The 41,406-nt window shown below is 70.5% G+C and carries 32 protein-coding genes; 26 read left to right on the top strand and 6 right to left on the bottom strand.

The annotated features are described in order from the left end of the window. Positions 1-326: RNA-guided endonuclease InsQ/TnpB family protein (locus KIP79_RS11265; RefSeq protein ID WP_250213022.1), on the top strand; the 326-nt coding region annotated here is incomplete at its 5' end. Between the two features lie 53 nt (positions 327-379). Here the strand turns inward: KIP79_RS11265 and KIP79_RS11260 are convergent. Further along, complete coding sequence (locus tag KIP79_RS11260) at positions 380-1,528, bottom strand: steroid 3-ketoacyl-CoA thiolase (protein WP_214104659.1); 1,149 nt, start codon at positions 1,526-1,528, stop codon at positions 380-382. Between the two features lie 58 nt (positions 1,529-1,586). Continuing rightward, the gene (locus KIP79_RS11255) at positions 1,587-2,231 is read right to left on the bottom strand and encodes a TetR family transcriptional regulator (protein ID WP_250213021.1); all 645 of its coding nucleotides are present in this window, start codon (positions 2,229-2,231) and stop codon (positions 1,587-1,589) included. A gap of 183 nt (positions 2,232-2,414) precedes the next feature. Between KIP79_RS11255 and KIP79_RS11250 the strand changes: the two genes are divergently transcribed. From KIP79_RS11250 to gap, 7 genes are all read left to right on the top strand, one after another. Next, positions 2,415-3,470, top strand: a complete 1,056-nt coding sequence (locus KIP79_RS11250) for an acyl-CoA dehydrogenase family protein (RefSeq protein WP_214104658.1) — start codon at positions 2,415-2,417, stop codon at positions 3,468-3,470. Continuing rightward, positions 3,470-4,624: an acyl-CoA dehydrogenase family protein gene (locus KIP79_RS11245; RefSeq protein ID WP_214104657.1), complete on the top strand. Its 1,155-nt coding sequence runs from the start codon at positions 3,470-3,472 to the stop codon at positions 4,622-4,624. The genes KIP79_RS11250 and KIP79_RS11245 overlap by 1 nt, the downstream gene beginning before the upstream one ends. Beyond that, on the top strand, positions 4,621-5,514 hold the full coding sequence (locus tag KIP79_RS11240) for a bifunctional MaoC family dehydratase N-terminal/OB-fold nucleic acid binding domain-containing protein (RefSeq protein WP_308169668.1): 894 nt from the start codon (positions 4,621-4,623) through the stop codon (positions 5,512-5,514). Before KIP79_RS11245 ends, KIP79_RS11240 begins: the two co-directional genes overlap by 4 nt. A 1-nt stretch (position 5,515) precedes the next feature. After that, positions 5,516-5,908, top strand: a complete 393-nt coding sequence (locus KIP79_RS11235) for a MaoC family dehydratase (protein ID WP_250213020.1) — start codon at positions 5,516-5,518, stop codon at positions 5,906-5,908. Then, positions 5,905-7,062, top strand: a complete 1,158-nt coding sequence (locus KIP79_RS11230) for a lipid-transfer protein (protein ID WP_214104656.1) — start codon at positions 5,905-5,907, stop codon at positions 7,060-7,062. The genes KIP79_RS11235 and KIP79_RS11230 overlap by 4 nt, the downstream gene beginning before the upstream one ends. A gap of 52 nt (positions 7,063-7,114) precedes the next feature. Next, a complete protein-coding gene (locus tag KIP79_RS11225) occupies positions 7,115-8,062 on the top strand; it encodes a GlxA family transcriptional regulator (protein WP_214104655.1) in 948 nt (315 codons plus the stop codon). 140 nt (positions 8,063-8,202) lie between these two features. Continuing rightward, on the top strand, positions 8,203-9,201 hold the full coding sequence (gap, locus tag KIP79_RS11220; RefSeq protein ID WP_214104654.1) for a type I glyceraldehyde-3-phosphate dehydrogenase: 999 nt from the start codon (positions 8,203-8,205) through the stop codon (positions 9,199-9,201). Positions 9,202-9,210: 9 nt separating this feature from the next. On the opposite strand, the gene KIP79_RS11215 is transcribed toward gap, so the two are convergent. Beyond that, positions 9,211-10,617 carry a hypothetical protein gene (locus KIP79_RS11215; RefSeq protein WP_214104653.1) on the bottom strand — a complete coding sequence of 469 codons (1,407 nt, stop codon included), beginning with the start codon at positions 10,615-10,617 and terminating at the stop codon, positions 9,211-9,213. Between the two features lie 337 nt (positions 10,618-10,954). Between KIP79_RS11215 and KIP79_RS11210 the strand changes: the two genes are divergently transcribed. The 11 genes from KIP79_RS11210 (at position 10,955) to sppA (ending at position 24,365) form a co-directional block, all read left to right on the top strand. Continuing rightward, positions 10,955-11,962 (top strand): ABC transporter ATP-binding protein, encoded by a 1,008-nt coding sequence (locus KIP79_RS11210; protein WP_214104652.1) that lies wholly within the window; start codon positions 10,955-10,957, stop codon positions 11,960-11,962. Beyond that, on the top strand, positions 11,955-12,629 hold the full coding sequence (locus KIP79_RS11205) for an ABC transporter permease (RefSeq protein WP_214104651.1): 675 nt from the start codon (positions 11,955-11,957) through the stop codon (positions 12,627-12,629). Before KIP79_RS11210 ends, KIP79_RS11205 begins: the two co-directional genes overlap by 8 nt. Continuing rightward, positions 12,590-13,288 carry an ABC transporter permease gene (locus KIP79_RS11200; protein ID WP_308169667.1) on the top strand — a complete coding sequence of 233 codons (699 nt, stop codon included), beginning with the start codon at positions 12,590-12,592 and terminating at the stop codon, positions 13,286-13,288. The genes KIP79_RS11205 and KIP79_RS11200 overlap by 40 nt, the downstream gene beginning before the upstream one ends. A 35-nt stretch (positions 13,289-13,323) precedes the next feature. Continuing rightward, a complete protein-coding gene (locus KIP79_RS11195; RefSeq protein WP_214104650.1) occupies positions 13,324-14,232 on the top strand; it encodes an ABC transporter substrate-binding protein in 909 nt (302 codons plus the stop codon). A 52-nt stretch (positions 14,233-14,284) separates the two neighbouring features. After that, positions 14,285-14,764, top strand: a complete 480-nt coding sequence (locus KIP79_RS11190; RefSeq protein WP_308169666.1) for a flavin reductase family protein — start codon at positions 14,285-14,287, stop codon at positions 14,762-14,764. 141 nt (positions 14,765-14,905) lie between these two features. After that, positions 14,906-17,098, top strand: a complete 2,193-nt coding sequence (glgB, locus tag KIP79_RS11185) for a 1,4-alpha-glucan branching protein GlgB (protein ID WP_214104649.1) — start codon at positions 14,906-14,908, stop codon at positions 17,096-17,098. A 124-nt stretch (positions 17,099-17,222) separates the two neighbouring features. Further along, positions 17,223-18,323, top strand: a complete 1,101-nt coding sequence (locus tag KIP79_RS11180; protein ID WP_214104648.1) for a hypothetical protein — start codon at positions 17,223-17,225, stop codon at positions 18,321-18,323. 110 nt (positions 18,324-18,433) lie between these two features. After that, on the top strand, positions 18,434-19,345 hold the full coding sequence (locus KIP79_RS11175; protein ID WP_214104647.1) for an FKBP-type peptidyl-prolyl cis-trans isomerase: 912 nt from the start codon (positions 18,434-18,436) through the stop codon (positions 19,343-19,345). Between the two features lie 73 nt (positions 19,346-19,418). Continuing rightward, complete coding sequence (locus KIP79_RS11170; RefSeq protein ID WP_214104646.1) at positions 19,419-20,858, top strand: hypothetical protein; 1,440 nt, start codon at positions 19,419-19,421, stop codon at positions 20,856-20,858. 119 nt (positions 20,859-20,977) lie between these two features. Then, complete coding sequence (locus KIP79_RS11165) at positions 20,978-22,585, top strand: glycosyl hydrolase family 18 protein (protein WP_214104645.1); 1,608 nt, start codon at positions 20,978-20,980, stop codon at positions 22,583-22,585. Between the two features lie 88 nt (positions 22,586-22,673). Further along, positions 22,674-24,365 (top strand): signal peptide peptidase SppA, encoded by a 1,692-nt coding sequence (gene sppA, locus KIP79_RS11160; protein WP_214104644.1) that lies wholly within the window; start codon positions 22,674-22,676, stop codon positions 24,363-24,365. On the opposite strand, the gene KIP79_RS11155 is transcribed toward sppA, so the two are convergent. From KIP79_RS11155 to KIP79_RS11145, 3 genes are read right to left on the bottom strand one after another with little or no spacing between them, the layout of a single operon-like run. Continuing rightward, the gene (locus KIP79_RS11155; protein WP_214104643.1) at positions 24,362-25,708 is read right to left on the bottom strand and encodes a maltokinase N-terminal cap-like domain-containing protein; all 1,347 of its coding nucleotides are present in this window, start codon (positions 25,706-25,708) and stop codon (positions 24,362-24,364) included. The genes sppA and KIP79_RS11155 overlap by 4 nt on opposite strands. A gap of 3 nt (positions 25,709-25,711) precedes the next feature. Further along, a complete protein-coding gene (gene treS, locus KIP79_RS11150; RefSeq protein ID WP_214104642.1) occupies positions 25,712-27,421 on the bottom strand; it encodes a maltose alpha-D-glucosyltransferase in 1,710 nt (569 codons plus the stop codon). A gap of 31 nt (positions 27,422-27,452) precedes the next feature. After that, positions 27,453-29,504, bottom strand: a complete 2,052-nt coding sequence (locus KIP79_RS11145) for an alpha-1,4-glucan--maltose-1-phosphate maltosyltransferase (protein WP_214104641.1) — start codon at positions 29,502-29,504, stop codon at positions 27,453-27,455. 380 nt (positions 29,505-29,884) lie between these two features. Between KIP79_RS11145 and glgP the strand changes: the two genes are divergently transcribed. The 7 genes from glgP (at position 29,885) to KIP79_RS11110 (ending at position 41,282) form a co-directional block, all read left to right on the top strand. Then, entirely contained in the window at positions 29,885-32,485 is a 2,601-nt protein-coding gene (gene glgP, locus KIP79_RS11140) for an alpha-glucan family phosphorylase (RefSeq protein WP_214104640.1), read from the top strand. A gap of 320 nt (positions 32,486-32,805) precedes the next feature. Then, positions 32,806-33,648 carry a M55 family metallopeptidase gene (locus KIP79_RS11135; protein ID WP_214104639.1) on the top strand — a complete coding sequence of 281 codons (843 nt, stop codon included), beginning with the start codon at positions 32,806-32,808 and terminating at the stop codon, positions 33,646-33,648. 39 nt (positions 33,649-33,687) lie between these two features. Further along, positions 33,688-35,229, top strand: coding sequence for a flavin monoamine oxidase family protein (locus KIP79_RS11130; RefSeq protein ID WP_214104638.1), 1,542 nt, complete (start codon positions 33,688-33,690; stop codon positions 35,227-35,229). Between the two features lie 2 nt (positions 35,230-35,231). Next, positions 35,232-35,744 (top strand): YbaK/EbsC family protein, encoded by a 513-nt coding sequence (locus KIP79_RS11125; RefSeq protein WP_214104637.1) that lies wholly within the window; start codon positions 35,232-35,234, stop codon positions 35,742-35,744. 106 nt (positions 35,745-35,850) lie between these two features. Further along, positions 35,851-38,001: a serine/threonine-protein kinase gene (locus tag KIP79_RS11120; RefSeq protein ID WP_214104636.1), complete on the top strand. Its 2,151-nt coding sequence runs from the start codon at positions 35,851-35,853 to the stop codon at positions 37,999-38,001. Next, entirely contained in the window at positions 38,002-40,041 is a 2,040-nt protein-coding gene (locus KIP79_RS11115; protein WP_214104635.1) for a serine/threonine-protein kinase, read from the top strand. A gap of 32 nt (positions 40,042-40,073) precedes the next feature. Next, the gene (locus KIP79_RS11110) at positions 40,074-41,282 is read left to right on the top strand and encodes a serine/threonine-protein kinase (protein ID WP_214104634.1); all 1,209 of its coding nucleotides are present in this window, start codon (positions 40,074-40,076) and stop codon (positions 41,280-41,282) included. Positions 41,283-41,406 lie beyond the last annotated feature (124 nt).

Raw genomic sequence — 41,406 nt, 5'->3', positions numbered from 1 at the left:
TCTCACTCGAAGACCTGAGTGGAATCCGTGACCGGGTACGGCTCCGCAAGCCCCAGCGGGTCACCCTGCACTCCTGGAGTTTCCACCAACTGGGAAGCTTCATCGCCTACAAGGCGGTCCGCCAGGGCGTTCCCCTGATGTACGTCGATCCGGCCTACACCAGCCAGGAATGCTCGACCTGTGGGCACGTGGACAAGAAGAACCGGCCGAACCAGGCCACCTTCTCCTGCACGTCGTGCGGCTTCGCTGAGCACGCCGACGTCAACGCGGCCCGCAATATCGCCTCACGCGGTGCCACGGGCTGGGCAGTGAGTCACGCTGCCTAACGCGGCCCGAATCGTCGACGCCATCGACGGTCAGGAGCTGCAAGCTCGGTCGTTCACGGCCGAGAAGCTGACAGTCGCTCAAGGACGGTGGCGGTTGCGAGTGCGCCGCCCGCGCACATGGTTACCAGGGCGGTGTTCGTGGCCGAGCGTTCCAGTTCGTGTAGTGCTGTGGTGATCAGACGGCAGCCGGTGGCCCCCACTGGATGGCCGAGGGCGATGGCGCCGCCGTTGGGGTTGACCCGGTCCAGGTCCGGGCGGTGCACCACCGCCCAGGAGAGTACGACCGAGGCGAAGGCTTCGTTCACCTCGAACAGGTCGATGTCCGAGATGGCCATTCCCGCCTGGGCCAGCACCTTCGCGGTCGCGTCCACCGGCCCGTCCAGGTGGTAGTACGGCTCGGAGCCGACGAGTGCCTGGGCGAGCACACGCGCCCGGGGACGTAACGACTGCCGGGCCGCCGCCTCCGCGCTCATCAGCAGCACCGCCGCCGCCCCGTCCGAGATCTGCGACGAGGTTCCGGCGGTGTGGACGGCCTCCTCCCCGAGGACGGGTTTCAGCCGGGACAGCCCGTCGATCGTGGTCTCCCGCAGCCCCTGATCCTTGGTGACCGGCAGTCCCGCCCCAGGGAGCATCACCGGCAGCACCTCGCGGTCGAACCGCCCGTCCGCCCACGCCTTGGCGGCCAGCCGCTGCGACCGCACCCCGAAGGCGTCCGTCTGCTCCCGGCTTATCCCCCGCCGTTTCGCGATGCGCTCGGCCGCCGTGAACTGGTCGGGCAGGTCGATCGACCAGTCCGACGGCCGCGGGTCGGCGGGCAGCACGTTGCTGCCCAGCGGCTGCCGGCTCATCACCTCCACCCCGCAGGCGATCCCCACCTCGATCACCCCGGCCTTGATCAGCCCCGCCACCAGGTGCACCGCCTGCTGCGAGGAGCCGCACTGGGCGTCCACGGTGGTCACCCCCACCCGGTACGGCAGGCCGGCGTACAACCACGCGTGCCGCCCGACATGCCCGCCCTGCTCGCCCGCCTGGGTCACGCACCCGGCGAACACCTGCTCGACCGAGAGCGGATCCACGCCCGACCGCTCGACCAGCCCGGTCAGCGCCGCCGCCAGCAGGGCCTGCGGTTTGATCCCCGACAACCAGCCGTTCCGCTTCCCGATCGGCGTGCGTACGGCGTCGATGATCACGGGCGTGCCCATCCGACCTCCAGAACATCGCTCTGGCAGGAATGTAACGGGTTCTACTTTCGAGCGGAAGTCAGAATTCGGCCAGCAGCCGGTCCGCCGCGATCTCGATCCGCCGCTGGGTCTGCTCGTACGTCCGCCGCCCGCGCAACATCTCCAGCAATTCGTACACCCAGACGCTGGAGAGCGACCCGGTCAGCGCGAACTGCTCCTCGGTGGCCGTCGCCGCGGTGAGCCCCGGCACGGCGGCCCGGAGCAGCAGCCCGGCCATGCGATCGCCGAAGGGGGTGTCCACCTCGGTGATGATCAGCGACCGGATCAGCGCGTCCGCCAGCTCCGGCTCCCGCATCAGCCCCCGGGTGGCCCGCATCAACACGTCCACCGCCCGTCCCGCCGGGGTGGCCGCGTTCGGCGGGCGCCGCTCGATGCTGGATTCCAGCAGGTCGATCTCCTCGCCCACCACGGCGACGACAAGATCCATCTTGGACGGGAAGTACCGGTAGAGCGTGCCGAGCGCGACCCCCGCCCGCTCGGCCACCGTGCGCATCTGCATCGCCTCGACCCCGCCGCGGGAGGCCAGCGCCGCCGCGGCCTGGACGATCCGCTTCCGCCGCTGGTGCTGGCTCCTGGTCCGTACGCCGGGAGCCGCCTGACTGGGCACAGAATTCAGTCCCGGGTGCCCTTCCAGGCCCCCCGGGACCACCGGCGAGACGCGCATAAGAACACGTTATCTGATTTCCGCCCGTGCCCAAATGGTTACTCATCAGTCACAAACGGGCCGCATTCCCGCATGTCAGCGACGTATCGACACCGGTCTAACGATCGTCACCCTGGACAGAGATTAGAATCCGTTCTAATTTCGGTACGGCGGGCCCCTGAGTGCACACCTCCGGGAGAGCTGGTGGACTTCAACCTGGACGAGACACAGACCGAGCTCCACACCCTCATCACCGACCTGCTGACCAAGGAGCTCACCCCCGAGCGACTGGATTCCGGAGAACGAACCTTCGACGAAGGGCTGTGGCGCACGCTCGCCAAGGCCGGGCTGCTGGGGGTGTGCCTGCCGGAGGAGGCGGGCGGCGCCGGGCTCGGCGCGGTGGAGCTGGCGGTGATCCTGCGAGCGGCCGGCGCGCACGTGGCACCGGTTCCGCTCCAGCAGAGCCTGGTGGCGGGACTGACCATCGCCCGCCACGGCACACCCGCGCAGCAGGCCGCGCTGGCACCGCTGGCCGAGGGCGAGACCGTCCTGACCTACGCCCTCCGCGAGCCGGGCCACGATCTCCACGATCACCCCACGACGACGGCCACCCCTGCCCACCGCCTCACCGGCCGCAAAACCATGGTCTCGTACGCCGAAATATCATCAAAAATCCTCGTGAATGCGGACACGGGGGATGGGGTGGGGCTCTACCTGGTCGATCCCGCCGACGCCGACCTCGTGACGATGCCCCTGGCCACCGGTGAACCGGGCGCCGTCATCAGCCTGAACGACACCCCCGGGGAACCCCTCGGCGACCCCACCGCCCACCACACCCTCCGCCGCACCGCCCTGGCCGCGATCACCGCCACCGCCTCCGGCGTCCTCGCCGGCGCACTCAAGCTCACCACCGAACACATCAGAACCAGACGCCAGTTCGACCGCGCCCTCGCCGAGTTCCAGGCCGTCACCGTCCAGATCGCCGACGTCTACATCGCCCAGCGCGCCCTGGACGTGGCCGTCTGGTCCGGCGCCTGGCGCCTGGCCGAGGGCAGACCAGCCGACGAGGACCTGGCCATCGCCGCCCTGCACACCACCGACTCCGCCCTCCGCGCCCTCTACACCTGCCAGCACCTGCACGGCGGCATCGGCCTGGATGTCTCCTACCCCCTGCACCGCTACTTCGGCTGGGGCAAACACGCCGCCCACCTGCTCGGCGGCTCCGAGGCCCAGCTGGACCTGATCGGAGCGCGGCTCTGATGTTCATCGACCTCACCCCCGAACAGCACACCCTCCGCGACGAACTCCGCGCGTACTTCGCCACCTGCCTCACCCCCGCCCAGCGCGCCGAGATCGCCGAGGACCCGTTCGGCGCGGCGTACCTGGCGCACTGCCGCCGCCTGGGCCGGGACGGCATGCTCGGCCTCGGCTGGCCGACCGAGTACGGCGGACGCGGCTACGGCCCCCTGGAGCAGCAGATCTTCGCCAACGAGATCGCCCGCGCCGAGGTCCCCTACCCGATCATCACCCTGCAGACGGTCGGCCCCACCCTCATGCAGTACGGCACGCCCGCCCAGAAGGACTTCTTCCTGCCCCGCATCCTCGCCGGGGAGTGCCATTTCGCCATCGGCTACAGCGAACCGGGCGCCGGCACCGACCTGGCCTCGCTCCGCACCTCGGCCGTCCGGGACGGCGACCACTACCTGGTGAACGGCCAGAAGATCTTCACCTCGGGCGCGCACCACGCCGACCACATCTGGCTGGCCGCCCGCACCGACCCGGACGCCAGGAAACACCGCGGCATCACCATGATGATCGTCGACACCGCCGACCCCGGTTTCTCCTGGACCCCGATCGTGACCATGGACGGCCGCCACCACACCAACGCCACCTACTACTCCGACGTCCGAGTCCCGGTGGACATGGTGGTGGGGGAGGAGAACAAGGGCTGGGACCTGATCGTGAACCAGCTCAACCACGAACGGGTGACCCTGGGCCCGGCGGGCAACATCGCCCACACCTACCTCCGGTTCGAGCACTGGGCCAGATCCGGCGGTCTGATGGACCAGCCGGAGGTGCGGCGCGCCCTCGCCCGCGTGTACGCCTACTTCCGCACCAACGAACTGCTCAACTGGCAGGTCGCCGCCAACATGGACCTCGGCTGGCTGGGCGCCCCCGACGCCTCCGCCACCAAGATCTACGGCTCGGAGCGCATGCAGGACGTGGGCCGGATCGTCGGCGAGACCCTCGCCCGGTACGGCGACCCGGGCGACCCCGAGACCCGCGACCTGATCGACCGGGTGGACCGCGGGGTGAAGGGCGGCCTGGTGCTCACCTTCGGCGGCGGCGTCAACGAGGTGCAGCGCGAGCTGATCGCCATGCTCGGCCTCCAGCTTCCCCGGCCACCCCGGTGACCACGCTGCACGAGCTCGCCGAGCGCCTGATCGCGAAAGGTGAGGGCCCACGGGAGCCGACCCGCGAACCGGTCAACACCACGATGATCCGCCACTGGACCCAGGCGATGGGCGACCGCAACCCCCGTTACCAGGGACTGGACGCCGTCGCCCCGCCCGCCATGCTCCAGGTCTGGACCATGGACCGGGAGTCCCCCTCACGCGGCCCTCTGGACGACATGCTCGACGCCCTCACCGCCGCCGGTTACACCGGCGTGGTCGCCACCAACTGCGAGCACACTTACGCCCGGTACCTGACCCCGGGCGAGGAGCTCACGTACGCGACCCGGATGACCGAGCTGACCGGCCCGAAACGCACCGCACTCGGTGAGGGATATTTCCTGACATGGCTCACCACCTGGTACGCAAAGGACGAACCGGTCGGTGAAATGACCTTCAGGTTGCTGAAGTTCCGCCCCCGGGAGGAAAGTTCCCCCACCGGGAAGCGGAAGCCGTACCCCCTGAAACCCGCGGTCAACCGGGACACCGCCTTCTTCTGGGAGGGTGCCAGCAGCGGAGAGCTCCGGATCCAGACCTGCGGCGACTGCGGCGAGCTGCGCCATCCCCCCGGGCCGATCTGCCCGTCCTGCCGTTCCACCGAACGGTCGTACGTGCGGGCGGCCGGGGTCGGCGAGATCTACAGCTACGTGGTGCACCACAACCCGCCCGTTCCGGGGCACGACACACCCTTTGTGGTTGCTGTGGTGGAAATTCCGGAAGGGGTACGGATAGTGGGCAATGTGGTGGACTGCGAACCATCGCAGGTGGGTATCGGAATGCGAGTAAAGGTCACCTATCGCCGGATGGACGACGAGCTGATCCTGCCCATGTGGGCACCCCTGGAGTCATGAGATGCGCACACTGGAGATGGAAGTCGGCACCGTCCTGCCCGAGCTGGTGGTGCCGCTCACCCCGACCCTGATCATCTCGACCGCGCTGGCCACCCGCGACTTCACCCCGGTGCACCACGACCCCGAGCAGGCCCGCGCCCAGGGCTCCCGGGACATCTTCCTCAACATCCTCACCACGATGGGCCTGGTGGAACGCTTCGTCACCGACTGGGCGGGCCCCGAGGCGCTGATCCGCGGCATCAACGTCAAACTCGGCGTGCCCGCCTACGCCGGGGACACCCTCACCTTCAGCGGCACCGTCGCCGCCCGCGAGGACGACGAGTACACCATCGAGGTCCGCGGCACCGTCTCCCTCGGCGCCCACGCCACCGGAACGGTCCGGCTCTCCTTATGAGCACGGCTGTCGCGGGCATCGGCGCGACCGAGTTCTCCAAGGACTCGGGCCGCTCGGAACTCCGGCTGGCCGCCGAAGCCGTCCTGTCCGCACTGACCGACGCGGGACTGACCCCCTCGGACGTGGACGGCCTCGTCACGTTCACCCAGGACGCCAACGACGAGATCGCCCTCGCCCGCGAACTCGGCATCGGCGAACTGACCTTCTTCTCCCGCGTGCCGTACGGCGGCGGCGCGGCCTGTGGCACCGTCGCGCACGCCGCGATGGCCGTGGCGACCGGCGCGGCCTCCGTGGTCGTCTGCTACCGCGCCTTCAACGAACGCTCCGGCCGCCGCTTCGGCCAGCCCAACCCCCACTTGGGCGGCGACCCCTCCTCGCTGGGCCTGGAGATGAGCTGGCACGTGCCCTACGGCCTGATGACCCCTGCCTCCTGGGTCGCCATGTTCGCCCGCCGCTACATGCATGCCTACGGCGCGACCTCGGAGGACTTCGGGCGCGTCGCCGTGGCCATGCGCCGCCACGCCGCCACCAACCCCGCCGCCTGGTTCTACCGGCGTCCGATCACCCTCGCCGACCACCAGTCCTCCAAGTGGATCGTGGAACCCCTCCACCTCCTGGACTGCTGCCAGGAGAGCGACGGCGCGGTCGCCCTGGTCGTCACCTCCGCCGAACGGGCCCGCGACCTCCCCGCACCCCCTGCCGTCATCACCGCGGCGGCCCAGGGCTCCGGCCCCGACCAGATGATGATGACCAGCTACTACCGCGACGACATGACCGGCCTGCCCGAAATGAACACAGTCGGCCGCAGACTCTGGGAAATTTCGGGACTGCGCCCCTCCGATATCCAGGCCGCCATCCTCTACGACCACTTCACCCCGTTTGTCCTGACCCAACTGGAAGAACTCGGCTTCTGCGCACCCGGCGAGGCCAAGGACTTCATCGCCGACGGCGGCATCGAGCTCGACGGCCACCTCCCCGTGAACCCCCACGGCGGCCAGCTCGGCGAGGCCTACATCCACGGCATGAACGGCATAACCGAAGCCGTACGCCAACTCCGCGGCACCGCCGCCAACCAGCTCCCCGGCCCGGCCAACATCCTGGTCACCGCGGGTACCGGCGTCCCCACCAGCGGCCTGATCCTGTCCCGCGCCTAACCAGTGGCAGGATGCTTGCGGTAGGTGTCATCGAGGCCACGTGGGAGGCGCGATGAGTCGGCGGAACCACCACGTCGCCGTGCTCGTGCTCGACGGTGCGAAGCCGCTCGACGTCGGCATCCCCGCGCAGGTGTTCGCCAACCGGCCGAGCATGCCCTACGAGGTGCGGATGTGCGGAGCGGCACCCGGACTGGTGACCGGCGGCGACGGCCTCTCGTATCACGTGGCCGAGGGCCTTGAGGCCTTCGAGCACGCCGACACCGTCTTCATCCCCGGCTATCGCGAGCCGGCGACCACGGAACCGCCGGCGGCGGTCGTCGACGCGCTCATGGCCGCCCACGATCGCGGGACCCGGCTCGCGGCCATCTCGACAGGGGCGTTCGCGCTGGCGGCGACCGGCCTGCTCGACGGCAGGCGGGCGACGACCCACTGGCACTACACGAAGGCGCTCGCCGAGCGGCATCCGCGCGTGCTGGTGGACGAGAACGTGCTGTTCGTGGACGAGGGCACCGTGCTCACGTCGGCGGGCGCGGCCTCCGGCATCGACCTGTGCCTGCACCTGGTGCGGCGCGACCACGGCGTCGGGCTCTCCAACCACGTGGCGAGACGGCTGGTGGCGGCGCCCTATCGCAGCGGGGGCCAGGCGCAGTACGTTCCCCGGAGTGTGCCCGAGCCCCTCGGCGACCTGTTCGCGCGCACGCGTGAGTGGGCGCTGGCGCACCTGGCCGAACCGTTGACTCTGGAAGCGCTCGCCCGCAACGCGCGGGTGTCGGCGCGCACCTTCTCGCGCCGGTTCGTGCAGGACACCGGGTACACGCCGATGCAGTGGGTGCTCCGGGCACGGGTGGACCTGGCACGCGAACTGCTCGAACGCACCGATCTGGGCGTGGAGCAGATCGCCGACCGGGTCGGGCTCGGTACCGGGGCGAACCTGCGTCTGCACTTCCAGCGCATCCTCGGCACCTCCCCGACGGAGTACCGTCACACCTTCTCGGCCTGAGCTCCCCAGGGGAGCGGTGGCGAGATCCTTGCGGCCGTTGGCGAAGAGTATGGCGGGATCCTTGCGCATGCTGTCATTCAGGCCACTGTCGGCCCGGCATGCACATGCCGACCATGGACGGCGGAATGAAAGGAACTCCTATGACCCGCATTGCCGTCAACGGATTCGGACGTATCGGACGCAGCTTCCTCCGTGCCCTGCTCCAGCGCGACAGTGACCTCGAAGTGGTCGCCATCAACGACCTCACCGCCCCCGAGACCCTCGCGCACCTGCTCAAGTACGACAGCTCGCTCGGTCGCCTCGGCCGCTCCGTCGAGGTCGACGGAACCGAGCTCGTGGTCGACGGCCGCCGCATCAAGGTGCTCGCCGAACGCGAGCCCGCCAAACTGCCGTGGACCGAGCTCGGCGTCGACATCGTGCTTGAGTCCACCGGCCGCTTCACCGCGGCGGACGCCGCCCGCGCGCACCTGCACGCCGGCGCCAGGCGCGTCCTGGTGAGCGCCCCCTCCGACGGCGCCGACGTCACGATCGCCTACGGTGTGAACACCGATGCCTACGACCCCGCCGCGCACGTGATCATCTCGAACGCCTCGTGCACCACCAACGCGCTGGCTCCGCTGGCATCCGTACTGGACGACCTGGCCGGCATCGAGCACGGCTTCATGACCACGGTGCACGCCTACACCCAGGAGCAGAACCTGCAGGACGGCCCGCACCGCGACCTGCGCCGCGCCCGCGCCGCCGGCGTGAACATCGTGCCCACCACCACCGGGGCCGCCAAGGCCATCGGTCTGGTGCTGCCGAACCTCGACGGCAGGCTGTCGGGCGACTCGATCCGCGTGCCGGTCCCGGTGGGCTCGATCGTGGAGCTGAACACCACGGTCTCCCGCGAGGTCACTCGCGACGAGGTGCTCGCGGCCTACCGCGCCGCCGCCGACGGCAAGCTCAAGGGCATCCTCGAGTACGCCGACGAGCCGCTGGTCTCCAGCGACATCACCGGCCACCCGGCGTCAGCGATCTTCGACGCCGCCCTCACCCGCGCCGACGGCAAGCACGTCAAGGTGGTGGCCTGGTACGACAACGAGTGGGGTTTCTCCAACCGCGTCATCGACACGCTCGAACTGCTCACGCGCGACTGAGCGTCCCGGTCAGGGCGTCACCAGGGACGGGACCGAGAAGAAGACGATCAGGGCGATGGCCAGGCAGATGATGAAGCCGACCAGCTCCCAGAGCCAGTCGTAGTGGTGTTCGCCGACCTTGACGGGTTTGACCTTCTTGGAGCGGCCCTTCGGCTTCCGCGTGGTACGAGGCTTGTCCGGACCGGTGGTTTCCCTGCCGGTCTGGACGGCCTTGACCAGGGCACTCGGCTCGTCGTCGATGGTGACCGTCTTGCCGGGAAGTTCGATCTCGTCGGTCGTGTCCGCGGCGACGGGAGCCGGGGTTTCAACGGCCTCGGGCTCGGCCGGCTTGGACTCCGTCTCGACTTCCGGCTCGGGCTCGGGCTCGGTCTTGACCGGCTCGGCCACCGGAAGGGCGGTGGCCTCGGGCTTGGCGGGCTCGGATTCAGCCGGAGCGAAGCCGTCGAAAGACTCCATCTGGCTGAAGGCCGCCAGCCCTTCCTCGACCAGCTCCTCCACCCGCTCGACCTGAGGGGGCTTGTGAACAGGCGCGGGAACCGGGGGGAGCGGACGGCGACGCCGGGGGTCGGACAGGACGCGCCGGATGGAGGCGCGGATGCGCGGCATCGGCTCGGTGGGGGCCTCGTGTTTGCGGCGGCCCTTCTCCGGCGCGGGCGACTCGGAGATCTCCTCTGCCTGCACGACGCAGGTGTTGCTGACCTGGTCAGGGTCCTTCAGGGGCAGCGGCCACACCGGCGTGGTCGGCCATAACCGCTTGGTCGGCAGCCCGCTCATCGGCGTGCCGGCCGGAGGTTCCTCAAAAGGGAGGGAGGAGAGCACCCGGTGGCGCACCCCGTTGGCCGGCAGCCGCCAGGGCAGCCGGGCCAATACGTCCTCGATGGGCGCGACCCCGATCGCGTCGTACACCTCGGCCACGTCGACGGGCACGAAGGGTGCGGAGCGGGCGGCGGACACGGCGGTGGACAGGGTCTGGTGGAACCGGGTGCGGGCGCTGGTGGTCAGTTCCTCGGCGGTGTCGCCGGCCACGTCGAGCACCCAGGAGAGCTCGATCACGCTCAGCCCGCAGACCGCGGAGAGCAGCAGCACCTCGCGCTGGTGCGGCCGGATGTCCCGGAAGACGCGTTCGATCAGCGCGGTCGCCGGGTCGGCCACCGAGTCGACCGCGGGCAGGGCGTAGCTGACGTCCCTGCGGTAGATCTCGCGGCGGGCCAGCGCGTACAGCGCGGCGCGGGGCGGCTCCGCGTTGGCCGGGCCGGGGCTCGGCACGCTGGTGAGGACGGCGACCAGGGCGTCCGCCGCCGCGGCGGTCTCGCCGAGCTGATCGTGGCAGTACGCGAACAGCCCGGCGGCGTGACGCTCGTAGAGCTCGGCGATCAGGTCGCTGCGGGAGCGGTGACCGGTGAGCGGTTGTGTCACAGCCGGTACCTCTGGGGTTCCTGGGGACGGATCGTGGGCTCAATCATGTCAAGCCAAGCGGGGTCGGCGCACTATATAGGCCTCTTTTTGATTGCATATTTAGCGCGGCATATCGCTAGATCATTTCGTCGGGTCATTTTGGGGGCCCACGCGACAGAACGGACAGCCGCCTCGTAGTCTGGGCCCTTGGAGATCAGCAGCCGGGACGGCTTGACCGCGCCTGTGTCTGGACTGAGGAACGCAGGGAGCGAAGCGACCGGAGAGACGAGGGAAGACACAGGCTCAGGGCGGTCAAGCCCGCCGATCCGGAGGATCGGCCATGAACAAAGGTCTACGAGTGATCACATTTGAGGGTGTCACCAAGCGGTACCCGGACGGGACGGTGGCGGTCGACAACCTCAGCCTGGACGTCCCGGACGGGAGTGTCACCGTCTTCGTCGGGCCTTCCGGCTGTGGCAAGACCACCTCGCTGCGCATGATCAACCGGATGATCGACGCCACCGAGGGGCGGATCCGGCTCGACGGCAGGGACGTCAAGGAGATCGAACCGGCCACCCTGCGGCGCGGCATCGGCTACGTCATCCAGCAGGCAGGACTGTTCCCGCACCGCCGGATCGTCGACAACGTGGCCACCGTGCCGTACCTGCTGGGCTGGGACAAGAAGAAGGCCAGGGCCCGGGCGATGGAGCTGCTCGAACGGGTCGGTCTGGACGTGAAGCTGGCCGAGCGGTACCCGTTCCAGCTCTCCGGCGGCCAGCAGCAGCGGGTGGGGGTGGCCAGGGCGCTGGCCGCCGACCCGCCGGTGCTGCTGATGGACGAGCCGTTCAGCGCGGTGGACCCGATCGTGCGGATGAGCCTCCAGGACGAGCTGCTCCGCCTCCAGTCCGAGCTGCACAAGACCATCGTGTTCGTCACCCACGACATCGACGAGGCGATCAAGCTGGGGGACCGGGTCGCGGTGATGCGGGTGGGCGGGCGGCTGGCCCAGCTGAGCGACCCGGCCACGCTGCTGCGCGACCCCGCCGACGACTTCGTCCGCGAGTTCCTCGGCCGCGACCGCGGCATCCGGCGGCTCTCCTTCATCCCCGCCCGTTCGGTACGGCTCAGCCCGCCGCCCGCCGATCTCGTCGTCGAGGACGGCAGGCCGGTGGGCTGGCAGTCGGGGGACGGGCTCCAGCCGTACGGGAGCTTCGACCCGGAGACGGACTCGCTGCGGGCCGCGCTGGACGCGATGCTGCTGTCGCCCAACGGCCTGGCGGTCGCGGTGGACGGGCACGGCAAGGTGCTGGGGGTGGCGGCCAGGGACGCCCTGGACGCGGCGCTGCCAGGGGCCGCCGATGGGTGACGAGCCACTGGTCCGGTGGGACTGGATCGCCCGTAACTGGGACAACGGCACGCCGTACGCGATCAAGGCGCTGCTGGAGGACCACACCGTGATGGCCTTCCTGCCGGTGGTCTTCGGGCTGCTGATCGCGCTGCCGCTGGGGCTGGCCTGCGCCCGCTGGCGCGTGCTCTACCAGCCGACCACCGGCCTGATGAACGTGATCTACTCGCTGCCCTCGCTGGCGCTCTTCTCGATCCTGCTCTCGGTGACCGGGCTGACCAGGACCACGGTGATCATCCCGCTCACCCTGTTCTCGCTGGCCGTGCTGATCCCTGCGGTGGTGGACGGCATGACCTCGGTGCCCGACCACGTGCGGCAGTCCGCGGTGGCGATGGGCTTCCGGCCGCTGCGGCGGCTGCTCCAGGTGGAGCTGCCGATCGCGGTGCCGGTGGTGCTGGCCGGGCTCCGGGTGGCCACCGTCTCCAGCATCAGCCTGGTCAGCGTGGGCGCGCTGATCGGCCAGGGCGGCCTGGGCTACCTGTTCATCGACGGCTGGCAGCGCCAGTTCCCGACGCCCATCGTGGTGGGCATCGCGCTGGTGACGCTGCTGGCGCTGGTCGCCGACCTGGCGCTGATCCTCATCCAGCGGTGGCTGACGCCGTGGGCGCGGGCGAGGAGGGCGGCGTGAACTGGCTGGTGGAGTTCTTCGGCGACCCGGAACACTGGTCGGGTCCGGCGGGCATTCCGGCCCGGCTGCTCCAGCATCTGGAGTTCTCGGTCCTGGCGTTCCTGATCGCGGCGGTCATCGCGGTGCCGCTCGGGCTGTGGGTGGGGCACACCGGCCGCGGCGCGCTGCTGGTGGTCACCTCCGCCAACGCCGCCCGCGCGCTGCCCACGCTCGGCCTGCTGGTGCTGGTGGTGCTGCTGATCGGGGTCGGCACGGTCTGGCCGGTGCTGGTGCCGCTGATCGCGCTGGCGGTGCCGCCGATCCTGGTCAACACCTATGAGGGCATCCGGGGGGTGGACGCCGACCTCAGGGACGCCGCGTACGGGATGGGACTGCGCGGGCGGCAGGTGCTGTTCCGCGCCCTGGTGCCGGTGGCGTTGCCGCTGATCCTGCTGGGGCTGCGGCTGGCCGCCATCCAGGTGGTGGCGACGGCCACCGTCGCCGCGTACGTGGGGCTCGGCGGGCTGGGCCGGTTCATCATCGACGGGCTGGCCACCAAGGACTACGGCAGCGTTTTCGGGGGAGCGGTGCTGGTCGTGCTGCTGGCTCTGGCCGTGCAGTGGGCCTTCACCCTGGTGCACCGGGTGGTCGTCTCACCGGGGGTGCGCCAGGTCAGGTAATCTCTACTTTACCTCCCGATTTTGAAGGGATCTTGATGAAACGCATCATCGGCATCGCGGTTGCCGCGATGTTCGCCTTGTCCGCTTGTGGTGGCACTGATCCATTGACTGAGGCCACGCCCTCCAGCGCCGCCCCCGCCAGCTCGTCGGGAGCCCCCGCTTCCGTCACGATCGGCTCGTTCAACTTCCCCGAGAGCGTGCTGCTCGCCTCCATCTACGCGCAGGCGCTTCAGGCCAAGGGCGTCACCGTCACCGAGAAGCCCAACATCGGGACCCGCGAGGTCGTCTACGGCCAGGTCTCCACCGGCGGCCTGAGCATCGTGCCGGAGTACATCGGCTCGCTGCTGGCCTTCGTGGACAAGAACGCCACCGCCAAGAGCACCGACGACGTGGTGGCCGCGCTGAAGGCCGCGCTGCCCGCGGAGGTGGAGATCCTGGCCCCCTCCCAGGCGCAGGACAACAACTCCCTGACCGTCACCAAGGAGACGGCCACCAAGGAGAACCTGAAGACCATCGAGGACCTGGCCAAGGTCTCCAAGGACTTCATCGTGGGCGGGCCGCCGGAGTTCAAGCAGCGGCAGGAGGAGAACTTCAAGAACACCTACGGCCTGGAGTTCAAGCAGTGGGAGCCCACCGGGGACACCACCGCGGACGCCATCAAGAGCGGCACCATCCAGGTCGGGAACGTCTTCACCACCGACCCCAAGATCGTTCTGAACGACCTGGTCTCGCTGGAGGACAACAAGTTCGCGTTCGCGGCCGAGAACGTCACGCCGCTGGTCTATAAGGCGGCGGTCGACCCGACGGTCACCGCGACCCTGGACGCGATCTCCGCCAAGCTCACCACCCAGTCGCTGCTCGACCTGATGAAGCGCATCGCGGTGGATAAGGACGACCCGCCGGTGGTGGCCAAGGACTGGCTGACCCAGAACGGGCTGCTCTGACGCTTTGATCCCCGGGGCCCGTGCCGTACGGCACGGGCCTTAGGGTTTTCCGGTGGGCGAGTTCACCGAGGCGATGGCGCAACTGGCGGGCGGAGTGGCCGTGGTCACCGTCCGGGACGACCGGGACGACGTGGGCAACACGATCACCACCCTGCTCTCCGTCTCGGCCGACCCGCCGACCGTGCTGATCAGCCTCACCTCGGCGAGCTACCTCAACGAGCTCCTGCTCCGGCGCGACCGCTGGGCGGTCACCCTGCTGGCCGGCGGCCAGCAGAGCATCGCCTCCCGGTTCGCCACCCCCGGCCGCCCCGGCGCCCGCCTCCTGCTGGCCGGCCTGCCCCACCACCGCGGCCCGCACTCCGAGGCCCTGATCGTCGACGGCGGCGTGGCCGCCCTGGAGGCCGAGACCACCCGCGTCATCCCGGCCGCCGACCACACCCTCTTCCTGGCCACCGTCCTGTCCGTCGACTACGTCGATCCCGCCAGACCCCCACTGGTACGGCTCCGCTCGCGCTATCGTCCGGTCCCCTAGCCGGTTCACGGGCGTCTTACCGACGCGTGAACCGAATGTCACGCAGATCTTTCGGGCGCGGGGGGTGGGTGCTCGGGGCGTTCTGGGGCAGGGTAGGAGCGAGCCGGGTGGCGGCGGTGACGCGAGGAGTGATCTGTAACAGTGAGCGACCAGACGCGCAGGGAGTTGGACCGGCTGGCCGGTGGAGCTCACCACGATCCGCATTCGATCCTGGGGGCACATCCGACCCATGACGGAGTGCTGATCCGGGTGCTCCGGCCGCTGGCCGCCAAGGTCGAGGCGCTGGTCGACGGAGTGGCGTACGAGTTGCGGCACGTGGCCTTCGGGGTGTTCGAGGCGACGGTGCCCGGGTTGGACAAGATTCCGGCGTACCGGCTCAGGGTGGCCTACGAGGGCGGCGAGCCGTTCGAGACCGGGGATCCGTACCGGCACTGGCCCACCCTGGGCGAGGTGGACCTGCACCTGATCGGGGAGGGGCGGCACGAGCGGCTCTGGGAGGTGCTCGGGGCCCGGGTGCTCACCCACGATGAGGAGGAGGGCACCGCGTTCGCCGTCTGGGCGCCGAACGCGCTCGGCGTCCGGGTGATCGGCGAGTTCAACCACTGGAACGGGGGCGGCCACCCGATGCGCTCGCTCGGCCGTTCCGGGGTCTGGGAGCTGTTCGTGCCCGGCGTGGCGCCCGGCGAGCAGTACAAGTTCCAGATCCTCGGCGTGGACGGGGTCTGGCGGAGCAAGGCCGACCCGATGGCCAGGCGCACCGAGGTGCCCCCGCAGACCGCCTCCATCGTGGAACGCTCGGAGTACGTCTGGGGCGACGAGGAGTGGATGGCCGAGCGGGCGGTCAAGGACGCCCTGGCCTCGCCGATGAGCACCTACGAGGTGCATCTCGGCTCCTGGCGGCCCGGCCTGAGCTACCGGCAGCTGGCCGAACAGCTCACCGCGTACGTGACGGACCTGGGTTTCACGCACGTGGAGTTCCTGCCGGTGGCCGAGCACCCGTTCGGCGGCTCCTGGGGTTACCAGGTGACCTCCTACTACGCGCCGACCTCCCGGTTCGGCACGCCGGACGACTTCCGGTTCCTGGTGGACACGCTGCACCAGGCCGGGGTCGGGGTGATCGTGGACTGGGTGCCCGCGCACTTCCCGATGGACGAGTGGGCGCTGGCCCGGTTCGACGGCACCCCGCTGTACGAGCACGCCGACCCCGACCGCGGCGAGCATCCCGACTGGGGCACCTACGTCTTCGACTTCGGCCGCCGCGAGGTCCGCAACTTCCTGGTCGCCAACGCGCTCTACTGGCTCCGCGAGTTCCACGTGGACGGGCTCCGGGTGGACGCGGTGGCCTCCATGCTCTACCTGGACTACTCCCGCCGGGAGGGCCAGTGGAAGCCCAACGTGTACGGCGGGCGGGAGAACCTGGACGCCATCGAGTTCCTCAAGGAGATGAACGCGGTCTGCTACCGGGAGGCCCCGGGCATCGTCACCATCGCCGAGGAGTCGACCGCCTGGCCAGGGGTTTCCCGGCCGGTGCACCTGGGCGGGCTGGGGTTCGGCTTCAAGTGGAACATGGGGTGGATGCACGACTCCCTGGCGTACATGAAGCACGAGCCGGTGTTCCGGCAGTACCACCATCACCAGATGACCTTCTCCCTGATGTACGCCTACTCGGAGAATTTCGTGCTGCCGCTCTCGCACGACGAGGTGGTGCACCTGAAGGGCTCGCTGCTGGGCAAGATGCCCGGCGACGAATGGCAGCGGTTCGCCAACCTGCGGGCGCTGTACGCCTTCATGTGGGCCCATCCCGGCAAGCAGCTGCTTTTCATGGGCGGGGAGTTCGGCCAGGGCTCGGAATGGTCGGAGTCCAAGGGACTCGACTGGTGGATGCTGGATTTCGACTTCCACCAGGGGGTGCAGCGGCTGATCCGGGACATGAACGCCGTCTACGCGGCGACCCCGGCGCTCTATTCGCAGGACCACTCGCCGGACGGGTTCCGGTGGATCGACGCCGACGACGCGTCGGGCAACGTGTTCTCCTTCCTGCGGTACGGCAGTGACGGTTCGGTGCTCGCCTGCGTGGCCAATTTCTCCGGCGGGCCGCACGAGGACTACCATCTCGGGCTTCCGCTCGAAGGGCGCTGGGACGAGGTGCTCAACACCGACGCCTACACCTACGCGGGCGGGGGCGTCGGCAACCTCGGCGGGGTGAGCGCCGTCGAGGAGCCCCGGCACGGCCTGCCCTATTCGGTACGCCTCCGGGTGCCTCCGCTGGGCGCGATCTGGCTCCAGCACAAACCGGAAATTTCGGAAATTGTGTCGGTTGAGGGGAATGAGTGACCTTGGCGTTTGTTAGCGTCCGTTAGGGTTCGTGCGCACTCTTTACCGGTGATGTCTGGAGGGTAATGTGCCACGGCGGTGTCGTGGTTATTTCAGGCTATTTCCGGCAAATGGAGTGTTCCTCATGCGAGGATCGGTCTTTTTCCGGCGCGGCGGCGCCCTGGTCGTGTCCGCCGTCGCCGGACCGCTCATGATGTGCGGCGCGTACGCCGCCGACCGCGGTCACCTCGACGGCGCGGCGACGGCCGCCGAGGGGGCCACCGAGGGGATCACCGTGGACGGGCTCCGCGGCGACCCCCGGGACGTGTCCAACTGGGGGACGGTGCTGACCAGCACCGGCTGCGTGCAGGCCGACGCCTGGGTCGCCCGTCTGAAGGGCCTCAACGGCTTCCTCAACACCACCCTCTTCCCTGCCCACTATCCCGAGCACGGCCAGACCCACGCCTCCGCCGTGGGCCGCAGGATGGTCGACCTCAAGGTGCCCGACCCGACCGGCCTCACCTCCGGCCTCTCCTTCGGGGAGGCGTCCGGCTTCTACGCCCGGGCGGTCGGCCATGCCGTACCGGCGCGGCGGGGCGGTGAGCAGGCCGTCCCGTGCGCGGCGTACGCGGAGGTGGGCGGCGCGGTGTTCGACGTCGGCCTGCCCAGCCTGCCCAGCGTGGGGCTGCTGGCCAGCGCCACCGGCACGGGGGGCGGCCTGCTCAACCAGGCCACCCCGTTCCGCCCCGGACGCTCTCCGGCCTGGGCCGAGCTGCGCGACTCCTCACCGGTCCGCATCCACCTGGAGGACGTCGCCGTCTCCGCCCGGTCGGTGCCCGGCAAGCCCGTACGGCTCACCAGCGGCGTCTCCGGCGGTTTCCTCGCCACCTACGGCACGAAGATCCTGCACTTTCCCGCCAAATGGCCGGCCAACCTCGGCTTCGAACTCCCGACGCCCTACGGCGCCCCGCTCGGGGTGGTCACCACCAACGAGCAGATCACCGTCAACCCCAACGGCACCGCCACCCTGACCCCCGGACGGTCCGCCTACGAGCAGAACCCGGCCGCCCCCGGCGGCTACGTCAACGCGGTGCACCTCAGCGTGCTCGGCACCAACGCCGCCGACCTCACCGTCGGCCACGCCGCGGTGCTCAACCGCACCCCGGTCAGCGCCGACCAGACGGTGGTGTTCCCGTGCGTGCCGCCCTCCGTACAGGAGACGGACTGCGAGCACGCGCGACGGTGACCGGCCGTGGTGACCGGCCTTGTTACGGAATCAGCAGCGGCGGGGCAAGGATTCGGCACCTCGGCCCCGCCCAGGCCCGGCGACCGGCGCGCGACACCGATGATCGACCTGTGCGCCGGTCCCTGCTCACCGCCCTTGCCCTCTACCCGCTGACCGCCTGCGCCCGGCCGCCCGGGTCATCCGGGTCGTCCGGGCCGCCCCTTCAGGTCACGGGGCCGTTCGCCACCCGCCCGAGAGTGACCCTGCCCGGCGGACCGCCTCCCGCGCAGCCGGTCGTGCAGGTGCTCTCCACCGGACGCGGCCCGATCGTGGAGCGCGGCCAGGCGGTCATCGCCCATGCCGACATCCGCCTGTGGAGCACCGGCCGCACGTACCTGAGCACCTACAGCCTCAACCAGCCCACCACCGTCCTGCTGGACGGACGGCACGTCGCACCCACCTGGGCCACCGCCCTGCTCGGCCGCCCGGCCGGCACCCGGGTCGCCCTCATCGCCCCCGCCACCCAGGGCTTCGGCCCCGGCGGGCTGTCCCCCGCCGGGGTCGCCCCCACCGAAACCCTGGTCATCGTCTTCGACATCCTCGCCGCGTACGCCCCGACCGCCCACGTGACCGACGCCCCCGGCCCCGCCACCCGCCCCAGGGTCATCGGCTTCCCGCCCACGCTCACCTCCTTCCCCGCCCAGCCTCCGCAGGCCCTGACCACCCACACCCTCCACCAGGGCACCGGCGCCCCTCTCCGCCCCGGCGCGACCGTCTTCGTCCAGTACGTCACCACCCCCTGGGGTTCCAGGACCCCCACCGACGCCTCCTACGCCCGAGGCGGCCCCAACGGCTTCCTCCTCGTCGGCAACGCCGTCCCCCCGGGCTGGGTCAGCGGGCTCACCGGCATCCCCACGGGCAGCCGCGTCCTGCTGATCTCCCCACCCAAACCCGGCTTCACCGCCACCACCGGGGGCGTCATCGTCCCCCGCGACACCCATGCCGCCTACGTGATCGACATCCTCGGCGCCCGCCGACCATGACGCCCCGGCGTCAGCTTGGTGACGAAAGCGCGGCGGGGCGAACTTCAGGGGGCGCGGTCTCATCTCTTCGGACATGAGGAGATCCGCGCTGGCTTGGATCGGGCATCCGGGGACCGTTGTGGCCGTGGTCGTGCTGCTGGTCAACGACCATTTCCTGAAGGCGGCCTGGCCGGGGGTCGTGACCGGGAAGCTCAGTGACGTCGCGGGGCTGGTCGTCGCCCCGGCGCTGGTCAACCTGGTGGTGCGCGAGGCGCGGGTGGCCCTGCTGGTGGTGGGGGCCGGTTTCGCGGTGGTCAAGAGCACGGAGGGCGGGGCCGAGGTCGCCTCGCAGGCGTGGAGCCTGGTGTGGGGGCCGTCGCGGGTGCTCGCGGATCCCACGGATCTGCTCACGCTGCCCGCGCTCTGGCTGGCCTGGTGGATCTGGACGCACCCGGACCCGAGGGCGGAGCGGCTGGCCCGGGTGGCGGTGGTGATTCCGGTGGCGGTGGTGGCCGTGGCGGCGACCAGTCCGGCGATGCCGTTCCGGCCGTACAGCGCGTTCGCGGTGGACGTGGCCGACGGTGTGATCACGGTGGAGACGCGCGGTGGGCCGTCATATCCGGGGGACCCGAACATCAGCTACTTCTCCTCCGACGGCGGGCGATCGTGGGTGTGGCGGATGGCACCGCGGGTGGTCTCCCAGCAGGAGGACTGCGTGGCGGGCCGGCCGGGGCTGTGTTACCGGATCGTCCCCGGCAGGCTCAAGGTGGAGGAGTCCAGGGGCGGCCGGTGGGTGACCGCGTGGGAGGTGCCGCCCGGTGAGCAGGATCGGCTGGTCAGGGCGTACCCGGCGGATCTTCCGGAAGACACCGAGGTGGTGGAGTCGCTGGCGGTCGCGGCGGGGGAGGTGCCGGGCGGGTACGTGGTGGTGGTCGCCAACGGCGCGGACGGGATCGCGCTGCGGGACACCGCGGGGGTGTGGCGGCGGCTGGGCTGGGGGAACGACGGGTTCGACGAGGCGAAGACCGTGCCGCTGACCGTACGGGGGGACTACGGGAAGGCGGTTCCCGCGGCGGCGTTGCTGGCGGCGATGTCGGCGGTGCTGATCGTGCTCGGGGCCGGCGTGCGGACCGTCGGCTTCGCCGTGGCGGCGTTGATCCTGTGGGCGGGGGAGGCCGTGTTCTGCACGCTCCTGACCATGTACATACCGTCCGGCGGTCTGCTGCCCGGGTCGGACAGTCGCCTGGGGGCCTGGGCGTTGCGGCTCCTGACGGCGCTGGTTCTCGTCGCCGTCGGACTGCTTTTCACGCTGCTGAACGGCACGAAGGCCAGGATCGGGGCCAGGGCCTGGCTGATCGCCCTGGCCAGCGGACCGGCCGTCTATTTCGCGGTCATGGCGCCGTTCTATGCCTGGAGCAGGGGCGTCCTGGACCACTTCACGACGGCGACGGGCCTGGCGATCGCCCTGGGGGTGATCACGGCCGCCGGAGGCGTCGCCGCGATGTTCCTTAGGCCCGGCTTAAAGGGACATTAACCCCGCAGACACCCCATTGACCGCGATCCATGATGGACCATACGCTCCAGGTCAACTAATAGGAAACTTTCCTAAGAGTTCGATTCGACCTCTCTGACCTGGAGAAACCCTTGCGTCGAATGACATTCGGGTCCCTGATCGCCGCGGCGGCGCTGCTGGTGCCGCTGGGCATCGGGACGGCATCCGCTGCCACGCCGGCCACCGCCACCTATGCCGTCAGCTCGGACTGGGGTTCCGGGTTCGAGGGGAAGGTGACCGTCCGGGCAGGCGACACCGCCCTCAGCTCCTGGCGGGTGGAGTTCGACGTGCCGGCCGGCACCACCATCAGCTCGGCCTGGGACGCCGACATGACGAAGAGCGGCAACCACTACACCTTCGTGAACAAGGGCTGGAACGGCGCGGTCGCGGCAGGCGGCTCCGTCAGCTTCGGGTTCATCGGAGCGCCCGGCGGGCTCGCGACCCTGCAGAACTGCAAGCTGAACGGCGCGGCCTGCACCGGCGGCCCGACCTCCAGCCCCAGTCCCACGCCGACCGCCAGCCCCAGTCCCACGCCGACCGCCAGCCCGTCGCCCAGCCCGACCCCGACCAACACGCCGACGCCCCCGCCCGGCGGCCGCAAGGTCATCGGCTACTTCACCAACTGGGGCATCTACGGCCGGAACTACCACGTCAAGAACCTGGAGACCAGCGGCACCGCCGCCAAGCTCACCCACATCCTGTACGCCTTCGGCAACGTCACGGGCGGCCAGTGCGCGCTCTCCGACACCTACGCCGACTACGACAAGGCGTACTCGGCGGCCGACTCGGTCAACGGCGTGGCCGACACCTGGGACACGGGCGCGCTCCGCGGCAACTTCGGCCAGCTGCGCCGCCTGAAGGCCATGTACCCCGGCCTGAAGGTGATCTTCTCCTTCGGCGGCTGGACCTACTCCGGCGGCTTCACCCAGGCCGCGGCCAACCCCACCGCGTTCGCCAACAGCTGCTACAACGTGGTCAAGGACCCGCGCTGGGCCGACGTCTTCGACGGCATCGACATCGACTGGGAGTACCCGAACGCCTGCGGCCTCACCTGTGACGCCACCGGCTTCGCCTCCTTCAAGAACCTGATGCAGGCGCTGCGGAACCGCTTCGGCTCCAGCGCCCTGGTGACCGCGGCGATCACCGCCGACGGCACCAACGGCGGCAAGATCGACGCGGCCGACTACGCGGGCGCCGCCCAGTACGTCGACTTCTACATGCCGATGACCTACGACTACTTCGGCGCCTTCGCCGCGCAGGGCCCGACCGCCCCGCACTCCCCGCTCACCTCCTACACCGGCATCCCGACCGCGGGCTTCTACTCCGACGCGGCCATCCAGAAGCTGAAGAGCAAGGGCATCCCCGGCAGCAAGCTGCTGCTCGGCATCGGCTTCTACGGCCGGGGCTGGACCGGGGTGACCCAGAGCGCCCCCGGCGGCACCGCCACCGGCGCCGCGCCCGGCACGTACGAGGCGGGCATCGAGGACTACAAGGTCCTCAAGACCAAGTGCCCCGCCACCGGCACGGTCGGCGGCACGGCGTACGGCTTCTGCAACGGCCAGTGGTGGGGCTACGACACCCCCAGCACCATCACCGGCAAGATGACCTACGCCAAGAACCAGGGCCTGGCCGGCGCCTTCTTCTGGGAGACCAGCGGTGACACCGCCAACGGCGAGCTGATCAGCGCCATCTCCAACGGCCTCAGGTAAAAGCAACCCTCACGCAAGATCCGGCCCCCGCGTCCCGCCAGACGCGGGGGCCGCCCGCGTCACGCGCAGGGGCCTTAGGGTGGCGGGTATGGACGCGACAAAGGCGATCATGGAGACCGTCGGCAGGGTGCGCCAGCGCCGCTCCGGGCCGCTGGTCCTGGAACTGGATCTGACCGAGGGACTCACCGAGGGCCCGCCCGCCGACCCGCTGGGCGCGCTGCTCACCATGCGCAAACCGCGCCTGGCCGACGTGCTCGCGGGGCTGCGCAGGGCCCGCCGCGACCCCCGGGTCAAGGCGCTCATCGTGCGGATCGGCTCGGCCCCGCTCGGCCTGGGCATGGTCCAGGAGCTGCGCGGCGCCGTGGTGCGCCTGCGTGCCGCGGGCAAGCTCACCGTCGCCTACGCGGAGACCTTCGGCGAGTTCGGCACCGGAACCGTGCCCTACTACCTGGCCAGCGCCTTCGAGCGGGTCTACCTCCAGCCCTCCGGCGACGTCGGGCTGACCGGGGTCGCGCTGGAGCAGCGGTTCGTCAAGGGCGCGCTGGCCAAGCTGAACGTGGAATACCAGATCGGCCAGCGGCACGAGTACAAGACCGCGGCCAACATGTTCACCAAGGACCACATGACCGAGGCGCACCGCGAGTCCTACTCCCGGATCGCCGAGTCGGTCACCGAGCAGATCGTCGCCGGCATCGCCGAGTCCCGCCCGCTGGAACCCGCCCGGGTCCGCGAGCTCATCGACCAGGGCCCCTTCCTCGGCCCGGAGGCGCTGGAAGCCGGCCTGGTGGACGGCCTGAAGTACCGGGACGAGGTGTACGCGGAGGCCGTCCCTGAGGGCTCCCACCTGCTGTACGTCTCCCGCTACGCCAAGACCGCCACCCCCAGGAGGCTCCCGCACCCCGGCGAGGAGGTGGTCGCCCTGGTGCACGGCTCCGGCGCGATCCGGCTCGGCCGCAGCGGGCGTTCCCCGCTGGGCGGCGGCAGCGCGATGGGCTCCGACACCATCGCCGCCGCGCTGCGCGCGGCCCGCAGGGACGACAAGGTGCGCGCGATCGTCTTCCGGGTGGACAGCCCCGGCGGCTCGTACGTGGCCTCCGACACCATCTGGCGGGAGGTGGTCCTGGCCCGCAAGTCCGGCAAGCCGGTCATCGTGTCGATGGGGGACCTGGCGGCCTCCGGCGGCTACTTCGTCTCCATGGCGGCCGACGTGATCGTCGCCCAGCCGGGCACGCTCACCGGCTCCATCGGCGTCTTCGGCGGCAAGCCGGTGCTGGGCGAGCTGCTCAACCGGGTCGGCGTGGTCTCCGAAGCGATCACCGAGGGCGCCAACGCCGGCATGTTCTCCCTCACCCGGGGCTTCTCCGAGGCCCAGTGGGCCAAGGTGAACACCTGGCTGGACCGGGTCTACGACGACTTCGTGGGCAAGGTCGCGCAGGGCCGGCAGATGGATCGCCACCGTGCCCACGAGCTGGCCCGCGGCCGGGTCTGGACCGGCGCGGACGCCCGCGCCAACGGCCTGGTGGACGAGCTCGGCGGCCTGGAGGACGCGCTGGCCATCGCCCGCAAACGGGCCGGCCTGGCGGTGGACGCCCCCGTGCGCCCCTACCCCCGTCTGAACCCGCTGGAGCGGTTGCGCCCGCCCGAGTCGAGCGAGGACCGCGCGGCGGCGATGGCCAGGGTCCGGCTGGAGGCGTGGGGCCCGATCGCGGCGCTCGCCGCCGAACTTGGCCTGCCTGCCTTCGGCCCGCTCATCCTGCCGGGGCAGTGGCGGATCAGTTAGTGCTCGTGGAAGGCCGCGAGCGGGATCGGTAGCCAGCTCGGGCGGTTCCTGGCCTCGTACACGACCTCGTACACGGCCTTGGAGAGTTTGAGGGCGTGCAGCAGGACGGCGTCGGCGCCGTTCACGCTGCCGCCCGCCTCGGTGTAGCCGGTCAGGAAGGCGGCCCGGTTGCGGGCCGCCCACTCCTGCGCCCGTTCGGCCAGCGCGGCCGCGTCCGGGTGGTCGGCCAGCAGGTGGCGCGCGGCGTACTCGATGGAGCGGAGCATGCCCGCCACGTCCCGCAGCGGCGAGTCCAGCGCCCGCCGTTCGGCCAGCGGCTGCCCCGGCTCGCCCTCGAAGTCGAGGACCACCCAGTCCGAGGCGGTCCGCATCACCTGCCCGAGGTGGTAGTCCCCGTGCACCCGCTGCACCGCCACCGGCCGGTCCACGTCGGCCAGCCGGTCGTAGGCGGCGTGCGCCACCCCGGCGTGCTCCTCCAGCGCCGGCACCTCGACGATGGCCCGGTCCAGCCGCCGCCGGAAGCGCTCGGTCATCCGCTTGACCTCGACCGGCTCGATCACCGCGGTCGGGAAGCACCGGGCCAGGTCCCGGTGCACCTGCGCGGTGGCGTTGCCCAGCCGCCGCGCCTCGGCCGCGAAGTCGCCCCCGGCGTCGGCCGCCGAGATCCCGCGCGGCGAGGCGTACAGGTCGCGCACGCTGGTCAGCGCCATCTGCCAGCCCTCGCTGGCGTTGGACAGGAACTCCTGCATGATGGCGAGCGTGGTCGGCTCGCCGTCCAGCGGCGTCTCGACCCACCCGTACGGCCGGGCCACGTGGGTCGACCCGGCCTTGGCCAGCGCGGTGACGATCTCCAGTTCGGGGTTGACCCCGGGGACCAGGGCCCGGAACAGCTTCAGGATGTACTTGTCGCCGTACACGATCGAGGTGTTGGACTGCTCGGCCGTCATCACCAGGCTGCGCGGAGCGGTGTCGATGTCCACCCCGGGCACCCGGTGGAAGGCCAGCGGGTCGATGCCCAGGTCCACGTCCATGCCGGCCAGCAGCCGCCCGGTGAGCTCGGCGTCGTGGGCCGCGTCGTAGGCGTGCCGTTCCCGGCCGCCCCACTCGGTGCGGCCGATGTGCACGTGCCTGAGCCGGTCGGGGAGCTCGTCGCGCAGCCCCAGCAGGAGCTGGTAGCGGGTGGTGGTCTCGCCCTGCCGTACCGCGAGGATGAGCAGGGCGAGGATGGGGTCGTCGGCGGCGAGCTGGGTGCTTGACTCGATCGACACCCCGTCGATCGGGCGCCCCTTACCGGCGAACCAGCGTTGATTGGCGATCCAGCCGGTAAGGAGCTCAGTCAGCACGTTCTATTCCTCCCGTGACACCGGTGGGATGGTGAACCAGTAGAAACCATGCCCTGGAAGCGTCAAAAGATACGGAAGTTCGCCAATTGGGGGGAAGGGAACTCCGCCCATGCACTCCACCGGCATGGCCCCCTCGAACCGCCGCAGGTCCAGCTCGACCGGCTGCGGGAAGCGGGACAGGTTGTTGACGCAGAGTACCCGGTCGTCCCCCAGCTCCCGGACGAACGCCAGCACGCTGGGGTTGGAGGAGTTGAGCTCGGTGAAGTCGCCGAGGCCGAAGACCGGGTGGCGCTTGCGGATGTCGATCATCCGCTTGGTCCAGTGCAGCAGCGAGCCGGAGCTCTTCTGCTGCGCCTCCACGTTGATCGCCTGGTACCCGTAGATCGGGTCCATGATGACCGGCAGGTAGAGCCGCCCGGGGTCGCAGTTGGAGAATCCGGCGTTCCGGTCGGGCGTCCACTGCATCGGGGTACGGACGCCGTCCCGGTCGCCCAGCCAGATGTTGTCCCCCATGCCGATCTCGTCCCCGTAGTAGAGCACGGGGGAGCCGGGCAGGGAGAGCAGCAGCGCGGTGAACAGCTCGATCTGGTTGCGGTCGTTCTCCAGCAGCGGCGCCAGGCGACGGCGGATGCCCACGTTGGCGCGCATCCGGGGGTCCTTGGCGTACTCGGAGTACATGTAGTCGCGCTCTTCGTCGGTGACCATTTCGAGGGTGAGCTCGTCATGGTTGCGGAGGAAGATGCCCCACTGGCAGTTCTCCGGGATCTTGGGGGTCTGCGCCAGGATCTCGGAGATGGGGTAGCGCGACTCCCGCCGTACCGCCATGAAGATGCGCGGCATCAGCGGGAAGTGGAAGGCCATGTGGCACTCGTCGCCGCCGGTGACCGGGTCGCCGAAGTACTCCACCACGTCGGCCGGCCACTGGTTGGCCTCGGCCAGCAGCACCCGGTCCGGGTAGAGGCGGTCCACCTCGGCGCGGACGCGCTTGAGGTAGGCGTGGGTCTCCGGCAGGTTCTCGCAGTTGGTGCCCTCCTGCTCGAACAGGTAGGGGATGGCGTCCATCCGGAAGCCGTCGATGCCCAGGTCCAGCCAGAACCGGAGCACCTCCAGCATGGCCTCCTGCACCGCCGGGTTCTCGTAGTTGAGGTCCGGCTGGTGGCTGAAGAACCGGTGCCAGTAGTACTGGCCGCGCACCGGGTCGTGGGTCCAGTTGGAGGTCTCGGTGTCGACGAAGATGATCCGGGCGTCCTTGTACTTCTCGTCGTCGTCGTTCCAGACGTAGAAGTCGCCGTACGGGCCGTCCGGGTCGCGCCGGCTGGCCTGGAACCACGGGTGCTGGTCGCTGGTGTGGTTCATGACCAGGTCGGCGATGACCCGGATGCCGCGCTTGTGGGCCTCCTCGACCAGCCTCACGAAGTCCCCCAGGTCCCCGAAGTCCGGGAGGATCTTCATGAAGTCGGCGATGTCGTACCCGCCGTCGCGCAGCGGCGACTCGTACAGGGGAAGTAGCCAGAGGCAGTCCACGCCGAGCCACTGGATGTAGTCGAGCTTGTCGATCAGGCCTCGGATGTCGCCCGTGCCGTCCCCGTTGGAGTCGGCGAAGCCGCGGATGAGCACCTCATAGAACACGGCCCGCTTGTACCAGTACTGGTCGCGGGGCTTCTCGTGCGTGAAGGTGTTCGGAATCGGCTGATGCGGCGGTGTAGGACTCACCGTTGTACTCCCCGGTTGTGCAAGGGCTGTCTCACGCGCGGTGCGTTGTCCCGTTACGCAGCGTGAAGACGTGTGCAGGATGGACATGTGGGTCGAGGCGCACGTAGTTAGCCTGCCGCCAGCGGTACGACTCGCCGGAGAGTTCGTCGTCCACGACGAACTCGGCGTGCCAGTCGAGGCCTAGGGCCGGCATGTCCAGCTGGACGGTGCCCTCATGGGTGTTGTGCGGATCCAGGTTGACCACGGCCAGGACGACGTCGCCTATGCCGTGCCGTCGTGTGGCCGTGTCGTAGGCGCCAGGGAGCCGCTTGGAGAAGCAGATCACATCCGGCTGATCAACGTTGTGAAACCGTAGATTACGCAATTCCTGGAGGGAGGGGTGGGCTCTTCTGAACAAATTGAGGTGCGTGATGAAGGGGGCGAGGCTGCGGCCCTCCCGTTCGGCCGCGGCCCAGTCACGCGGGCGGTACTGGTACTTCTCGCTGTCCAGGTACTCTTCGCTCCCCGGTCGGACCGGGACGTTCTCCCCGAGCTCGTACCCCGCGTAGACGCCCCAGCTGGGAGCGGTCAGCGCGGCCAGTACGGCCCGGATCTTGAATGCCGGGATCCCTCCGTGCTGAAGGTACTCATGGAGGATGTCCGGGGTGTTAACGAACAGGTTCGGGCGCAAAAAGTGTGATGTCTCATTCGCCAGCTCAGACAGGTACTGCTCCACCTCGGCACGGGAGTTCTTCCAGGTGAAGTAGGTGTAGGACTGGTGGAAACCCACCTTGGCCAGCGTCTGCATCATCGCCGGGCGGGTGAAGGCCTCCGACAGGAAGAGTACGTCCGGGTCGGTGGTCCTGATGTCGGCCAGCAGCTTCTCCCAGAACTGCACCGGCTTGGTGTGCGGGTTGTCCACCCGGAAGATCCGCACGCCGTGCGCCATCCAGTGCAGCACCACCCGCTTGACCTCGGCGAAGATGCCCGCCGGGTCCCGGTCGAAGTTGAGCGGGTAGATGTCCTGGTACTTCTTGGGCGGGTTCTCGGCGTATGCGATGGAGCCGTCGGCCCGGATGTTGAACCACTCCGGGTGGTCCTTCACCCACGGGTGGTCGGGGGAGCACTGCAAGGCCAGGTCCAGCGCCACCTCCATGCCCAGCTCGCGGGCCTTGGCGACGAACGCGGCGAAGTCCTCGATGGTGCCCAGGTCCGGGTGGATCGCGTCGTGGCCGCCCTCCTCGCCGCCGATCGCCCACGGCGAGCCGGGGTCGCCCGGTTCGGGGGTCAGGGTGTTGTTCCTGCCCTTCCGGAAGGCCATGCCGATGGGGTGGATCGGGGGCAGGTAGACCACGTCGAAGCCCATCTGCGCGACGGCCGGCAGACGCTTCGCCGCGGTCGCGAAATTTCCGGACTTGGCGATGCCCTCTTCGACGATCGCGCCCTCCGAGCGCGGGAAGAACTCATACCACGAGCCGAACAGCGCCCGCCGCCGGTCCACCCGGATCTTCACCGGCGTGGCCTTGGTGACCAGGTCGCGGAGCGGGTGCGCGGCGATCAGCGCGGCCGTCTCCGGCAGCTGGGCCGTCGCGTACCGGGCCCTGGGGTCCACCTCGTCGTCCCTGAGCTTGGCGGCCAGCGCCTGCAGGGCCGCCCGGTGGCCGCAGATCCGCAGCTCACCGGGGGTGGCGGCGGGCGGGCAGTCGGCGGCGCGCACCGCTCGGGCGGCCCGCTCGAAGAGCCGGGCACCCTCCTCGCACATCAGGTCCGGGTCCAGACCACGCGGGATCTTGATCCCGGCGTCGTGCAGCCAGGTGGCGATCGGGTCGCTCCACGCCTCGACCCGGACCGACCACAGCCCTTCCGCGGGCAGTGACACCGTCACGCTCCACCGATCGGTGCCCTGCGCCGGCTCGCGCATGGGCAGCAGCCGCCCGGTCTTGCCCTCGGGGTCGATGAGCACGACCCCCGCGGCGACCGCGTCGTGTCCCTCCCGGAACACGGTGGCGCTGATCTCGAAGGTCTCCCCGGCGACGGCCTTGGCGGGGCGCTTCCCGCAGTCGACGACGGGGTGGATGTCCTGGATTGGGATTCGTCCGATCATCGTTTCTCAACGTAGCGACGGCACACCCGGTGCTCGCCGGAGTTCACGGGGCAGGATCGATCTTGGCTCGGAGTTGGGGCAGCACGGACCGCGACCCGCCGACCGGGCCTTCGGCTCATACAGGAGTTGCCCCAATGCTCCATGTTTACCCGTGGATATGAAAGAGGATCGTATGGGTCAACTCCATTCCCTTTCCGGGAGTTGTCGAACGGGTGCCGGCCGTACACGATCGGCCTCGGAACTGGAGCTCGGCTCACAGTCCATACTCTGGTTCCGTGAGGTTTGAGCAAGTTTGCTTATGGTGAGAGCGCTGTAGAGGCACGCCATGCCGTCCCGGTTCCGCCCCATCCACCCACTCCGATCCCCTAGGGTCTGGCCACGTGAGAGCTATTCGCAGGTTCACCGTCCGTACCGTCCTTCCGGCCGAACTCGCCCCGCTCGGTGAGCTGGTCCAGAATCTCCGCTGGTCGTGGCACCCGGAGACGATGGACCTGTTCGCCGAGGTGGACCCCGACGTGTGGGAGCGCGTCGGGCACGACCCCGTCGCGCTGCTCGGCGCCGTGGCCGCCGACCGCCTCCGCGCCCTCGCCCAGGACCGGCGCTTCCTGCGCCGCCTCGCCGACGCGGCCGACGACCTCCGCGAGTACATCACCGGCCCTCGCTGGTACCAGACCCTTTCCGGCGGTCCCAAAGCCATCGGTTACTTCTCCCCGGAGTACGGCATCGCGGCCGCCCTGCCGCAGTACTCCGGCGGCCTCGGCATCCTGGCCGGCGACCACCTGAAGGCCGCCAGCGACCTCGGCGTGCCCATCCTCGGCGTCGGCCTGCTCTACCGGCACGGCTACTTCACCCAGTCGCTGTCGCCCGAGGGCTGGCAGCAGGAGCACTACCCCTCGCTCGACCCGGGCGGCCTGCCGCTGACCCTGCTCAAGGAGGCCGACGGCACGCCGTCCCGGATCCGGATCGGCCTGCCCGGCGGGCGGGTGCTGCACGCCCAGATCTGGGTGGCCCAGGTCGGGCGCATCCCGCTGCTGCTGCTCGACTCCGACGTGGCCGACAACGACATCGCCGCCCGCGACGTCACCGACCGCCTGTACGGCGGTGGCGGCGACCACCGGCTGATGCAGGAGCTGCTGCTCGGCATCGGCGGGGTGCGGGCGCTGCGCGCGTACTGCCGGATCACCGGCCACCCCGAGCCTGAGGTCTTCCACACCAACGAGGGCCACGCCGGCTTCCTCGGCCTGGAGCGCATCCGCGAGCTCACCGAGGCCCGGCTCTCCTTCGACGAGGCGCTGGAGGCGGTGCGCGCGGGCACGGTCTTCACCACGCACACCCCGGTTCCGGCCGGTATCGACCGGTTCCCGGCCGACATGATCGCCCGGCAGTTCGGCGGCGACAACGCCTGGCCGACCGTGAGCGTGGACCGCATCCTGGAGCTCGGCGCCGAGCCGGACACCCCGGAATCCGGGGAGAAGGCCGTCTTCAACATGGCCGTCATGGGCATGCGCCTGGCCCAGCGGGTCAACGGCGTCTCGCTGCTGCACGGCGAGGTCAGCCGGGAGATGTTCCAGGGCCTCTGGCCGGGCTTCGACCTGTCCGAGGTGCCGATCGGCTCGATCACCAACGGCGTGCACGCGCCCACCTGGGTGGGCCGCGAGGTGATGGAGCTGGCCGGCGGCGAACTGCCCACCATGGTGGACATCACCCAGGGCTGGGAGGCCGTGCGCAAGCTCTCCGACGGCGACATCTGGACGATCAGGGGCCAGCTGCGGGGCCGGCTGGTGGCCGACGCGCGCCGGCGGCTGCGCCGCTCCTGGCGGGACCGGGGGGCCTCCGAGGCCGAGCTGGGCTGGACCGACGAGGCGCTCGACCCGAACGTGCTGACCATCGGGTTCGCCCGGCGGGTGCCCTCCTACAAGCGGCTGACGCTGATGCTCAGCGACCCCGAGCGGCTGCGCGAACTGCTGCTGGACCCGGACAAGCCGGTGCAGATCCTGATCGCGGGCAAGGCGCACCCGGCCGACGAGGGCGGCAAGAAGCTGATCCAGCAGATCGTGAAGTTCGCCGACATGGAGGACGTGCGGCACCGGATCGTCTTCCTGCCCGACTACGACATGGCCCTCGGCCAGCTGCTCGTGCAGGGCTGCGACGTCTGGATGAACAACCCCCTGCGGCCGCTTGAGGCGTGCGGCACCTCCGGCATGAAGGCCGCGCTCAACGGCGGCCTCAACCTGTCCATCCGGGACGGCTGGTGGGACGAGTGGTACGACGGCACCAACGGCTGGGCCATCCCCACCGCCGACGGCGTCACCGACCCCGAGCGCCGCGACGACCTGGAGGCCACCGCCCTCTACGACCTGATCGAGCGTGAGGTGGCCGACCGGTTCTACGACCGGGCGGCCGACGGGCTGCCCCGGCGCTGGCTGGAGATGGTCAAGCACACCCTCAGCTCGCTCGGCCCCAAGGTGCTGGCCGGCCGCATGCTCCGCGACTACGTCGTGGACCTGTACACCCCGGCCGCCGAGTCCGCCCGCACCCTCTCGGCCGAGCACCACCAGGGCGCCAAGGCGTTCGCCGCCTGGAAGATCCGCGTCTCCCAGGCCTGGCCCGGCCTCCGCGTGGAACACGTGGAAACCTCCGGCATCGGCGACACCCCCGAACTCGGCGCCACCATGGAGATCAACGCCACCATCGCCCTGGGCGACCTCGCCCCGTCCGACCTCCAGGTCCAGGCCGGCTACGGCCGAGTCGGCCTCCACGACGAACTCCTCGACCCCACCTACGTCTCCCTGACCCCTCTCACCACCGGTGACGACGGCCGAGCCACCTTCACCGGCACCATCCCCCTGGACCGCACCGGCGCCTTCGGCTACTCCGTCCGAGTCGTCCCCCACCACCCCCTCATGGCCTCCCCAGCCGAACTCGGCCTCATCGCCGTCCCCGAGGAACCAGCAGGCATGACCAACGGCACCCTCCGCTAGCCGTCCTGTTCCGGCCCGCCGCCTTCACCAGCGGCGGGCCGGCCCAGGTGATCTAAGTGATCTTCCTGATCGAGTCCTGGCTGTTCGTGGATTGTGATCGGGAAGCGGATATCGTGGGCATTTATGTGGGCCCTGATGCGTAGGTTGGTTCCTTCCCGGTTGTGGCGGGCCGTGCGGGTGCGGATTGACGCGCGGTACGTGACCAAGGCTGACCATGTGCGGGACATCAGGGATACCTTGTGGGAGGTACAGATGCTCCGCCGGGAGGTTGTGGCCATGCGGCGGGAGTTGGATCGGCTTCGGGATCTCAAGACGGTTTGATGCGCGTTTATCTGTCGGTCGACATGGAAGGTGTGACGGGGCTGACCGACCCGGAGGAGATGCACGCGGGCGGTCGCGGGTACGAGCGCGGCTGCGAGCTGATGACCGCCGACGCCAACGCGGTGATCGACGGGGTGTACGCGGCGGGGGCCGACACGGTGCTGGTCAACGACGCGCACGGGTCGACCAAGAACCTCAGGATCGACCTGCTGGACACCCGGGCCACGCTGATCAGGGGCCCCGGCAAACCCCACCGGATGGGACAGGGACTGACGGGGGAGTTCGCCGCCGCCTGTTTGGTCGGCTATCACGCGCGGGCGGGCGTGCAGCACGGCGTGCTCAACCACACCTGGATGGGCAAGGAGATCCAGAACGTCTACCTCAACGACGAGATCTGTGGGGAGACGCGGCTGGTGGCCGGGTTCGCCGGGTCCATGGGGGTTCCGGTGGCGCTGGTCACCGGGGACGAGGCCGTCTGCGAGGAGGCCGCGCAGCTGCTCGGCGAGGTGGAGACGGTGGCGGTCAAGAAGGGCATCGACCGCTTCGCCGCCGAACTGCTGCCGCCGACCGTGGCCCAGGAACGTATTCGTGGGGGAGCCGCCAGAGCCCTCAACCGACTGGCGGATTTTTCGCCCTATGCGGTGGAGCCTCCGTACCGGCTCGGGGTCGAGTGGAACTCCACGGCCATCGCCGCGGGCTGCGCCCTCATCCCGGGCAACCGCCAGCTCGGCCCGCGCCACACCGAGTTCAGCACCGACGACTACCACGAGGTCATGGCCCTGTTCGGCATCTTCGCCATGATCGCCGGCCATATCTCCTGCGCCAGCACCATCTACGGCTGACGCCCCCCGGGCGTCACTGATCACCTGGACGGTGGTGACATGAACGACGCCAAGCCGGACGCGCCGGAAAATGACGGAAAAGCCACCCCGGTCACCCGCCGGACCCTGCTGGTGAGCCTCGGCGCCCTCGGTGGCGCGGGCGCCATGTACGCCGCGATGGGCGCGCTCGGCCTGGCCCCGGGGGAGCAGCGCACCAACTACACCCCACCCCAGCCCGCGGACTTCGCGCTGAGCGGCAGGTCCGCCGCGAAGGTGGTCATCCTGGGTGCCGGTGTGGCCGGCCTCGCCTGCGCGTACGAGCTGGGCAAAGCCGGATACGACTGCACGGTCCTGGAGGCCGCCGACCGCGTGGGCGGCCGGAACCTGACCATCCGCGGCGGCGACACCCTCACCGAGACCACCGGAGAACGCCAGCAGGCCACCTTCGGCGAGGGCGTCTACTTCAACGCCGGCCCCGCCAGGATCGCCCAGTGGATGGTCACCCTGGACTACTGCCGCGAACTGGGCGTCCCGATCGAGCCGTTCATCAACGGCAACGCCTCGGCGTATATCTACAACACCGGCATGACCGCCCCGGTCCGCTTCGGCGCCGCCCGCGCCGACACCTACGGCTACCTGTCGGAGCTCCTGGCCAAGGCCACCAGCCAGGGCGCGCTGGACGAAGCGGTCCCCGAGGCCGACCGGCAGGTCCTGCTCGACCTGCTCCGCCAGTTCGGCGACCTCGGCGAGAAGCTCACCTACGAGGGCTCGGTGTTACGCAGGGGCGAAGACGCCCCGCCACCGCTCCGTGAGGTGCTCGGCTACAACCTGGGCCCGGCCCTCACCTACGACCTGACCACCGAGCAGGCGATGCCGATGTTCCAGCCGGTCGGCGGCATGGACACGATCGTCACCGCCCTGGCCGACACGATCGGCCGCGACCGGATCACCCTCTCCGCTGCGGTCACCAAGATCACCAACCTCCCCGACGGCGTCGAGATCACCCACCAGAAGGGCGTGACCAGAGCCGCCTACTGCGTCGCCGCCCTCCCACCCCACCTGATGGCGAAGATCCCCGGCAACCTCACACCCGCCACCCTCACCCAGCTTCGCCAGGCGATCCCCTTCTCCGCGGGCAAGATCGGCCTGGAGTACGGCCGCCGCTGGTGGGAGCTGGAAGACCGGATCTACGGCGGCATCACCGAGACCGACCAGGAGATCGCCCGCATCTGGTACCCCTCCCACGGCTTCCACACCCAGCGCGGCCTGCTCCTCGGCTACTACAACTTCGCCGAGCAGGCCGAGTCCCTCGCCCGCCTCAAACACCCCGAGCGCCTGGAGAAGGCCCTCACCCAGGGCGAGCGCATCCACGGCCCGAAGTACCGCAAGGACCTCCTCGCCGGCGTCTCCATGGCCTGGGACAACCGCCCCCACATCGAGGGCGCCTGGGTGATCGGCCCCGGCCAGCCCATGGGCCCGGACGGCCGGGTCTACTTCGCCGGCGACTGGCTCACCCACCTGATCGCCTGGCAGGCTGGAGCTTTCGAATCCGCCCGGCAGACGGTCACCACGCTGCACCAACGGGCGCTCAAGGAGGGATAGCGATGACGGAGCTGGACTGGGTGCCCGCGGCCGACCGGCTGGACCTGCTGGCGGATCCGGTGGCGAAGGCGCTGCCGGACCTGGCGGTGCGGGTCGCCGAGATCGACCCGGACCTGTCCGACACGGCGGCGTTCTGCGAGAAGTACGGCATCGCCCCGGAGGACTCGGCCAACTGCGTGATCGTGGCCGGCAAGCGGGGCGGCGAGACCCGCTACGCGGCCGTGATGGTGCTGGCCACCGACCGCGCCGACGTGAACGGCGTGATCAGGAAGTGGCTGGACGTCCGGAAGGTCTCCTTCGCCCCGCAGCACGAGGCGGTCGCCCTGACCGGCATGGAGTACGGCGGCATCACCCCGATCGGCCTCCCCGAGGGCTGGCCGGTGCTCGTTGATGAAAACGTGACGCGCCGTTCATCCATCGTGATCGGAAGTGGTGTTCGCAGGTCCAAGCTGGCCCTTTCCGGCGCCGACCTGGTCCGCGCGACAGGGGGCGAGACGCTGGTGCTCACATTGTGACCGTAGGGTGGGAAACCGTTGGCCATCTCCCGCCGTTGTGCTTAGCAGGAATGTGGCCAGATGGTTCACTCATGGACGGTGTTTTAGTCGGTATGGTGCTTAAGGCATGAATCAGGACGACCGACTGGGCCCCTACCGGTTGCTGCGGCGGCTCGGTGAGGGCGGCATGGGCGTGGTTCACCTGGCCCTGGACCCACACGGCAGGCAGGTGGCCGTCAAGGTGCTGCGCCCGGAGGTCGCCGGAGACGACACCGCGCGCCGCCGGCTCTCCCGCGAGGTGGAGACCATGCGCCGGGTCCGCAACCGGCACATCGCCGAGGTGGTGGACGCCGACGTCACCGGTCAGCGCCCGTACATCGTGACGCGGTACGTGCCCGGCCGCCCGCTGGACGAGATCGTCAAGCAGGACGGGCCGCTGAGCGTGGACGCGCTGCTCAGGGTGGCGGGCGGGGTGGCCGAGGCGCTCGCCGCGGTGCACGCCGCCGGGGTCATCCACCGCGACCTGAAACCCGGGAACGTCCTGATGCTGGACGGCGATCCGGTGCTGATCGACTTCGGCATCGCGCAGGCCGTCGACGCCACCCGGCTCACCCAGACCGGCATGTTCATCGGCACGCCCGGCTACCTCGCTCCCGAGATCATCGAGGGCAACGAGGCCGGCCCGGAGGTCGACGTGCACGCCTGGGCGGGCACGCTGCTGTACGCGGCGACCGGCCTGCCGCCCTTCGGCAAGGGCACCCTGGAGATGATCTTCTTCAACATCACCTCCGGCAAGGCGAACGTGGACGCCGCGCCGCCGGTGATCCAGCCGGTGCTCCGCGCCGCGCTCCAGCGGGACCCCGCCAGGCGGCCGAGGGCGGCCGACCTCCGCGACCAGGTGGCCCGGCTGCTGCCGCACGCGCACCGGCCGCGGGTGCCCGACGAGGTCACCACCGTGCCGAACGTGGACGAGACGACCGGCAAGCCGATCGCCGTACTCGGCCTGGACGGGCCGCCGCCGGTGCCGAGGCCGCCCTCCAACCAGCAGGTCAACCAGCCGGTGGCGCCGCTGCGCCCGGCCGACCCGCTGAACACGCCGATGGTGCCGCGCGAGCCGTCCCGCGACTTCGTCTCCCTGCTCGGCGAGGCACCCTCGACCGGGCAGGTCGCCCCACCCCCGCCGAACCAGGGCGACCCCTTCCCGACGGTACGGGTGACGGGGGAGGACCTGCGCCGCGCGGGCCTGTCCCAGCCCGAGGTCGTGGTGCCGCCCCCGGACCAGGGGCTGCCCAAGTACGAGCCGCCCACCATCCCCAAGTACGTCGAAGGCGACATCCCCACCCGGATGGCGCCTCCTTCGCTGCCCTCGGGGCCCAACCCGTGGCCGCCCCAGCCGCCGCCCCCGCAGCCCCAGCCCCAGTCGTACCCCCAGCTGAACCCCCAGCTGAACCCACAGCCGGGTCCGGACGGGGACGTTCCGACCCGCCGGGTCCGGCCGGAGGAACTGCGCCACTCGATCCCTCAGCAGCCGTTCTTCGAACAGGCACCGGAGATCTACGAGCAGACCCCGCATGTGAACCAGCCGCATCCGGTGCCGTTCCAGCAGACGGTCCGGGTGCCCCCGCCCGCCCCGCCGTACAACCCGAGCGTGCGGCCGGGGGCGATGCTGCAGCGCTCCCGCGCGTACGGGGTGGCCAGCGCGCTGATGCTGGTGGCCATGACGGCGGCGGCGGCCATCGCGCCGGTGCTGGTGGCGCTGGTGGTGCTGCCCGCGGTGGCGCTCTTCCGGGCCGCCGACCTCGCCCAGTCCGAGCTCAACGCCCGGCGGCCGATCGGCGAAGCCGCGGCGGACGTGTTCCGCGTGCTCGCCTTCCCCGGGCCGCTGGTCAAATCCATCGCCACCACGCTTGGCCTCGTGTTGTATGGGTTGATACTGGGTGTGCCGGTTACCCTGCTACTGGCGGTTCTGGTGACATCCATGGACGCGAACGCCGCGCTGGCCTGGGGCGTCGCCGTGGCGCTCTGGGCGATCTGCGCGGGGCCCGCCGTGGAGGGTCCCACCCGCCAGGTGCGCCGCACGCTGGCCTCGCTCTTCCCGACCCGGGGGGCGGCCATCGGGGTGGCCTGGGGGATCGGGGTGCTGGCGCTGCTGCTGGCGGGGATCGCCTTGCTGTCGATCCGGGGGGACAACACCGTCGGCCTGTTCTGGGGAGTCGATATCGGGGAAGTGATCAGTCGCTTGGACGACCTACGTTCAAAGGGACCAGGGGGGTCGTAGATGGCCGCTACTGAGGCTCCGGAGCGGATCGGGCCGTACCGCCTGCTCCGCCGGCTCGGTGAGGGCGGCATGGGTGTGGTGCACCTGGGCCTCGACGGGGGCGACCGCGAGGTCGCGGTCAAGGTGCTGCATCCGCACGTCGCCTCCGATCTGAAGGCCAGGGACCGGCTCACCCGCGAGGTGGAGACCATGCGCCGGGTGCGCAGCCCCCGGGTGGCCGAGGTGCTCGACGCGGACCTGGTGGGGGCCACGCCGTACATCGTGACCCGGTTCGCGCCCGGCCGCACGCTGGAACAGCAGGTGCTGGAGGACGGCCCGCTCGGCGGGCGGGACCTGGTCCGGCTGGCCCGCGGGCTCTGCGAGGCGCTGGTCGCCATCCACGCCGCCGACGTCATCCACCGCGACCTCAAGCCGGCCAACGTGATGCTGGTGGAGGACACCCCGGGCGCGTTCCAGCCGCTGGTCATCGACTTCGGCATCGCGCACCTGGTGAACGCCACCCGGCTGACCCAGACCGGCATGTTCGTCGGCACGCCCGGCTACCTGGCCCCCGAGATCATCCGGGACACCGAGATCACCCAGGCGGCGGACGTGCACGCGCTGGCCGCGACGGTGTTCTTCGCCGCCACCGGACAGCCCCCGTTCGGCACGGGGACCTTCGAGGTGGTCTGCTACAACATCCTGGAGGGCAAGGCCAAGGTCGAGCTGGCCCCGGCCTGGCTGCGCGGCTGGCTGCGGCTGGCGCTGGCCACCGACGTGGGCGCCCGGCCGACCGCCGCCGCCCTGCACCGGCTGGCCCGGGGGCTCGACCCGTCGGTCACCGTGTTCAAGGAGTCCCCGGTCACCCACGTGCTGACCGCCGACGACGGGACCCGGGTGCTGGAGGACGGCACCCGCGTGCTGACCGACGGCACGCGCGTCCTGGTGGACGGCACGCAGATCTACACCGACGGCACGAAACAGCTCAACGACGGCACGCGGGTGCTGGCCGACGGGACCAAGATCCTCAGCGACGGCACGCGGGTGGACGGCACCCGGGTGCTGGACGAGGCCCCCAGGAACTCCCCAGGGAACGCCCCCGGGAATGCCAGGGGCGGGGACACGTTCTCCGACCTGCTGCCGCCGGTCAACTACGCCAAGCCCACCAGGGAACCCCGGCAGGCCAAGCCGCGCAAGACCCCACCCCCGCCGCCTCCTCCGCAGATGGCGCCGCCGCCGTACCAGCCCGCCTATCCGCCGCCGTTCCCGGACCAGCGGGTGGCCGGGTACCCGGCGCCGGCGAACGCCCAGCCGAGCGCGCCGCCCCGCCACCAGCCGCCGCCGCCCCCGCAGCCCGGGCCGTACCAGCCGTCGCCGCAGCCGGGCGAGCGGTACCGGGCGCGCCATCCGGTGCTGGCCCTGCTGCTGCTCACCGTGCTGGTCGCGGCGGCCTGCCTGGTCCCGGTGATCGTCAGCCTGACGGCGATCGCGCTGGTGCTCTGCCTGCGGGTCGGCAACTACCTGTTCGGCGACCTGGCGGACCGGCGGCAGGTGCGCGGCGCCAGCGGCGCCGACCCCGTGCTGGCCGTGCTCGGCACCCCGTGGGCGCTGATCAAGGCGGTCTTCGCGACCCTGTTCCAGGTGCCGCTCGCGGTCATGTTCGGCATGTGCGTCTGGGGCGGGCTGGTCTACGGCGCGGGCCTCACCACCGACGCCGCCGCCGGGTACGCGGCCGGGGCGTTCGTGGCCGGGCTCTTCGTGCTCCCCGGCGGGGGCGGCCCGCGCAAGGCGGTGGCCCTGACGCTGAGCAACCTGGTGCGCAGCCCCGGGGCGGGCATGGTGCTGGGCATCGTGGCCGGCACGATCGCCTTCTTCCTGGTGATGACCGCGGCCTCGGCGGACCCGACCTGGGCGCCGTGGCGCCCGCCGTCGGTGGCCATCGACGCGATCGTCAGCGATCTGCGGCAGCGTGGCGAGGACACCGTGGTGAACCTCCTCGGCGGTCTGGTCGAGGATCTGATGAACCGGCTGGGGCTCGGCTTCCTGACCTTCTGGAACTGAGCAGGCCCGCCGGGGGCGGGAAGGGAGGGCACGTGAGCGCGGAGTACCTCGGCCCCTACCGGCTGCTCTCCCCACTCGGCTCGGGCGGTTTCGGCGAGGTGCACCTGGCGCTGGACGGTGAGGGCAGGACCGTCGCGGTCAAGGTGCTGCACCCGCACGTGGCCGGCGACGCCTCCGCGCTGGCCCGGCTGGCCCGCGAGGTGGAGACCATGCGCCGGGTGCGCGGGCCGCACGTGGCCGAGGTGCTGGACGCCGCCCTGAACGCCGACCGGCCGTACCTGGTGACCAGGTACGTGCAGGGCCGCGCGCTCTCCGCGGTGGTCGCCGAGGGCCCGCTCCGCGGCGACGACCTGGTACGGCTGGCGCGCGGCCTGGCCGAGGCGCTGGTCGCGGTGCACCGGGCCGGCGTGGTGCACCGGGACCTGAAACCGGGCAACGTGATCCTCGCCGACGGCGAACCCCACGTGATCGACTTCGGCGTGGCGTACGCGCTGGACTCGGCCGCGGTGACCGCCTCCGGCGCGGTGGTGGGCACCCCGGGCTACCTGGCGCCGGAGGTCCTGGAGGGCCGGGAGGCCGGTTCCGCCGCGGACGTGTTCGCCTGGGCGGCCACGGTGGCCTTCGCGGCGACCGGGCGGCACCCGTACGGGACGGGGCCGATGCCGGCGGTGGCCTACCGGGTGGTGCACGGGGAGCCGGACCTGGACGGGGTGCCGGACTGGCTGGCGCCGCTGCTGCGGCAGTGCATGAAGGCCGAACCCGCCGCCCGGCCGTCGGCCGCCGAGTTGGTCACCCGGCTGGGTTCCCGGGTCCCGGAGCGGGCCACGGTGGTGGTGCCGGAGGGCGGCCCGCGGGAGGAGCTCACCCAGGAGTGGCGCCCCGGGATGACGCCGGAGCGGCGCGCCCCCGCCGAGGATCCGCTGGCGCGCCGCCGCGAGGTGGTCCGGCGGCGCTGGGTGGTCGGATCGGGTCTGGTGGTCGGGCTGCTGGCGGCGACCGGGCGGGAGTACGTGCCGGAGGCCTCGCTGCTGCTGCTCGTCGCGTACGGGGTGGTGGTGCTGGCGGACGCCGGGTTCGGAGTGGCGGCCAAGGCCACGGGCCGGGTTGTGGTGGACTTCGCGTCGATCGCCGGGGCGGTGGCGCTCTGGGCGGTGCTCAGCACGGTTTTCAGCACGTTCACGTTGTTGCTGGCAGTGGGCACACTGCTGTTCCTGCTCGGCCTGGTGGCCGTGGCCGGGTGAAGGCTCCGAAATATCATTCGGTATCGTGCGGAGGGCAGACCCACGAGGGTTTGCGCATCAGGGTTTGTGCATAAGCTACTCGTGGGTAACATTCGGTCGGGGTGCACTGCCGGCGCCGTCCGGC

The sequence above is a fragment of the Acrocarpospora catenulata genome (genome assembly GCF_018476525.1).
GTDB classification, from domain to species: Bacteria; Actinomycetota; Actinomycetes; order Streptosporangiales; family Streptosporangiaceae; genus Acrocarpospora; species Acrocarpospora catenulata.
The sequence above is the reverse complement of the archived record's forward strand: the minus strand, read 5'-3'. Positions and strand labels throughout refer to the sequence as shown.

What these genes read in the sequence shown, in the direction of transcription:
- KIP79_RS11180 (WP_214104648.1), top strand. Translation starts at nt 17,223, where the DNA reads ATGCGAGGATCGGTCTTTTTCCGGCGCGGCGGCGCCCTGGTCGTGTCC.
- gap (WP_214104654.1), top strand. Translation starts at nt 8,203, where the DNA reads ATGACCCGCATTGCCGTCAACGGATTCGGACGTATCGGACGCAGCTTC.
- KIP79_RS11205 (WP_214104651.1), top strand. Translation starts at nt 11,955, where the DNA reads ATGGGTGACGAGCCACTGGTCCGGTGGGACTGGATCGCCCGTAACTGG.
- KIP79_RS11245 (WP_214104657.1), top strand. Translation starts at nt 3,470, where the DNA reads ATGTTCATCGACCTCACCCCCGAACAGCACACCCTCCGCGACGAACTC.
- KIP79_RS11225 (WP_214104655.1), top strand. Translation starts at nt 7,115, where the DNA reads ATGAGTCGGCGGAACCACCACGTCGCCGTGCTCGTGCTCGACGGTGCG.
- KIP79_RS11255 (WP_250213021.1), bottom strand. Translation starts at nt 2,231, where the DNA reads ATGCGCGTCTCGCCGGTGGTCCCGGGGGGCCTGGAAGGGCACCCGGGA.
- KIP79_RS11120 (WP_214104636.1), top strand. Translation starts at nt 35,851, where the DNA reads ATGAATCAGGACGACCGACTGGGCCCCTACCGGTTGCTGCGGCGGCTC.
- KIP79_RS11125 (WP_214104637.1), top strand. Translation starts at nt 35,232, where the DNA reads ATGACGGAGCTGGACTGGGTGCCCGCGGCCGACCGGCTGGACCTGCTG.
- KIP79_RS11195 (WP_214104650.1), top strand. Translation starts at nt 13,324, where the DNA reads ATGAAACGCATCATCGGCATCGCGGTTGCCGCGATGTTCGCCTTGTCC.
- KIP79_RS11115 (WP_214104635.1), top strand. Translation starts at nt 38,002, where the DNA reads ATGGCCGCTACTGAGGCTCCGGAGCGGATCGGGCCGTACCGCCTGCTC.
- KIP79_RS11130 (WP_214104638.1), top strand. Translation starts at nt 33,688, where the DNA reads ATGAACGACGCCAAGCCGGACGCGCCGGAAAATGACGGAAAAGCCACC.
- sppA (WP_214104644.1), top strand. Translation starts at nt 22,674, where the DNA reads ATGGACGCGACAAAGGCGATCATGGAGACCGTCGGCAGGGTGCGCCAG.
- KIP79_RS11235 (WP_250213020.1), top strand. Translation starts at nt 5,516, where the DNA reads ATGCGCACACTGGAGATGGAAGTCGGCACCGTCCTGCCCGAGCTGGTG.
- KIP79_RS11260 (WP_214104659.1), bottom strand. Translation starts at nt 1,528, where the DNA reads ATGGGCACGCCCGTGATCATCGACGCCGTACGCACGCCGATCGGGAAG.
- KIP79_RS11135 (WP_214104639.1), top strand. Translation starts at nt 32,806, where the DNA reads ATGCGCGTTTATCTGTCGGTCGACATGGAAGGTGTGACGGGGCTGACC.
- KIP79_RS11145 (WP_214104641.1), bottom strand. Translation starts at nt 29,504, where the DNA reads ATGATCGGACGAATCCCAATCCAGGACATCCACCCCGTCGTCGACTGC.
- KIP79_RS11165 (WP_214104645.1), top strand. Translation starts at nt 20,978, where the DNA reads ATGACATTCGGGTCCCTGATCGCCGCGGCGGCGCTGCTGGTGCCGCTG.
- KIP79_RS11230 (WP_214104656.1), top strand. Translation starts at nt 5,905, where the DNA reads ATGAGCACGGCTGTCGCGGGCATCGGCGCGACCGAGTTCTCCAAGGAC.
- KIP79_RS11170 (WP_214104646.1), top strand. Translation starts at nt 19,419, where the DNA reads ATGAGGAGATCCGCGCTGGCTTGGATCGGGCATCCGGGGACCGTTGTG.